The following is a 54,784-nucleotide window of genomic DNA, read 5'->3' on the forward strand; positions in this document are numbered from 1 at the left end:
GTCCGCCACGAGACCTCATGGATGGCTCAGATGAATGCGCGGTTTCCCAGGAGACGGAAAGACCCCGGTCGCGGTATCCGCGTAACCGGGGTCATGATCTTGTGGGCGAGGAGGGATTTGAACCCTCACGTCCTTTCGGACACACGGACCTGAACCGTGCGCGTCTGCCGTTCCGCCACCCGCCCTTGTTGGGTGCGGTCGAAACATTAGCACGTATCAGCCGGTACCCACGAACCCGGATACGATCCTCCTAGATGCGAAAGCGGAGCAGCTGGGTGCGAGAGAGCGAGGACCGAGCCAACGAGCCCCCAAGCGGCCGCGACCACATAGACGGAGGAGGGGAGGTACCCGGTGGGAGTCCTTCAGCGTTTCGAGCGGAGGCTCGAAGGCTTGGTTGAAGGGGCCTTTGCGCGGGCGTTCAAATCTGACCTTCAGCCGGTAGAGGTCGCCAGTGCGGTCCAACGAGAGATGGACGAGCGGGCGGCGATCGTCGCCCAGGGGCGCACTCTCGTGCCCAACGACTTCGTGGTCGAGCTGTCCACGACCGACAGCGAGCGACTGGAGGTCTACGCGGACAGCATCAGCCACGAGCTGGCCAACCTCGCCAGGGAGTACGCCAAGGAACAGGGATACTCCTTCGTGGGACCGGTCAGGGTCCGCTTCGAGACGGCAGACGACCTCGCGGTCGGCCTGTTCCGCATCCGCTCGGGCGTGATCCGTGGCGCGACGGTCGAGCAGGACGAGATCCGCCAGCCGGTGAGCGACGTGCCCACCGCCAAACCGCACGCGTTCGGAGGCCGCCCCCGCCTGCTGGTGTCCACCCAGGACGACCCGCAGGGCCAGCGGTCCTTCGACCTGACAACCCCGGTGACCCTGCTCGGCAGGGGCACCGACTGTGATCTACGGCTGGTCGACCCGGGTGTGTCCCGGCACCACGCCGAGCTACGGGTGGAGGGTCCCCAGGTCGCGCTCGTCGACCTCGGCTCCACGAACGGCACCTTCGTCAACGGCCAGCCGGTTCGCCGGGTCGAGCTCCAGAACGGCACTCGCGTGACGCTGGGGCGAACGACTCTGGTTTTCCGGCGCGATTAAAGGTAAATAGACGGTCCATGTCCGAGCTCACGCTGCTGCTGATCCGGCTCGCTTTCCTCGCGGTGCTGTGGTTCTTCGTGATTGCCGCGGTCGGCGTGATCCGGACGGACTTGTTCGGATCACGCACGGCCGCCGTCGTCCCCGCGCGCAAGGTTCCCAAGCCGGTGAAGCCCGCGGCCAAATCCAAGAAGGGGGAGCCACGGCAGATGGTCGTCACCGGTGGCCCCCTGCAAGGCACCACCATTACCCTCTCGGAGACGCCCATCACCATCGGCCGGGCGAACGACGCGACGCTGGTAGTCAGCGACGACTACGCCTCCAGTCGGCACGCCCGGCTCTTCCCCCAGGACGGTCAGTGGATCGTGGAAGATCTCGGCTCGACCAACGGCACTTATCTCGACCGCTCAAAAGTCACCCGTCCGACTCCGGTGCCGCTCGGTGTTCCGATCCGCATCGGTAAGACCGTCATCGAATTGCGCAAATGACCATCGCACTCCGTTACGCCGCCCGCTCTGACGTCGGCCTCCTCCGCGAAGGCAACGAGGACTCCGCCTACGCCAGCGGCCGCCTGCTCGCCGTCGCGGACGGCATGGGCGGCCACGCACACGGCGAGGTGGCCAGTTCGGTCGCCATCGCCGCGATGTCCTCACTCGACGCGGACGCCCAGGGAGGTGACCTGCTCAGCACCATCGAGGCAGCGGTACGCGACGCCAACCGCAAGCTGCACGAGATGGTGGGCCGTGATCCCAGCCTCAAGGGCATGGGCACCACCCTCACCGCCATGCTCTGGTCCGGAACCAGGGTCGCCCTGGTCCACGTCGGCGACTCCCGGGCCTACCTGCTGCGCGCGGGAGAGCTCTACCAGATCACGCACGACCACACGCTGGTGCAGTCGCTGGTGGACGACGGCCGGATCACCGCCGAGGAGGCCGCCACCCACCCACAGCGGTCGATCCTGCTCCGGGCGCTCGACGGCAGCGGTGAGGTCGACCCCGACCTGTCCCTGCGCGAGGCCCAGGTCGGCGACCGCTACCTGCTCTGCTCCGACGGCCTGTCCGGGGTGGTGAGCGCGGAGACCCTGCACCACACGCTCTCCACGATCGAGGATCCCGACGGGGTGGTCCGCACCCTCATCGACCTGGCCAACCGGGGCGGTGGTCCGGACAACATCACCTGCGTCCTGGCGGACGTGCTGGAGGTGGACGAGAGCTTCGTCCCGCGCACCGAGGCGGCCGTGGTCGGTGCCGCCGGCTCCGGCATGCCACGGTCCCAGCCACCGGACACCCCGGCAGGACGTGCCAGCGCGGTCACCATGCCGCAACCGGTCATCGCCGACGACGATCCCGACGAGCCGATCATCAGGGCCGCCGCCAGGCCGGCCAAACGTCGCCGACTGTGGCCCCTTGTGGCCGCGGCGGGCGGTGTCATCGTCATCGGAAGCGGCCTAGGCTGGTACTTCGGCGGGCAATGGCTGGACGATCAATACTTCGTAGGGGCCAGAGGTAACGAAATCGTGGTTTTCCAAGGCGTGAAGACCAACCTCGGCCCCTTTGAGCTTTTCGAGGTCGCCCAGAGCACCGCAGAATCGATCACGACCCTTGGTGCGTTCCAGCAGGGCCAGGTCCGCGACGGCATCCCCGTCCCCACCGTCGAGGCAGGCCTGAAAAAGATCGAAGAGCTGAAGTCGTCCGCGGCCAAGGCCGAAGACAAGGCCGAGGAGAAGACCGAGCCGACCACATCGCCGAGCGCCTCCGCGTCCTCCACGCCCCGCACCCCCAGGGCCCCCGAACCCGCAAGGTCACAGTGAACCCATGAGCACCCCTAGCGCCGAGCCTGTCCCGCTTCCCGCCAAACGGCGGTTGGCCCAGCTGGCGATGCTCGCATTCGCGGTCGCCATCGTGATGCTGGCGTACGCCAATGTGGGGCTGGCGCTCGACAACCAGGTCCCCGCGGGCATGCTCACCTACGGCCTCGGCCTGGGCGGTCTCATGCTGGCCGCCTACCTGGTGCTGGCCAAGTTCGCACCCTGGGCCGACCCGCTGATCCTGCCGCTGGTGACACTGATCAACGGCCTCGGGCTGGTGATCATCTATCGGCTTGAGGCGGCCGGCATGGACGGAGCCTCGGCCACCAACCAGCTTCTGTGGACCGCCGTCGGGGTCGTCATGTTCTCCGTGACGCTGATCGTGCTGCGCGACCACCGCGCGCTGCAGCGTCTGACCTACACCGCGGGTGCCGTCGGCCTGGCCCTGCTGGTCTCGCCGCTGCTGCCGTTCCTCGGTCAGGAGATCAACGGCGCCCGCATCTGGATCGGCATCGCCGGCTTCAGCCTCCAGCCGGCGGAGTTCACCAAGCTCGCCCTGGTCGTCTTCTTCGCCGGTTACCTGGTCGCCAAGCGCGACGTGCTGGCCCTGGCCGGGCGGCGGCTGCTCTTCATCGACCTGCCCCGGGCCCGCGACCTCGGCCCGGTGCTCATCACCTGGGGCCTCAGCCTGGGCGTGCTGATCCTGCAGAAGGACCTCGGCTCCTCGCTGCTGATCTTCGGCACCTTCATCGCGATGCTCTACATCGCCACCCAGCGCACCTCGTGGGTGCTCATCGGCATCCTGCTCTTCGTCGGCGGGGCAGTGCTGGCGGGGCTCATCTTCGATCACGTCGCGGCCCGCTTCGAGGTCTTTCTCAACCCGGAGGACCCGGAGCTGTACGAGCGCACGTTCGGCGGCAGCTACCAGCTCATGCAGGGCCTGTTCGGCATGGGCCAGGGCGGCGTTCTGGGCACCGGTCTCGGCCAGGGCCACCCCAACCTGATCCCGCTCTCCTTCTCCGACTTCATCTTCACCGCCGCGGGTGAGGAACTCGGCCTGACCGGGCTGATGGCCCTGCTGATGGTCTACGCCCTGCTGGTGGAGCGCGGCCTGCGCACCTCGATCGCGGCCCGCGAACCGTTCTCCAAGCTGCTGGCGGGCGGCCTGTCGTTCATCCTGGCGTGGCAGGTCTTCATCATCGTCGGCGGCGTGACCAACCTGATCCCGCTGACCGGCCTGGTCACCCCGTTCATGTCCCAGGGCGGATCGGCGCTGCTGGCTAACTGGATCCTTATCGCGCTGCTGGTACGCATGTCGGATACGGCGAGGAAGCCTCCGCCCCAGGCCATCCAGGACGAAGGAATGACGCAGGTGTTCCAGCGATGAACGGTCCCCTCAAGCGCGCGGCCCTGGCCTGCCTGCTCATGTTCGGCCTGCTCATGATCAACGTGAACTACCTGCAGGCCGTGCGGGCGGAGGACCTGCGCGCCGACTCGCGCAACACCCGCAACTTCTACGCCCAGTACGAGGTCGAGCGCGGCCGGATCACCGCGGGCGACAAGGTCCTCGCCGAGTCCGTCGACACCGGCGACGCCAAGTTCCGCTTCCAGCGGCGTTACCCCGAGGGCAAGCTCTACGCGCCCATCACCGGGTTCTTCGCACCTGAGAGCCAGCGCGACATCGAGCGGACGGAGAACCGCCTGCTCAACGGCACCAGCGCCGACCTGCTGATCCGGCGGAGCATCGACCTGTTCACCGCCAAGCGGAGCAAGGGCGCCAACGTCGACCTGACGATCAACCCCAGGGCGCAGGAGGCCGCCTACAAGGCGCTGGGCGCCAGCGGCAAGAAGGGCGCGCTGGTCGCGATCGAGCCGAAGACCGGGGCGATCCTCGCCATGGTCTCGATCCCCACCTACGACCCCAACCCGCTCTCCAAGCCCGACAAGGCCACCGTCAACGAGGCCTACAACAAGCTGGACAAGGACAAGGACAAGCCGCTGGTCAACCGGGCCATCGAGCGCACCTATCCGCCGGGCTCGACCTTCAAGGTGGTCACCATGGCGGCCTATCTGGAGAGCGACGACACCCTTGGCCCGGAGACCCAGGTCGACGCGCCGCAGGTGCTCGACCTGCCCAACACCACCGCCGACCTGCCCAACTACGGTGGCGCGGCCTGCGGTGCCGGGCGCGTGACGCTCTCGTTCGCGCTGGAGAAGTCCTGCAACACCCCGTTCGGCAAGATCGCCATGGAGCTCGGCTACGACGCGCTGCGCGACCAGGCCGCCAAGTTCGGCATCGGCGGCGAGCCGTTGTCGATCCCGCTGCCGGTCGCGGGGAGCGGGATCGGCCCCGAGGAGGACCTGGCGGCCCTCGCCCAGGCGTCGATCGGCCAGCGCAGCAACCAGATGACCCCGCTGCAGATGGCCATGATCGCCGCCGGCATCGCCAACAACGGCGTGGTCATGAAGCCGTACCTGGTAAACAAGATCGCGGATGCCGAGGGCGGCGAGATCGAGACCGCCGACCCCGACGAGCTGGACACCGCGATGAGCGAGGACAACGCGCGCAAGCTCCAGGAGATGATGGTCAACGTCGTCAACAAGGGCACGGCGAGCGCGGCGCAGATTCCGGGCGTGACGGTCGGCGGCAAGACCGGCACCGCCGAGACCGCCAGGGGCCAGGCACCCCACGCGTGGTTCATCTCCTTCGCCCCCGCCGAGGACCCCAAGGTCGCCGTCGCACTGATCGTCGAGTCCGGAAGCGCGGGTGACGACGCCTCAGGTGGTCACACCGCCGCCCCGATCGCCAAGAGCGTGATGGAAGCGGTGCTGGGTAGATGACCGCGTTGCTCGGGGGCCGATACCGCCCGCTGGGGCGTATCGCGTCGGGCGGCATGGGCGAGGTGTGGCGGGCCAGGGACGAGTTGCTCGGCCGCGAGGTCGCGGTGAAGCTGCTCCGTGCGCACGTGGCGGAGGATCCCGCCTTCCGGCAGCGCTTCCGCTCCGAGGCCCGCATCGCGGCCGGGCTGTCCGACCCGGGTATCGCGCAGGTCTTCGACTACGCCGAGAGCGACGGCGTCGCCTACCTGGTGATGGAGCTGGTGCCCGGCGAGTCCCTGGCCGGCATCCTGGCCAGGGACGGCGCGCTGAGCCCCAAGGTCACCCTCGACGTGGTCCATCAGACCGCCAGGGCCCTGCAGGCCGCGCACCGCGCGGGGGTCATCCACCGGGACATCAAGCCCGGCAACCTGCTGGTGACCGAGGCGGGCGTGATAAAGATCACAGACTTCGGCATCGCCAGGGTGCTGGAGGCCGCGCCGGTCACCCAGACGGGAGTGCTACTCGGCACCGCCCAGTACGTCAGCCCCGAACAGGCGTCCGGCGAACCGCTGACGCCCGCCACCGACATCTACTCCCTCGGGGTGGTCGCCTACGAGTGTCTGGCCGGCCGGGCGCCGTTCCTCGCCGAGACGCAGGTGGCGATCGCTCTCATGCACATCGGCGAGCCCCCGCCGCCGCTCCCGGAGAGCATCCCGCCCGCGGTCCGTGATCTGGTCATGGCGTGCCTGTCCAAGGACCCGCTGCGGCGCCCGGCCGGCGCCAGGGAGCTGTCGGAACGGGCGGACGTGCTGCTCGACGCACTGGCCGCCACCGACGCCACCGGTCTTGGCATGCTCACCGACCCCTCGGGCTGGCGCGCCGAGCCCGCGACCGAGTGGCCGCAGGAGATCACCTCGGCCATGGCCGCACCCGTCGGCCCCGCCGCAGGTGCGGGCGCGGGCGCGGGTTCCGGGGCGGGTTCCGGGGCTCGCGCCGGTGCGGGCGGAGGTTCCGCGGAGGGCGCCGGTGGGGGTGCCGGGGCGGGCGGGACGCCCCCGGGTACCGGGCCTGCGCCTCATGGGCGCCGTCGCCCGCGCCGGAGAACAGTGATCGTCGCCGTGATCGCGGCGTGCGCCGCCGCGGTCGGGTTGGGCTCTCTGGCGGCCTACGAGCTGACCGGCCGGCCTGGCGGCAGCGAGCCGGAGAAACCGGTCGTACCGTCGAGCCCGGCTATCGAACCGCCGACGGCCACGCCGAGCCGGAGCGCGTCTCCGACGAGCAGACCACCTGTCTCGCCGACGAAGACGGTCCGCCCCTCGGTCACGCCGTCGGCTACGGTAAGCACATCGGCCACGCCCACCGCAACGCCGAGTACGTCACCACCGCCCAGCCCCAGCCCCAGCCCGACGATTCCCACCCCGACGCCCACCACCCCGACGGTGACACCGAGCCCCACACCGAGTACGACTCCCGAACCCGGCGATACAGACCAGCCGAATGGGGAGACGTGATGCGGCAACGGGTCGATGATGGACACCGGTGGCCCAAGAGCCCACCGGCACCCAAGATGAACGGTAAGGGACAGTGCAGGAAATGACTCAGCCCCGACGCCTCGGCGATCGCTACGAGCTTGACGGCGTCGTCGGGCGTGGCGGCATGGCCGAGGTCTATCGCGCCCGAGACATCCGGCTGGATCGGATCGTCGCCATCAAGACCCTCCGCGCGGACCTGGCCAGGGATCACATCTTCCAGGCGCGGTTCCGCCGGGAGGCTCAGTCCGCCGCGTCGCTGAACCACCCGTCCATCGTCGCGGTCTACGACACCGGCGAGGACGTCTCAGAGGGTGCGCCCGTTCCCTACATCGTGATGGAGTACGTCGACGGCCGCACGCTGCGCGACCTGCTCCGGGCCGACCGGCGGTTGCTGCCCGAGCGTGCCGCCGAACTGGTCGACGGGATCCTTCGGGCGCTGGACTACAGCCACCGTGGCGGCATCGTCCACCGGGACATCAAGCCGGCGAACATCATGATCACTCGCAACGGCGACGTCAAGGTCATGGACTTCGGCATCGCCCGCGCGATGGCCGACTCGGCCGCGACCATGACACAGACCGCCCAGGTGATCGGCACCGCCCAGTACCTCTCGCCGGAGCAGGCCAGGGGCGAGCGGGTCGACGCCCGCAGCGACCTCTACTCCACCGGTTGCGTGCTGTACGAGCTGCTGACCGGACAGCCCCCGTTCACCGGCGACTCGCCCGTCGCGATCGCCTACCAGCATGTGCGCGAGGAGCCGATCCCGCCGTCGCAGATCGACCCCGACATCCCCCAGTGGGCCGACGCCATCGTGCTCAAGGCGATGGCCAAGGACCCGGCGCACCGCTACCAGAGCGCCGGGGAGATGCGGGCCGACATCCAGCGGGCGATGTCCGGCATCCCGACGGACGCCCAGACCATGGCGATGTCCAACAACTACGGCTCGGCCACCCGGACGATGCAGGCTCCCGGGCCCGGCGGCCCGGCTACCCAGCGCACCACCGCCGTCCCGGCGTACGAGTACGGCGAGGAAGGGGGCGGGCGCACCGGCGAGCGCGGCCGGCGCCGGCAGCAGAGCAGCAACACCGCGGTCAAGACCGCGGCGTGGATCCTCATCCCCCTGCTGGTCATCGGCGCCTTCGTCGGCGTGGGCTACATGTTCCTCAGCTCCCCCGGCACCCCCACCGCCTCGGGCAAGGTGAAGATCCCTCCGCTGGCCTCGCAGACCATGGAGGCGGCGACCAAGGCGCTGACGGACCTCGACCTGAAGGTGAAGACGGTCCAGGCGTTCGACGAGGAGATACCGAAGGGTTCGGTGATCGACACCGAACCGGCGGCCGACACCGAGGTGGACAAGAACTCCGAGGTGACGCTCAAGGTCTCCAAGGGCATCGAGAAGGTCGAGGTGCCTTCCGTGCTCAACATGACCGTGGAGGACGCCAAGCAGGCCCTTGAGGACGCCGGCTTCCAGGTCAGCCTGCAGAGCAAGCCCTCCAGCCGGAAGCAGGGCATCGTCTTCGAGACCCTGCCCGAGGCGGGCAAGAAGGCCAACAAGGGCAGCACCGTGCGAATCTACGTGCCCAAGGAGGCGGTGGAGGTCCCGAGCGTGGTCAACCTCACCGTCGGGGACGCCAAGAACATGCTCAAGGAGGCGGGCTTCAAGTGGAAGGTCGTCGAGCAGCCGAGTGACCTGCCCAAGGACACCGTGCTGAGCCAGTCTCCCGAGGCGGGCGGCAAGTACCAGCCGGGGACGACGATCACGCTGATCGTGTCGAGCGGGCAGGCGCCCCAGCCGACCGAGCAGCCGACCTACCCGTCCGAAGAGCCGACCATTCCCGACGAGCCGACGGACGACACGCCCACGCAGCCCGACGACGGCACCATCTTCGACGAGTCGCCACCCGACGGGACCTGACCCGGAACACATGGCGAGCACATGAGAAGGCCCTCGCGATCGCGGGGGCCTTCCTCGTTCCCCGTGACCTTCCGGCATCGCCTGTGCGAGAGCCCCGAAACGGGGAAGAGCCCTTCCGCCACTCGGGGGCGATGGCGGAAGGACTCTCACTGGTCAATCGCCCAGGAAGGGCGCCGCGTTACAACAATCTTTCCAGCCAGTTTCCGAGCAGCCGATGACCGTGTTGGGAGATCACCGACTCGGGGTGGAACTGCACGCCCTCGACGGGGGCCGTACGGTGGCGCAGGCCCATGATCACGCCGTCACCGGTGGTCGCGGTCACCTCAAGGATCTCGGGAACCGTCTCGGGCAGGACGGCCAGCGAGTGGTAGCGCGTCATGGTCGTCGGCGACGGCAGGCCGGCGAAGACGCCGCGCCCGTCGTGCGTGATCGCACTGGTGCGGCCGTGCACCAGTTCGGGGGCCCGCGAGACGGTCGCGCCGTGGGCGATGGCGATGGCCTGGTGCCCCAGGCAGACGCCGAGTAGCGGGATGCCGTGGGCCTCGCAGTAGCCGACGAGCGGGACGCTCACGCCCGCGTTCTCCGGGGTGCCGGGACCGGGGCTGATCAGAACCCCGTCGAAGCCGGCTGCGTCCTCGACCCTGACCTGGTCACGCGGCCGCACGTCGCAGGTGGCGCCGAGCTCACGGAGGTACTGGACGATGGTGTGGACGAAGCTGTCGTGGTTGTCCACGACCAGGACGCGGCTCATCAGCCCACGCCGGTCGGGTCGAGGGAGATGCGGGGTTCGATCCAGGGGAACACGAAATACCAGAGTACGGCCGCGACCAGGGCGACCAGTACGGCGGCGGTGAACACCCTGACCGCGAGGTTTCCGGGAAGCAGCCGCCAGATCCAGCCGTACACGAGACTCCTTCTCCGGGTTGTCGGGGTTGGTTGCCGGGGCTATTCGGGTCGTCCGAGGCGGTCCTGGCTCCGGTCCAGCGCGCCGAAGACGACGAGCCGCTGGGCGGCCGAGTACTTCGGGTGGCAGGTGGACAGGGTGATCGTCGCCCTGGTCGGCGTCTTTCCCGGCTGGTCGGGGACCGGGGCGATGACGCCGATCTCGGTGGGGTCGACGACGCGCCTGCCGGTGACCCGGTAGGTGTAGCGGGCCTCGCGGGCGTCGAGCACGATCTGGTCGCCCCGCTGGAGCTCGTCGATGCGGCCGAACGGGGCGGCATAGGTGGTCCGATGGCCCGAAAGAACGAAATTACCGATTTTTCCTGGCATGGCGGTTCCGGGGTAGTGCCCCGGTCCCATCCGCAGCCGGTCCTGGTCGACGCCCTCCACGACGGCGTACCGGTAGTCGTCGCCGAGCCTGGGAATCGACAGCAGCGCGACCGCCCCGCCCAGCCGGACCGGACCGGGCCCGTGTCCCCGGCCGGCCTTCCCCCCCTCGATGAGCTGCCTTTGCAACAGCACCTGCTGCTCCGCGGTGTAGGAGCCGGTGCCCCACAACAGGTAGGCGCAGAAGAGCAGGATGACCAGGCCGGCGGTGATGCTCAGATCGCCCATGACCCTCAACACGGCTCTCACGAAGGGCAAGGCTAGCGACGGGACACCCGCCCGGCGGGAACGGATCACGGGTCCGGCAGAACATTTGCCGCAGTATGGTGCCTCACGGAATCGCCATGGCCCACCTGCGCGGACTATCCTTACACGGGACTTCACCCACTAGCGACTACGCTAATCGACATGGCCTGCGCACGGTCCGGATCGCGCAGGGTTGACGCAGGAGAAGAACCCCAGTGCCCAAGCCCAAGACTCGCAAGAAGCCGGTCTACACCCCGCCGCAGACCTCACAGCAGATCAAGATCAGCCCGCGCTGGCTGGCGCCGGTCATGGTGACCTGCTGGATCGTCGGCATCCTGTGGATCGCCGTCTACTACGTGGCGCCCACCGCGCCCGTTTTCGGCGCCCTCCAGAACTGGAACCTGCTGGTCGGGTTCGCCTTCATCATCCTCGGTGTGATCCTGTCCACCCGCTGGCGTTAGCCTTTTCCACAGGCATTATCCACACCCTGGGGAAGCATCAGGGTGTGGATCAACCGTAGATACCGAGTTCGGCCTGGACGGCGAACGGCGGCAACGCCAGCACCAGCGCGACCAGAACGACCAGCATCGCCGCGCAACCTCCCCACTGGACGGCGTTGCGGTTCCTGGCCGGGGCGAAGGCGAACACCGCCGCGACCAGGGAGCCGGCGATCAGGCCGCCGAGGTGTCCCTGCCAGCTGATGCCGGGGATCACGAAGGTGATCACAGCGTTGATGCCGATCAGCCAGAGCACACCCTGGACGTTGTAGCCGAGCTTCCTGCCGAGCACGAACAGCGCGCCGAACATGCCGTAGATCGCGCCCGAGGCACCGACCGCGGCGATGCCGAACAGGTAGACCGCGACGGACCCGCCGATCGCCGCGAGGAGATAGAGCGTCAGGAACCTGGCCGAGCCGAGGCGCCGCTCCAGCTCGGGACCGATGACGTAGAGAGCCCACATGTTGAACACGATGTGGGTCAGGGCCCAGCCGCCACCGCCGAGCGGCATGTGCAGGAAGGCCCCGGTGATCAGGCGCCACCACTCACCGTCGTAGGCGACGGCGTAGGAGTTCATCGTGAAGTTGGCCAGCACCCAGTCGGTGCGCACGGTCTCGGCGAAGTAGGCCAGGACGTTGAGAACCAGCAGCGCCCAGGTGACCCGGGGCGTGACGACCGCCCGGCCGCCGAACACCGACTGCGCCTGCCTCATGCCCCTGTTGCCCTCCGCCACGCACTCGGGGCACTGGAAGCCCACCGCGGCCTCGCGCATGCAGTCGGGGCAGATGGGGCGCTCACAGCGCTGGCAGCGGACGTAGGTCTCACGCCCTGGATGCCGGTAGCAGTTGGGGACAACGGTGTCGGGGTCGCTGGACGGCTGGGTGGTCATGGTCTGTGGCTGGCCCCTTCGCGCGTTCTGTTATCCCCAGACTGCCAGCCTATTCACGATCCCGAGTGCCCGTACACACATAAACGGCGACTGAGCGACGCCGGCCGGAAACGCGAACGGCGGCCTCCCCAGGAGGCCGCCGGGCGAGAGATCAGCTCTGCACGCGCTCGATGGTCACCGATTCCAGGACCACGGGCTCGGTGGGACGGTCGCGGGCGTCGGTGTCGGTCTTGGCGATGGCGTCCACGACGTCCTGACCCTCGATCACCTCACCGAAGATGGTGTGCTTGCCGTTCAGGTGCGGCGTGGGCACCACGGTGATGAAGAACTGGGAGCCGTTGGTGCCGCGGCCCATCTGGATGCCCGCGTTCGCCATGGCGAGCAGGTACGGGCGGTTGAAGTAGAGATCCGGGTGGATCTCGTCGTCGAACTTGTAGCCGGGACCGCCGACACCCTGACCCAGCGGGTCGCCACCCTGGATCATGAAGCCCGAGATGACCCGGTGGAAGATGGTGCCGTCGTACAGCTTGGCGGTGGACTTCTGGCCGGTCTCCGGGTGCACCCACTCGCGGGTGCCCTCGGCGAGCTCGACGAAGTTGCGCACGGTCTTGGGCGCGTGGTCCGGGAAGAGCTGGACCTTCACGCTCCCGCGATTGGTGTTGAGGTTCGCGATCAACTTCTCAGCCATGATCGGACTGCCCCCTTCAGGTTGTGGCAATGCCTATGCAACGTATTGCTTTTGTAGCGCTTTGACGATTTCGGCCGGAGCCGATCCCTCATGCATCCTCCCACGGGCCGTCATGATTGAGCCGTCTTCGAGCGGGAAGGGGTGGCGACGGGGCCCCAACGAATGGGGAGGTTGTTGTGCCTCTAGCACTGTTTGGAAAGCGCCACATGAAGATCGTGGCTCCGGAAAGGCGGCTGCGCCACGCGAAGGCTCAGGCTGTCCTCGTCGTGGATCGGGTCAGCCCGCTGGCCAGCCAGGCCCGCGACGTGGCCGGCCAGGCCTTTGGGATGGCCGATCATGCTCGCAACGTGGCCGGTGAGAAGATCATCGTCGCACGCGGGTGGGCGGCACCGAGGCTTGACGCCGCCGCGCACTCGATCGAGGAACAGCTCGCGCCGAAACTCAGCGCCGCGCTGTCCCAGGCTGCCGCGAGGATTGATCCCAAGCCCACCAAGTCCCGCGGATGGCCGATGGTCCTGCTGGTCACCGGCGTCGCGATCGGAGCGGCGGGCTACGCGCTGTACCGCAAGAACGCCGACCAGTGGGCGGACACCCTGAAGGACAGCACCTCCGACGCGTCCCAATGGGTGGGACACAAGATGGGGGCGATGGCGGGCAAGGCCTCCGACGTGACGGACGACGCCACGTCGAAGGCCGAAGAGATCGGCGGCAGGGCCGACGCCAGGGCGGAGCACACGTCCAAGAAACTGCCCTAGCGGTACGGCGTACCCGGGTCGGCCGACCACGGCGTACGTCACCTGTCAGCGGTATGGCCCGCGCCTTCGAAGGCGCGGGCCATACCGCTGTGCGGACCGCGCACCATTGACCGATTCACCAAGCGCTTGTTAGAACGTGTTCCTGAGACAGAAGGAGCACCCGATGACGCTGTCGCCCCTCGACGACCATCCCGTACACCAGTCACCCGAGGTGATGCGGCACGTCACGACCTCGGACCGTAACTTCTACGACCGGTACTACTTCAACTGTCACGCCGGATCCGACGAACTGATGCTCATCGTCGGCCTCGGGCAGTATCCCAACCTCGGGGTCACCGACGCGTTCGCCTGCGTACGCCACCGGAACCTGCACCGCGTGGTCCGGGCCTCCCGGGAACTCGGCGACGACCGGATGGACACCCGGGTCGGCCCGTTCCGGGTCGAGGTGATCGAGGGGCTCAGGCGGTTGCGGGTGGTGCTCGACCCCACCGAGCACGGCCTCTCCTTCGACCTCAGCTGGGAGGGCACCATCCCGGCCACGCTGGAGCCCCGGCACTTCTTACGCCGGCAGGAGCGCGTGCTGTTCGACTCCTCCCGGCTGGCCCAGACCGGCAGGTGGAGTGGGCACATACTGATCGGCGACGAGCGCGTCGAGGTCACCCCGGACCGCTGGCAGGGCACCCGCGACCGCTCGTGGGGCATCCGCCCGGTCGGCGAGCCCGAGCCCCCCGGCATCCAGGCCCGCGACGCCGGTACCTTCTACTGGCTCTACACCCCGATCCAGTTCGACGACCACGCCATCCTGTGCATCGTCCAGGAGGACGAGAAGGGCCGCCGGGTGCTGGAGGAGGCGGTGCGGGTGTGGGGGTTCGGCACCCCGAGGCAGGGCGAGGAGGAGTATCTCGGCCGTCCCGAGTACCGTCCGACGTACGCGGAGGGCACCCGGGACGTACGAGAGGCGACGATCTCCTTCTCTCCGCCGGGTGGCAAGCCCTTCGACGTGCACTGCACCCCGATTCTCCCGGTGCACCTGATGGTGGGCACCGGATATGGCCTGGAATCGGACTGGAGGCACGGCATGTACCAGGGGCCGGAACCGGTGGTCCAGGGCGTCACCCACACCCTTCCGGAGGACGCCGCCACGATGTGGGGTCTGGTCGACGCGGTCGGCCGCTTCGAGTACGACGGCCACGTCGGTTACGGCCTGTACGAGTACTGGGCCCTGGGCCCGCACCCGACCTTCCCCGAGGACTGAACCGCACCGGCCCCCCAACACGATACGGCCTCCCGGGACGCTCCCCGATCGTCCCGATCGGCTGCGAGCCGGCCGGAGTCACTCCCGCACGGGTTTCCCCGGCCGGCTCGCAGGTCTTTGGGATCACCCCCGCGGAGCTACTCCTTCTTGGCGCAGGTGACGACGGGGGCGCCCTCGGCGGGCGTGTTCGTGACCTTGACCGCGGCGCCTCCGGGCCCCTCGACCCTCTCGGCCGCCTCGACCTTCTCGGCCTTCCTGGCCCCCTCGACCCTCTCGGCCCCCTCGTGAACGTCATCGAGGATCACGGTCATCGCCACGGCCTCCGGGGCCCCGGGCACCGCAGGCACCGAGGGAGCGGCCATGACCTTGACGTCCTTGCCGGGAGTCACGCCCTCGGGAAGCGGAGAGAGCACCTTCGCGTTCTCCCCTTCCGCCCGGGTGCTCCTGAAGACCTTGACCTGGCCGCTCGGCACCCCGGCCTCGTCGGCCCGTACCAAGGGCGCGGCGGGCGACGATCCGGCCTTCTCCAACTCCTTGACCTCGGCCTCGGTCAGCCGGCGCGTTATCAGGGTCGCCTGGCCGCCGCCCTCGCACTGGATCTGCACGGTGCCCTCCTTGGGACCGGGCGTGGGCGTGTCGTCGGCGTTGGCGGCCCCGGTCAGGGTGGCCATCAGTGCCCCCGCGGTCACCACGGCGGCGGCGAGCATGCGGATACGCATGGGTGTTCTCCTTGTCAGGCGGATCTGGAGATCACAGACTCCCGCCCGCTGCCTGAACCCAGCCTGAAGACGGCAGAAATCATCTTCAGGTTGGCTTTAGGCGGAGTGCGGCACTCTAAGCGGTATGCGTGTGCTGCTGGTTGAGGACGAGAAACGTCTGGCCCATCTGCTGAAGGACGGGCTGGCGGGCGAGGGGTTCGCCGTCGACGTGACGTACGACGGGCGCGACGGGTTGTGGATGGCGACCGAGAACCCGTACGACGTGATCGTGCTGGACGTCATGCTGCCCCGGATGAACGGCTACACCGTCTGCGCCAGGCTCCGCGACGCGGAGAACTGGACGCCGATCCTGATGCTCACCGCCAAGGACGGGGTGCACGACGAGGCAGAGGCCCTGGACACCGGCGCGGACGACTTCCTGTCCAAGCCGTTCTCCTACGTGGTGCTGCTGGCCCGGCTGCGCGCGCTGGTACGCCGGGGCGGCCACGCCAGACCGGTGTCCATCGTGGTCGGCGACCTGACCATCGATCCCGCGGGGCTCCGCTGCCGCCGCGGGGAGGTGAACATCCCCCTCACCCCCAAGGAGTTCGCGGTGCTGCACGGCCTGGCACGCAGGCAGGGCGAGGTGGTCTCCAAGAGCGAGCTGCTGGCCCAGGCGTGGGACTTCTCCTACGACGGCGACCCGAACATCGTGGAGGTCTACATCAGCGCGCTCCGCCGCAAGATCGACTCTCCGTTCGGCCGCTCGTCGCTGGTGACGGTGCGCGGCGCCGGCTACCGGTTGGAGGCCTGAGGTGGCGTCGCGTCTGTCGGTGCGGCTCCGGGCGACCCTCGCGGCCACCGCCATCGTCGCGGTCGCGCTGGGCGTGGCGGCCGCGGTGCTCGTCGGCGTGCTGACCGGGAGCCTGGCGCGGAGCGCCTCCAACGAGGCCGTCCGCCGTGCCGACGCCACCGCCAAGGTGCTCGCCGGCGGCGTGGCGGTCGCCGGAAAACCCGCCGATGTTGTCAGTCTGGCGGAGACGACTCTCCTCGACCCCGACGTCAAGATCCTCACGTACCCCGCACCGCTGGTTTCCGAGCTTTCGGTCCGAAGCCCGGCCGCCACCGCATCGCCCGGGGAAAAGTCCCCGGCAGTCGTGCGGGACTTCCAGGGCGGCACCGCGGCCCAGCCCGCCGAGGTGGCGCAGTGGGCGCCCGGAGACGACTTCGCCCTGGCCACGATGCCCGTGGACGCCGCCGACGGCGTGCTGGTCGTGCAGGCCAGGGCGTCGCTGGAGCCGACGGGAGACGCGCTGCGGGCACTGTGGGGCCTGCTGCTGCCCGGCATCCCCGCGCTGCTCCTGCTGGTCGCCGTCCTGACCTGGCTCGCCGTCGGCCGGGCACTGGCACCGGTCTCGGCCATCCGTACCGAGATGGCCGACATCACCGCCAGCGACCTGCACCGGCGGGTCCCCGTACCGCGGTCGCGCGACGAGATCGCCCGCCTCGCCGAGACCATGAACCGCACGCTCGACCGCCTCGAACTGGCGGTCAGCCGGCACAAACGCTTCGTCGCCGACGCCGCCCACGAGCTCCGCAGCCCGCTGGCCATCCTGAGGACGCGCCTTGAGCTGGCACCGCCGGGGCCGCTGGCGGCCGAGGCGCTGACCGACGTGGAACGGATCCAGGTGCTCACCTCCGACCTCCTCCTGCTCGCCCGCCTGGACGCGGCAGAGCCCGTCTGCCACGAGGAGGTGGACCTCGGCCAGGTGACCGCCGAGGAGGCGGCCCGATCGCGGCCCAGGCCGGAGATCAGGGTGACGCTGGAGGTGGCGGCCGACACGGTGGTCCTCGGCTCGGCCGGGCAGTTGCGCCGCCTGGTGGCCAACCTGGTGGACAACGCCGTACGTCACGCGAACTCCGCGGTCACCGTCCGGCTGGCATCCGACGGCGGTGAGGCGGTGCTCGACGTGTGCGACGACGGCCCCGGCATCCCCGCCGAGCACCACGAGGCGGTCTTCGACAGGTTCACCCGGCTGGACGAGGCCAGGGACAGGGACGCGGGCGGATCGGGCCTCGGGCTGGCCATCGCCAGGGACATCGCGGTACGGCACGGTGGCAGCCTGCGCATCGCCGGGGAGGATCGCGGAGCCTGCCTGCAGGCCCGCTTTCCTGTGATATGAACCACACACGCGATCCATTCGTCCCCCCGGGAGGCCCGCCATGCCCACCCCCACCCGTCGATTAATGATCTTCAGAGGCCTCGCGGGCGGCGCCGCCGCCGCGATCGCGTCGGCCATCGCGTTGGTACGCCCGGCCGAGGCGACCGAGGAGGCCGGAGAGACCGCCGGTCCCGTGCTCGCCAAGACCAGCAGCATCCCTGTCGGCGGTGGCCGGATCATCAGCGGCAGATGGGTGGTCACCCAGCCCGTCAAGGGCACCTTCCGCGCCTTCAGCGCCAAGTGCACCCACCAGGGCTGCGCGGTCGCCACCATCCGCGGCGGGATCATCAACTGCCCCTGCCACGGCAGCAGGTTCCGGATCGCCGACGGCTCGGTGGCCAGGGGGCCGGCCACCCGGCCGCTGGCCCGCAGGAAGATCAAGGTCTCCAAGGGCGTCATCCGGCTCGGCTGATCGGCCGGTGCTCCCCTGGATCCCGTACGGGGATGTCTTCGTGACGTCCGCGAGCATCCCCGTGCGCCCCAGAGGGATACACCCGGCGTTTTCCGGCTCTGCGGATCCGGTACCGGAAACGCCGTGCGCTCAGAGCAGGTGTGTACGGCAGCCCAGTTCGTCGCCGATCCGCCGGAGCCCCACGGTGAAACCGTCGCTCGCGCTCCTGTCGAAGCCGAAGAAGAAGCGGTTGGCGAGCGGCACGCCCCACCGTCCCCGGGTCGCGACGTTGCGGACCCGGTGGGTGAGCAGGGTGCCCTCCGAGTTCGGCTCGACGGCGTACTCCCCGCGGTACCACCAGCCGCCCTGGAAGGCGATGGTGTGTTCGCCTACCTCGACGGTCATGGTGTGTATCGGCGTGCTGAGGGTGAACCGCTCCGGGCCGCCCGCCACGACGCCGCCGTGCTCCGCCAGCAGCCAGACGTTGTCCGCGCCGACGGGCCCGGGACGCACGGCCAGCAGCAGCCGCTCCACCCGGCCTACCGGGGCCTCGATCACCCCGGCCGCCTCGAACAGCGGGGTGGACTTCACAGTGAGCTCCCAGGGGTGTTCAGCCGGGCGGCGTCGTCTCCGGGGGGACCGGGCGGTTCTTGGTCCTTCTCCTGCTCTTCGCGCGGACGGGGCGATTCATCGTCCTCGTCGATCCAGCCCGGCAGCTCACGGTTGAGGCTGCCGGTCCAGGTGATCTCGCCCGACTCCAGCCGGACGAGGAGACCGCGTACCCAGTCGAGCTCGGCGGCGCGCAGGGCGCGTTCGCATTCGAGCTCCAGCAGGAGCACCGGGGGCAGCCCACTCTCGGTGAGCCCTTTCAGATTGGCGTCGGCCGCGACGACCCTCCCTTCGAGGGTGGCGGCCCTGACCCGCAGCGCCCGCTCCACCTCGGCCTTCGGCAGGCACCCCATCAGCGAGATCGCCGCGGTGAAGGTGAGGCTGTCGGGCCCCACCTGCTCAAGCAGCCGCCGCAGCCGGGTGGCGAGCTCCGCCCTGCCCTCATCCGTCAGCTCGTAGACGGTGCGCTCCGGTCTCCGCCCCTCCCTGCTGGTCTGGACAGCCGCGATCAGCTCGTCCCTGACCAGACGGTCGACCGCGTGGTAGAGGCTGCGCGGCAACCCGGTCACGTAGTCCTTGTGGGTGTCGACGACGAAGCGATGCATCTCATAGGGGTGGCTCGGCCGGACCGAGAGCAGCGCGAGCACGGTCAGCCGGACCAGATCGACGCCCCGTGCCATGGCCACTCCCCGCGCTCCGTGTAGTGCAAAATTCTTTATTGCAATCTGCACTATATAGGTACACCGCACGCCGTACCAGACCCTGCGTTCTCGTACGGCTCGCGAGCGGGTCAGCGGTTCAGGTTCCGCGCTTCTCGTACGCCCCAGGGCGCACCCGTACGCGAGGGCGAGAGCCGAGCAGCGCGAACAGTGCGTGGCAGTGCACCGTTCACGCTCAACGGCTCCGAAAATATCGTATATATGTCTCTAAAATAATAATATAACATCGCCTGAAAACACATATCTGTTTTCTCGGGAAAATCCCTCCACATTAACCGTCAGGTCGCACGTAGCGGTATAACTCTTACTTTCTGGCAAGCGGCACTACAGGGTTAATCCCTCCTGCCAGCGGATAGGCGTCACATATGCGAAGCACCGTCCACCGCTCCCTGATCGCAGGCGCCATCTTCGCCCTGGCCACAACCCTCCCCATCGGCGTCGCGCACGCCGCGATCGACCCCTCCCCGGATTTCCAGCAGGCCCCCCTTCCCGACCAATTCACGATCCTCAAAATGGGCAGCAGGGGAATCGAGGTGCATAATGTGAAGAAAAGGCTTAGAGATCTGGGCTTCACCCCGGGAAATCTCAGCTCCACGTATGATTCCGCGCTGCGCATGACCGTATGGGCCTTCCAGAAGGCCAACGGGTTGAGGCCCGTCGACAGGATCGACCTGCCGACCTGGCAGGCCCTCCTGCACCCCAGGCGCATCAGGCCCCTGGTGGGGTACGGAGGGCCCGGGCGGGCCGAGATCGATCTGCGACGCCAGCTCCTCACGGTGTGGAAGGAAGGGAAACCCGTGCTGGTGACCCATATCTCGACCGGTGCCCGCAGGTCGTACTGCGAGAAGGGCCACTGCGGGTTCGCCGACACCCCGGTCGGCGACTACCGGGTCGGAGTGCGGCTCCCCGGCTGGTCCACCGGGATCCTGGGATCGATGTTCTACTCCGTCTACTTCAACGGCGGCATCGCCATCCACGGCTCCACCCTCGTTCCCCGCTTCCCCGCCTCCCACGGGTGCGTCCGGGTCCCGCTGCACAACGCCGTCCCCCTCTACCGGCTCCTCCAGCCGGGTGATCCGGTGTACGTCCGCCGTCCCGAGGTCCGCGTCGAACACCGCCCGGAGGCTCACCCGGAACGACCCCGGCGGATCCCCAGGGCTCGGCACCCCGAGGCCCCCCGTATTCCGCGCGGACACGCCACGTCCGCACGCCCCGCGCACGGCTCGCGGGGAAGGTGAGACCTCGGCCCGGCGACCGTCCCGTACCGGCGGTGCCGGCCTTTCGCGTACTCAGATGGCGAAGGCGTCGAGGGCTGAGAGGATCTCCGTCCTGAACGTGTCGCTGCCGGTGTGCCCGGCGTCGTCGACCACGACCAGCCGGGCGTCGGGCCAGGCCTGAGCGAGTTGCCATGGCGTGTCGAGCGGTCCGCCCAGGTCCAGGCGGCCGTGGACGAGTACGCCGGGGATCCCGGCCAGCCGTCCGGCCTCGCGCAGCAGGACACCCTCCTCCAGCCAGGCGGCGTTGGAGAAGTAGTGCGCGCAGATCCGTACGAAGGCCAGCATGGCGGCGGAGGGCCGGTCGCTGTAGGCGTTCGGCGTGCCGTTGGGCTCCAGGGAGATCACCGCGTCCTCCCAGGCGGTCCAGTCGTGCGCCGCCCTGGCCCGCACCTCGGGATCGGGGTCGGCCATGAGCCGTGCGTAGGCCGCGAGCAGATCACCGTCGCGGTCGGCCTCGGGGACTCCCCGCCTGAACCGCTCCCACTCCTCGGGAAAGAACCGCCCGACCCCCCGGTAGAGCCAGTCGATCTCGGAGCGGCGCGTCATCGTGACGCTGGCGACGACCATCTCCGACACCCGCTCGGGGTGGGTCTCGGCGTAGGCGAGCATCAGCGTGGAGCCCCACGACCCGCCGTACAGCAGCCACCGGTCGATGCCGAGGTGCTCGCGCAGGCGCTCCATGTCGGCGACCAGATGATGGGTGGTGTTGGTGCTCAGGTCGGTCGCGGGGTCGCCGGCGTGCGGCAGACTGCGGCCGCAGTTGCGCTGGTCGAACAGGACGATCCGGTACCGCGAGGGGTCGAAGAGGCGACGGTGGCCGGACCCGCACCCCGACCCGGGGCCGCCGTGGACGACGACCGCGGGCTTGCCAGCGGGGTTGCCGCAGACCTCCCAGTAGACGAGGTTGCCGTCACCGGTGTCGAGCAGGCCGTGCTCGTGGGGCTCGATAGGGGGGTACAAGGCGAGTTCCTCTCCGGAGATATAACAGCACTGGTACATTAGTGGCATGTCAACTCCCGAGCTACTCGGTACGCGGCTGCGCCATCTCCTCGACCAGCTGGACGCGGGGGTCGCCGCCGTCTACACCGACCTCGGCCTGGACGGCTTCCGCCCGCGCTACACACCGATCCTGCGAACACTGGCGGCCACCGGGCCCAGCTCCATCCGCGACCTGGGCAGAGCGATCGGTGTCACGCATTCGGCGGCCAGCCAGACGGTCGCACAGCTGGCCAAGGAGGATCTGGTCACACTCAACCCCGGCGCCGACGCGCGCCAGCGGATCGTCAGGCTGACCGCCAGGGCCGAGTCACTGATCCCCCTCCTCGACAAGGAGTGGGCGGCGACCAGCGCGGCGGCGGCCGAACTGGAGGCGGAGCTGTCCTACCCGCTGAGCAGGCTCGTCGACGAGGCGCTGGAGTCGCTGAGCAGGCGGCCGATGCGGGACAGGATCGCCGGGGCGGTCGATCTGTAGACCGGGCCGTCCCTATTCCGGCGCCCGCACGCTGCCGATGCCCAGGGTGCTGACCATCGGCAGCATCCCCGACTCGAACACCGCGCCCAGCAGAGGCTGGTTGAGCAGGGCCAGCCGTTGGGCCGACTCGGTCCCGAGCGCGCGCCACGGCCCGGCGGCCAGTTCGTCGGTGATCCGCTCGACCTGGTCACGGAGCGCCTGGCCCGCCGGGGTGGCGACCCCCTCCGCGTCGACCAGACCACGGGTGGCCAGCCGGTCGCGGGCGGCCGCCCATTCCTCGTCGCTCCAGCCGCGGCCCGCGAAGTTGCTCACCGGTGCGGCCCCGATCGCGGCGAACGAGACCAGCGCCTCGCACCCGTCCAGTTCCGCGGTCGCCAGGGCTGCCAGGTGCCCGTCGCCCCTGTGCTCGCGCAGCACGGTGTAGGCCTGCCAGAGCGCCAGGTGCGGCTCCTCGGGCCAGGGCAGATCGAGGTTGGCGGCGGCCAGGGGCCGGTGGACGACCTCGGCGCTCTCGGCGGCCCTGACGGCCAGCTCGGCCGCCTCGGCCAGCTCGGGCGTGGCGACCTTGTCACCGAGGAGGGTGCGCAAGGTGCGGTCCACCGCCCGCAACCGGGCCTGGAGCACCGCCTCGGGCCGCGCCGTGGCCCAGATGCCCGGCACGTGCTCGGCGACGGCCGCCGGGCTGAAGCTGTAGTAGGTGCCGGTGACCAGCTTCGGCCCGGCGGCACCGAGCGGCGCCGTACGCCAGGCGAAGTAGCTCGGCCAGCGCGACTCGATGTCGTAGCCGAGCCGCGCCGCCTCGTCGAAAGCCTCGGGGGAGAAATAGAGCGACGCGTGCACCGGCTCGATCTGGTGCCACATCTGCCGTGCCAGCTTGGAGAACTCCGACATCATAAGCCCCGTTCATCACTATCTATGTAGAATATGACAGTGACAGTAGATCCTTGGCGCATCACTCGTCAACCTCAAATAGACAGTTACGTCGGTAGCAGGATCGAGTTGGCCGCTCTTCTGGTCAACCGCCTCACCGCCACCTCGGCGCACGGCCGCGAGGTCACGCCACCGGCCTCGAGCGCCGAGCGACTGGCCGCGATCAACGAGGAGGGCGTCGTGACCGACCGGGCTCCGCGTGCCCTCACCGTCGCGGAGGCGGATCGGCTGGCCGGGATCGCCGCCCGGCTACGGCCGGCGTTCGGCGCGGGCGAGACCATCACCGAGGTCGCGGCCGCACTCAACGATCTGCTGGTACGGCACGCCGCCGTCCCCAGCCTGCGCGTCGATCCGGGTCAGCCCCACCGGCTGGCCTTCCACCGGCCCGACGCGCCCCTCGTGGACGCCTGGGCGGCCGACATGGGCACGGCGCTGGCCATGGTCATCGGCGTCGGCCAGGCCACCCGGCTCGGCGCCTGCCAGGCCGACGGGTGCGACCTGGTCTTCTTCGACACCACCCGCAACGGCTCGCGCAGATTCTGCGACCTGTCCTGCCAGAACCGCGCCAAGGCCAGCGCCTACCGCGCCAGACGGCACGCCGCCCGCCACCCCGCGCAGGAAGCGACGTCCGGCACGGACCCCGGATAGATCCTGTACCCCGAGGCCGCTCGCGGCGGAGCACGGGCGACGGCCGAGCCCGCCGAGGTGGAGCAGCGGATCGCCGACCTTCGGATGATCCGCGGGACACTGATCCAGGCGGTGGCCGCCGGACGATCCCCTAAAGTCACAGCCGTGACCGTCGCCCGCTCCCTCCTGCTGTTCGTGGTCGCCGCACTCGCCGAGATCGGCGGGGCCTGGCTGGTCTGGCAGGGTGTCAGAGAACAGCGCGGGCTGCTCTGGGTCGGGGCCGGACTCGTCGCCCTGGGCCTGTACGGACTGGTGGCCACCTTCCAGCCCGATGCCAACTTCGGCCGCATCCTCGCCGCCTACGGAGGCGTGTTCGTCGCGGGCTCGCTGGCCTGGGGCATGGTGGTGGACAGGTTCCAGCCCGACCACTGGGACATCATCGGGGCCGCTGTCTGCCTGCTCGGCGTGCTGGTCATCATGTACGCCCCGCGTGGATGACCGGAATCTTCGCCGCGACGCGTGACCACCGATTCGGAAGAGGACTTGACGGTCACCGTGGGCGGTGGAGACTGATGCGGTGATTAAAACACTGTGTCCCCGGGACTACAACGAGGCCCTCCACGTGGGGCATTTCTTTCGTACCGGTACCCCCGTGGTGATGGACCTCACCAAGCTGCCGGACAGCGAGGCCAAGCAGTTCGTGGATTTCGCCGCCGGCCTGGTGTTCGGCAGGGGCGGGAATATGGACCGCCTGTCTCCCAAGGTGTTCCTGCTGACGCCTCGCGGAATGGCCGAGCGGCCATCAGCCGCTCACGAGGCGCGGTAGGCAGCCGACCCGGCGGCGTGCTCCCCGCGAGTTCCCGCGACCGACCACCGTCGATCGCTCCCGGGCAGACCGGCGGTCATCACCCGGAGGCATCGGCCAGAGCGATCGCTCGCAGCAGCCCGCAGAGATGCGCGAGATCATGCCACAGGATCACGGGTCCGTCCGGTGCACGAGCGAGCAGAGCGTGAATCTCGTCGAGGTCGTCACTTACCTGACCGACCCCTATCTCCGCGGCCGGGTCATTCGACATGTCGAAAGCCGCCGCAAGAGGCAGGTCCCAGTAGTGGTCCACCGCGAGTGACTCCAACTCAACGTGTTCGCCGTATTGCCTCTCCACCGCGTCGAGCAGTAGAGCACATGCCCGACGGAGATCGGCAAGGCCAAGAAGCATGTCGCTCATGTGAGTCATCGTCGCAGGAAATGCACTAATTATCGTGCGGATATTCTCTCACTGACTATCGAAAGCGAACTTTTCCGTCAGGCACAGCGATCGCCTGGCGACCGTCAACAACCTTTGCAGATAATCCAGAACAGAACTAATCGCTATGCTGGGGACATGACCGCCATGGCACCCGCCCGCACCGAGCCCGATCTGTCGTTCCTGCTGGACCATGCCGGTCACGTGCTGAGAACCCGGATGGCGGCGGCGCTCGCCGAGATCGGGCTGACGGCGCGGATGCACTGCGTGCTGGTGCACGCCCTGGAGGAGGAGCGCACCCAGATCCAGCTCGCCGAGATCGGCGACATGGACAAGACCACGATGGTGGTCACGGTGGACGCCCTGGAGAAGGCGGGGCTCGCCGAGCGCCGCCCGTCCAGCACGGACCGGCGGGCCCGGATCATCTCGGTCACCGAGAAGGGCGCCGAGGTCGCACGGCAGAGCCAGGAGATCGTCGACGGGGTGCACCGGGCCGCACTGGGATCGCTGCCCACCGACGAGCGCGAGGTGCTGGTACGGGCCATGAATCGCCTGGTGACCGGCCATCTGGCCGTCCCGGTCGAGGCGCCACAGGCGGTCCGGCGGGCACGACAGCGGGCAAAGTAGTTCTGCAAGGGATCGTCTATAACAAAACTATCTGCTACGGTCACTCCTGTTCCCTTCCGGACAGGAGATGACCCATGCCGCAAACCCTGCCTTCGCCCCAACCAGCCCGATCACGCTGGTCGGCACTCGCCGTGCTGTCCGCCGCGGCGCTGATGACGATCCTGGACGGCAGCATCGTGACCGTGGCGATGCCGGCCATCCAGCGAGATCTGGGCTTCTCACCCGCCGAGCTCAGCTGGACCGTCAACGCGTACCTCATCGCCTTCGGCGGGCTGCTCCTGCTGGCCGGCCGGCTGGGCGACCTCATCGGCCGTAAGACCATGTTCCTGGCGGGCAACGCGGTCTTCACCGTCGCGTCGCTGCTGGCCGGAGTGGCCGCCGGGCCCGGCATGCTGATCGCCGCCCGCTTCCTGCAGGGCGTCGGCAGCGCCATGGCCTCCGCGGTCGTGCTGGGCATCCTGGTGACGCTGTTCACCGAGGCCGGGGAGCGCGCGAAGGCGATCGGCGTCTTCAGCTTCACCGGTGCCGCCGGAGCCTCGATCGGCCAGGTTCTGGGCGGAGTTCTCACCGACGCGCTCAGCTGGCACTGGATCTTCTTCATCAACCTGCCCATCGGACTGGCCACGATCGCGCTGGCGATCAGGGCACTGCCTGGCGAGCGGGGGGCGGGACTCGCCGCCGGGGCCGACGTCCTCGGCGCCGTGCTGGTCACCGGCGGGCTGATGCTGGGCATCTACACCGTGGTCAAGATCGAGCAGTACGGCTGGCTCGCGACGCACACTCTCGGATTCGGCGCGGTATCGCTCGCCCTGCTGGCCGCGTTCCTCATCCGTCAGGCGACCGCGAGGACCCCGCTCATGCCGCTGCGGGTCTTCCGCTCGCGCAACGTCTCCGGCGCCAACCTGGCCCAGATGCTGGCGTTGTCCGCCATGTTCGCCTTCCAGATCCTCGTCGCGCTCTACATGCAGAAGGTCCTCGGCTACGGCGCGCTCGACACCGGCCTGGCGATGCTCCCCGCGGCGGTGGCCATCGGCGGCGTGTCCCTGTTCGTCTCCGCCCGGCTCAACACCCGCTTCGGCGAGCGCGCCGTCCTGCTGGCGGGCCTGGCGCTCCTGTTCGGCGCGATGGGCTGGCTCACCCGCGTCCCGGTCGACGCGAACTACGTCACCGACCTGCTCCCGGTGATGCTGCTCATCGCGGGTGGCGGGTTGGTGCTCCCCGCGCTGGCCACGCTCGGCATGTCCGGTGCCGGGGCCGACGACGCGGGCCTGGCGTCCGGGCTGTTCAACACCACCCAGCAGGTCGGCATGGCCACCGGCGTCGCGGTACTGTCCACGCTGGCCGCCTCGCGTACCGAGGAACTGCTGGCTGCCGGCGAGAGCCAGGCGGCCGCGCTGACCGGCGGCTACCAGCTGGCCTTCGGCACCGCCGCCGCTCTGCTCGTGGCCGCCTTCATCGTCGCGCTCATCGTGCTGCGGCAGCCCAGGCCGGACACCGCCCCCCAGGACGAGCCCTCCGCCGCACCGACGGTCCGGTCCGGGATCGCCTGATCACCACCGCGGCCGGTTCGGCCCCGGTTCCGGATGTGCCACCCGGCTTTACCCTCGCGGAATCTTGACCCGCGCCTGGAGGGTCGGTACTTGGTCTCCTCGTCACCGCTGGTCACGCTGGGAGCGTCGAACACCACGTGAGCTGGGAGATGGTCTGGATGAAGCGGCTTACGAAGTGGATGGTCCTCGGTTCGGCGTTCCTCGGCGCGATGGCCACGCTCAGTGCGTCACCCGCCGGCGCTGATTCACTCGGTGACCCCAGGCCGGGTGCGTCCAGTGTGTCGGGAGACGAGTTGTCAGCCCGGGCACTGGTGCTGACGCTCACTCAGGGGTTGACCGTCCTGCCGTCGACTCGGGCGGTGGTGTTGCAGTGTTCACCGGTCGGCGGAGGGACGCACCCGAAAACACGGGAGGCGTGCACGGCTCTGGAGCCCGCGAGTGGCGACGTGCGTAAGTTCAAGCCCGCGGCGGGGCTGGTCTGCCCGCTGATCTATGAGCCGGTGACGGTGTCGGCGGTCGGTGTGTGGAAGAGCCGGTTCACCATGTCGTCTCAGACCTTCGGGAACAGCTGCCAGATGCACAATGCGCTCGGAGCCGTGGGCAGCTTCTGAGCACACTGAACCTGCGCGGTCAGAAGAGGGTCAGCGGCTCGGTCGGCATGGGCTCGGGCAGCGGCTCGACCTCGGGCAGCCGGGCCCGTACGTCGTCGTGAAAACGACGGGCGAGCATCGGCGCATCGGCGTTGTCGGGGGTATGGATGAACACGGTCGGCGAGCGGCCCTCGCGTAGCCATTCGGTGACCGTGTCGATCCACTGCCGCCAGCCCTCGATCGTGCGCTCCGTGGCGTCCCTGCCGAGGTAGCGCACGATCGGACGGTCGGTGAGCGCGACCGACCGGCGCGGCACACGCGGTTTCTTCGTCCACGCGTCTCGTTCGGCGTCACTGGTCGGAGGGCTCTGGAAGAGGGTGACGGTGTCGAAGGGAACCCACTCGGCACCAACGCCGGCGAGAACCCTTTCGAGAAGCCGTTCGGATCGCTCGTCGTCGAAGAACGCGCGGTGGCGGACCTCGACGGCGTATCTGTACGAGCGGGGAAGCCTGCGCAGAAAACCCGCCAGGGTGCCGAGGTCGGTCGGAGCAAATGATCCCGGCAGTTGGATCCAGAGGGCGTGAGCGCGAGGCCCGAGTGGCTCGATCGCCTCCAGGAACGATCGAAGTTCCTCCTCGACGCCGGTAAGGCGACCCTCGTGCGTGATCGACTTGGGCAGCTTGACCACCAGGCGGAAGTCCGGGCCGGTCTGCCGCGCCCACGACTCCACCGTGCTTCGCGCCGGTGTCGCGTAGAACGTCGTGTTGCCCTCCACCGCGTTGCACCAGGTCGCGTAGGCCCGCAGGCGCTCCCCGACCGGGAGCGGATGAGGCAGAAAACGCCCCTGCCATGACTTGAGAGTCCACATCGCGCATCCCACATGAAGCCGCATGCCCTCGACGCTATCCAAGGCCGGTAGGAGAAAGAACCAGCAGCAGGACTGGGAGGACTCCCCACCCAGCTGGCCACAGCACCCCACCTACGGATAGGTGATCCACCGCGCGGACCCGAAATGCTCGGCCTTGATGATCCCGCCGAGACCGAACCGCACCGCCACGTCCGGCGTCCTCGCCCGCCTCGGCGATGAGATCGACGAGGCGGGCGAGGAACCCTGATCATCGGAGCTGGACAGGCCGGGCCGTCACCGCACATGGTTCGACCGCACATCCGGGTGGACGATCAGTCGGGCCCCCGTGAGGACCGGGCGACGGCTGCCAGCTGGGACCGGGAGGTGATACCCAGCTTGGGGAACGCCTTGTAGAGGTGATAGCCGACGGTCCGCGGGCTGAGGAAAAGCTGGGCGGCGATGTCGCGGTTGGAGGCGCCGTTGGCCGCCAGCCGTACGATCTGGCGCTCCCTGGGGGTGAGCACGCTGAGCGGGTCGTCGGCCTTGCGCGGCGCCGCCGGAACGTCTCCGGTCGCGCGCAGCTCCGCCCGGGCGCGCTCGGCCCACGGCTCCGCGCCGAGCCGGTCGAAGATCTCCAGTGCGCCGCGCAGTTGCGACCGGGCATCCGCTCGCCGCCGTGCCCGTCGTAGCCACTCGCCGTAGGCGAGTCGCGTCCTCGCCTGCTCGTACGGCTGACCGGCTGCCTCATGGCAGCGCACGGCATACGCGAAGTGCGCCTCGTCCCCCTCGACGAGGGCACGGCAGCGCAGCGCGATCGCGTCGGGTGACGGCTGACGGACGTGCCGCGCCCAGGCCAGATATCGGGCGAGTGGCTCCTTCGCCCGCTCCGGCCGACCGGCACGAACGGCCGCCTCGACCTGGTCGGCGGCGGAGAGGACGGCGATGCCCGTCAGCGAGATGGCCTCCAACTGCCGGAGGGCGGCGTCCGGGCGGCCCAGGCCGAGTTCGAGCAGGCCGAGTGCCCAGCGTCCGATGGCCGCGGCAAGGGCCTGTCCTTGGCCGTCGGCCCTCGCGATGCCCTCCTCGGCGGTCGCTCGGCACCTCTCCACATCCCCTTGGTGGGCGAGCACCCATCCGAGAGAGCACATGAGGTGACTGACCCGGTGCTCATGGCCCAGGTCCACCGCCAGTCGCAGCCCTGCGTCCAGGGCCGCCCTGGCCTCGCCGTACCGGCAGAGCCACCCCTGCGCGAGGCCATGATCCTGGAACGCGAAGGCGAGCCAGCCGATCATTCCGCTCCTCTGGCACTCCACCACGATCTGGCCGGTGATCTCCTCGTAGTGGACGGCACGGCCCAGCGGAAGGCACAGAGAGGCGGTGAAGGTCAGCCCGGGCACCCCCAGTCCGGCGAGCGCGTGTCCGTCGACCGCCTCGCCCATGAGCCTGATCCCCTCTTCGATGTCACCGCTCAGCAGGCAGGTCAGCCCGAGCGCCCCGCTGACCAGTGGCGAGCCGGTCTCGGGAAGCGCGCGGAGGCTCGCGGCCGCCTCCTCGGCCAGCCGCGCGTCACCGGCGAACCAGGCGCAGCGGACGGTCTCCACCAGTAGCCAGGTGGCCCACTCCGAGGAGCGAGCCGCCACCCGGGGAACGCCGTCCAGGATGATCCGGCCCGCTGCGAGCGGTGTGCCCAGCTCGAATTCGCGATGGGCACGCACCTGGATCAGCGCGGTGATCACGTCAGGGTCGGCCACATCGGACGTGACGCTGTCGGCGAGCGCGGCGGCGCGGCCCATCAGCCCGGCGTCACTCGCCGCCAGCGAGGCGGCGGCCAGCCGTCCGGATCGTCGTACCGGATCGGCGGTGAGCTCGGCGGCTCGCTCGTAGGCGGCCGCGCTCGCGGCGTAGCCGCTGCGGGTACGTGCCCGTTCCGCCGCTTCCCCCAGCTCCCGTGCGACTCCCTCGTCAGATCCGAGCACGGCGGCGGCCAGGTGCCACGCCCGCCGGTCGGCCGCGTCCACGGCGGCCGAGCCGGTGAGGGCGTCGGCGAGGGCCCGATGTACGGCAAGGCGCCGAGTGACCGGCGCGCTCTGGTAGGCGGCCGACCTGATCAGGGGATGACGGAAGCCGATGGTCGTCCCCCTTATCTCGATCAGGCGGCTCCGCTCGGCTGACTCAAGGCCCTGCAGGGAGGCGCCCGCGGCCGCCACCGTCTCAAGCTCGCCGGAGCCGTCCGCCGCCGCGATCAGCAACGCGGCCCGCGCCGGCTCGGGAAGCGCGGCTATCTGTTTTTGGAACGCCTCCCGGACTCGATCGGCGACGGGCATCGCACCCACCGGCGACAATCGCCCCGCCCGCTGTTCCGCGGTGAGCGCGGCAGGCAGTTCGACAAGCGCCAGGGGGTTGCCGTCCGATTCCTCGATGAGGCGTTCTCGCACCTGCGGTGGCAGATCGGCGGGGAGCAGGGCGGCGGCGGCCGCACCGTCCAACCCACCCAGCCGGAGCTCGGGCAGCCCCGCGGCGTGGAAACCCGCGCGGGCGGCGAAGATCATAACGACACCTTCGGCCTCAAGGCGGCGGGCGGCGAACACCAGCGCGTCGATGGACGCCCGGTCGAACCACTGCGCGTCGTCGATGAGGCAGAGCAGCGCGCCATCCCCCGCGAGTTCGGAGAGAAGACTCAGTGTGGCCAGCCCGACCAGGAACCGGTTTTCCGGCGCGATGTCGCCCAGGCCCAGGGCCCCGCTGAGTGCGGCGGCCTGCGCATCGGGCAGTGCGCGGATCCGGTCGAGCCCGGTGCGAAGGAGCAGATGAAGCGCGGCGAAGGGCAACTCGGCCTCGGATTCGATGCCGACACCGCGCAGCACTCGCATGCCTTCCGCTCGCGTGGCGGCATAGCGCAGCAGCGCCGACTTACCGATCCCCGCCTGACCCCGAATGACAAGGGCCCCGCTCTGGCCGGCCCTGGCCTCCGCCAGGAGCCGTTCGATGTCCGTTTGTTCACTGGATCGCCCGTACAGCACGGTCAGGAACCTACCGTCACGATGACTGATTCGGGGTGGCGCGGACCTGCGTAACTTCGTGATCACACGCACGTCAGCACCACGAAGGGATCCTCGAAATGGCTACCATCGCCGGCACCGTCAAGACCACCGACGCCAAGCTGCTCCGCTTCGCCCTCAGGCAGGACGCGGTGGGCACGGGCGCCAACGGAGTCGTCTACGTCGTCGTCGCGGCGATCTTCGGCGAGATGTTCGGCCTCCCCGCCGCCTTCCTCTACCCGATCGGCGCGTTCCTGGTCGCTTTCGCGGCCGGCCTGCTCGTCCTCGCCTCGCGGCCGACGGTGAGCAAGGCCGCCGTGGGCGTCGTGATGGCCGTCAACATCGCCTGGGTGGCCGCGAGCGCGGAACTGCTCATCGCCGGCTGGTTCCCGCTGACCGGCCTGGGCACCGCGCTGGTGATCGTACAGGCGGTAGTGGTCGCCGGCTTCGCCGGCCTGCAGTTCGCCGGCCTTCGCAAGGCCTCGTGAACCCGCCGCGATCCAACTGAAGCCGGCTTCGTGTCCCGGCTGAATGCTTGACAGGATCCGGGCACGCAGCGGCTCGCGTACGTTCGCGACCCGTAGGGTCACAAAATCATTGGACAATGCCTATACCCATGGCGATCGTTGGAGGCATGCAACAGGAGGAGCTCTGGGACGTCGACACCGCCCGGCGCTATGACACGCCGGGCACCGGCATGTTCGCGCCCAAGGTCCTGGGGCCGACCGTGGACCGCCTCTCCGAACTCGCAGGCGACGGACAGGCGCTCGAATTCGCCATCGGAACCGGCCGGGTGGCCGTCCCGCTCACCGAGCGAGGGGTGCCCGTCACCGGCATCGAGCTGTCATCTCCGATGATCGACCAGCTGCGCACTAAAGTGGACGAAGCGACGATCCCAGTAGTCGTCGGCGACATGGCGACTGCCGTCGCCCCGGGCGAATACACGCTCGTCTACCTCGTCTACAACACGATTTCGAACCTGCTCACCCAAGCCGAGCAGGTCGCGTGCTTCCGCAATGCCGCCCGCCACCTCATACCCGGCGGCCGCTTCGTGATCGAGCTCTGGGTGCCTGAGCTGCGCAAGCTCCCACCGGGTCAGCAGGCCACGGTGTGGCATTCCGAGCCCGGCTACATCGGCTTGGACACCTACGACGTTCTGCGCCAGCACGTCGTTTCGCACCACTTCAGGTTCGATGAGAGCAGGCAGGCTCAGCTGTTCCGCAGCCCGCACCGCTACATCTGGCCGGCCGAGCTCGACCTCATGGCTCAGTTGGCCGGGTTCGAGCTGGAGACCAGGCATGCGGACTGGGCCGGGGCCGACTTCACCGCCGAGTCGCGTTCCCACGTGTCCGTCTACCGCATCCCGCCGGAGCACCAGCCTCGTCCGAGTACGGAACAGAGAGAAAACGAGTCAGCCCAAAGCCGAAGCGTTCGTTGACTCTCTCCGACCCGAGCCTTCGATTGCGGCTGTTCCGACTGCCCGGCTGCGCAAAAAAACTTGATGTGAACCTGTAGTAGCGGGCCCTGCCTGTTCGTCATCCATGACCACCACCGATTCCGCGACAGGAGCAGCCCGATGAAGTACCTGATGCTGGTGTGCACCGACCCGAGCTACTCGCCCGGCCAGGACGACGGCGCCCCGGATGTGGAGGACTGGGTCAAGGAGATGGACGGCAAGGGGATCCGGCTGATGGGCAACCGCACCCGGCCGGCGAGCGACGCGACCACGGTTCGCGTCCGCAACGGTGAGGTGCTGCTGACCGACGGCCCGTACGCGGAGACCAAGGACCAGATAGCCGGCTTCGACATCCTCGAGTGCGCCGACCTCGACGAGGCCGTCGACGTCGCGTCCAGGCACCCGATGGCCTGGGCCGGGATGATCGAGCTGCGTCCGTTCTGGCCGGACGACGAGGACTAGCGGCCAAGACGGACGACGCCGGTGACAGGTCAGATGGAGGACCGGATCGCCGGGATCTACGCCGACGGGTGGAGCCGGATCGTGGCCACCATGATCCGGTTCACCGGCGGCGACTGGGACCTGGCCGAAGAGTGTACGCAGGACGCGTTCGCGAAGGCACTCCAAAGGTGGCCGGAATCAGGCGTACCGGACCAGCCGCTGGCATGGCTGACCACCACGGCACGCCACCGCGCGATCGACCGGATGCGTCGCGCGTCGACCGAGGCGGCGAAGCTACGGGAGGTGGCCGCGATGGACCTGGAGCCGTCGCCCTACCTGAGCGACAGCGAGATCCCCGACGAGCGCCTGGAGCTCATGTTCACCTGCTGCCATCCGTCGCTGAGCCTCGACGCCCAGGTGGCGTTGACCCTGCGGAGCCTGGCCGGCATGAGCACCGTCGAGATCGCGCGTGCGTTCCTGGTGCCGGAGCGCACCATGGGTCAGCGCCTCTTTCGAGCGAAACAGAAGGTCGCGCACGCGGGCATCCCGTTTCGGGTGCCGCCCGCGCACCTGTTACCAGACCGCCTTCCCGCCGTACTCCACGTGCTCTATCTGCTGTTCAACGAAGGATACGGAGACCCGCAGAAGGCCCGACTGTGCCGGGAAGCCATCCGTCTCGCGCGGGTGGTGACGGTGTTGATGCCCGACGAGCCCGAAGCTCATGGCATGCTCGCGCTGCTGTTGCTGCACGATGCCCGGCGGCCGGCGCGCGTGGACGCGGCCGGCGAGCTGGTCACCCTGGCCGAGCAGGACCGCTCGCTGTGGGATCAGGCGCAAATCGCGGAGGGTGCCACGATCTGCGAACAGGCACTACGCCGGCGCCGCGCCGGGCCGTTCCAGCTCCAGGCGGCCATCGCGGCGTGCCACGCGACCGCGCCGGTCGCGGCCCAGACGGACTGGCCACAGATCGTCGGGCTGTACACACAGCTCGCGCGCATCGCACCAAGCCCGATCGTGGATCTGAACCGTGCCGTAGCGATCGGCATGGCCAACGGTCCCGAGGCGGCGCTACCACTGGTCGACGCGATCACCGAGACCGGACAGCTCAACGACTACTACCTGTTGCACGCCACCCGCGCCGACCTGCTGCGACGCGCCGGCCGCACGCAGGAGGCGACCGACAGCTACCGCGCGGCGCTCGACCTCGCCCCCACCGACGCCGAGCGTCGTTTCCTGCGCAACCGGCTGCAGCTTCGCTGACGGCATGCTCGGCCCCCCGCATCGCCCGCCGGGGAATCGAGTCCGGTCAGAGGTCGGACCGCCACCGCCGGGTCGTCGAGCGTGGGAGTACGACCAGGCCACGGGAACCGGAGTGCCGTCCTCGTTCGTCACTACCCATGTCGACTACCCCCATCAAAGGGAGCCTCATGCGCAGCGCGCTCTTCGGGAACCTGGACTCCCAGCAGGTTCCCGCCAACTTCGCCCTGCAGAACCCCAAGATGCTTCGCGTCCGGCTACCGCACGAGGTGCTCGCCAGGCAGGGCTCGATGGTCGCCTTCCAGGGCCAGATGGAGTTCGACTACGAGGGATCGGGCGGGGTCGGGAAACTGTTCAAGAAGATGGTGACCGGCGAGGGCGCCCCGCTGATGCGGGTCAGGGGGCAGGGCCTGCTGTTCCTGGCCGACAACGCCGACGACATCCACCTGTTCTACCTGGAGAACGAAGCTCTCACCGTCAACGGCCGCAACCTGCTGGCCTTCGATCCCCAGCTCACCTGGGACATCCAGCGCGTGCAGGGCGCGGGGATCGCCGCGGGCGGCCTGTTCAACATGACGATCAAGGGCACCGGCTGGGTCGCGGTCACCGCGCACGGCACGCCGGTGCTCCTCGATACCTCCCAGATGCCGACCTTCGCCGACGGTCAGTCCGCGGTCTGCTGGAGTGCCGGCCTACACGTGGGCGTCAACCGAACCATGAAGGTCGGCGCGCTGATCGGTCGTGGCAGTGGCGAGGCCATGCAACTCGCCTTCCAGGGCCAGGGATTCGTCCTCGTCCAGGCGAGCGAGGGCCCGCCGGTGGTACAGGCACAGTAGGCCCGGCTTCATTTCTTGATGTTCGGGAGCGACCTCTCCCACCGTGGGCCCCTGAGCATCGTGGAGTATTCGGTACTCCCGGTCAGGCCGTGGTGATGCAGAACAGGTGGCCTTCGGGGTCGGCCAGGATGATCCATTGGTCTTCGCCGGGCTGGAAGCCGGGCTTGGTCGCGCCGAGTGCGAGCAGGTCCTCGGTCGCGGTTTCCAGATCGGCGACCTGGAAGTCGAGGTGGGCATGCTTGGCGGGGTCGGGCCAGCCCGGTCCCCGGTAGCCGGTGACCCGCTGGAAGGCGAGCTGGATCGGGCCGTCGCCCAGGTAGGCGTAGTCGTCGTCGTTGTGGGTGATCTCCCATCCGGTGAGGTGCCGGTAGAACTCGGCGAGTTCCTTCGGCGCGGCGCAGTCGATGATGATCGCGGTGAGCTTCGCGCTAACGGCCATGTCGATGACTCCTTGGTGTCGTCGGGTGCCCGTCCAGCATCCGCTCCCACGCGCCGAGAGGTCTTGAAGATCTTTGCGGATCGTTTCGTCGTACCCCCGGCGTAGTGTCTGCGGCGTGCTGTCAGCCGTGACCCTCGCCGCCCGGCCGGAGTTCACCGTGACCACGGTGGGCTGCCGTGCCGACCACACCCGATGGTCGGCGCCGGAGGCACGTGATGACCATCGCATGGTGCTCGTACGGCACGGCAGGTTCCGGCGGTGGGCCGATGGAAGCAGTGCCGATCTGGATCCGACGACCGCCTACCTGGGCGCCCCGGGTGAGGAGGAACGGTTCGCACACCCCGCCGGTGGTGACGTCTGCACCTCGGTGAGCTTCGTGCCCTGGCTCTGGGAAGGACTTTCAGTCGGGACGACGGTGTACGTGGACGCGCGTGTCGATCTCACTCACCGTCGGCTGCTGCTGGCCGCCGCCGGTGGTGACGTCGACTACGCGCTCACGGAGGAGTTGCTCCGTCTCGTCGCGATGGCCGCTCGACCGGCCGGTCGAGCGGCTGAAGCCCGCCGACCGGACGCTGGTCGCGGTGGCCCGCGAGGCGATCCTCCAGGGGGCGCCGGAGGCGGTGGCGCTGTGCTCGCTGGCCGGGCTCCTGAAGGTCTCGCCGTACCGGCTGAGCCGGGTTTTCTCCCAGGAGATGGGCGTGTCACTGACCCGCTACCGCAACCGCGTGCGCGTCGGCCAGGCCATGGACCGGCTCACGCGGGGCGAACGCGGTCTCGCCGACCTGGCCGCCGACCTTGGTTTCGCCGATCAAGCGCACCTGACCCGTACTGTCCGCGAGCATCTGGGACACACTCCGACCGTGCTGCGCCGGCTGCTGTCGGCCCGCGGGGAGCGGCGGAGCCAGAACGTCCGCTGAGCCGGCAGTGCGTCCGTGATGAGTCGCTACACGCCGTGGCGGTGACCTGGGGCGGTGAAGCGGATCTCGGGTGACGCCTTGGGAGCGAGCAGGTCCAGCAGGCCGCCGCCCTCGACGGTCAACTCCTCGCGTCGGCCGAGGTCAGCGGAGCCGGCGGAAGAAGCCGCGGATGTCGTCGCCGATCGGATCAGCCCGGCGGCCGGAACGGTCGAACGCATCGACGAACGCACCTGCGTTCTGCACACCGGCGCGGACACGGTCGAGACCCTCGGCGTCTACCTGGGCCTGCTCGGCGAGGATTTCCGCGTCACCGGGCCACCGGAACTCCTCGCACACCTGCGCCGTCTCGCCGGCCGATACGCGCGAGCGACTGCCTGACGACCCGTTCCACCTGATCACCACCAAGCCCGGCAAAGGGTGGGAGCCTGCGCCAAGTGCCGTCGACCGTGCTCACGCGACGGGCTGATGGTCCACTTTCGGCTCGATGGCCGCAGACAGATCCGTACGGAGCGCGTACGGCACAAAGACGCCCAGCACGACGACGGCGAGCCCCGTGGCCAGGACGAACACCACCCGTACCCCCCATAGCTCCGCCGTGACTCCGGCCAGCGCCGCGCTGGCCGGAATCACCCCCCAACTGAGCACCCGAGACGCGGCGTAGATACGCCCCAGCAACTCCGGCGGCGACAGGTTCTGCCGGATCGTGGCCACCAGGATGCGCCAGATGCTCGATCCGGCCCCAGCGATCACTGCCCCGGCGGCCACGGTCCACACCGGCCCGCCCAGCGCCACCGGCGCCACCAGCAGAACGGTCCCGGCGGCGTCGGCGATCAGCAGCCTGGTCACCCCGAACCGGCGCCGCAACGGCTCCACCACCGCCGCCGCGAGCAGCCCGCCCACGGCCATCGCCGTCAGCACCAGGCCGTACTGGGCTGTGGTGAGATCGAGCGGGCCGGGGCTGACGGCGTACACGACGAGCAGGGCCGTCGCGACCGCCCAGGGGATGTTCATCACGGCGGTGAAGAGGGTCAGCGTTCGCACCACCGGCTGCCGCCACAGGTACCGGAAGCCGGCGACCACGTTGCCGCCCCCCGCGGTCGCGGTCCGGGCCTCGGCAGGCGCCCGGCGCAGGGCCATCATGGCGAGGCCTGCGACGGCCAGGACGTAGAGGGCCGCGCTCGCACCGGTGGCCAGGGCGAGGGTGAGGCCTGCCAGCAGGCCCGCGAGCGGTGGGCCGGCGAGTTCGTTGGTGACGTTGATGGTCGCCTCGATGCGCGCGTTGGCTCTGTTGCGACCGGCAGGCTCGACGACCATGGGGATAGTCGAGGTCAGCGCGGTGTCGACCAGCGTCTCGGCCACGCCGAGCAGCACCGCCGCGGCAAGGAGCAGCGGCAGCGACAGGGTGCCGGTGAGGTGGCTGATGGTGAGGCCGGACAGCACCAGCGCGCGGACCAGGTTGACGCCGCTCAGCAGCATCCGGCGGTCGACCCGGTCGACGATCCAGCCGGCGTGCAGGCCGAAGACCGGCCATGCCAGGGTGAGCGCCACCGTCACGGCCGCCACCCCGCCGGGCGAGGCGTCGGCGGCGATGGCGAGCAGTGGCAGGACGAACAGCGCCATGCCGTCGCCGAGGTTCGCGGCACCGGTGCCGAACCACAGCGCGTTGAACGGCCGGCCCAGCGACGGGGGGAGGAGGCGCATTTCTTACCCTTCAAATACATTTGATCGGTCATAGCGTGGCCCGTACCGCCTAACCTGTCAATAGGGTTTGATCGGTGAGATACTCGATGCCGTGACTGCCATCGAGTTGGTTGGGAACGTGCTGTGCCTGGACTTCGCCAACACGGTCAACGCTCGTCCGGTGGCTCGGCGAGACTGGCTGGGTACCCCGGAGGAGGCTGTGACCTGGGCCGCGGCGGCGGGGCATCCGATCGAGGAACCGGACGGGCTCGCAGCGGCCCTGCCGGATGCCCGCGAGCTGCGTGAGGCGGTGTTCCGGGTGTTTCAGCCGCTTGCGCAGGGGGGTCCGGCGCCGCAGCCAGATCTTGATGTCGTCGTCGCGCTGCACGGTGACGGCATTGCCCATGGCCGGCTGGAGGAGGCCGGCGGGAACTTCCGGTTCTCGTGGGGTGGTCCGCGTACGGCGCGAATCCTGCTCTGGGAGGTCGCGGCTTCGGCGGTCGAGCTACTCACCCACGGGCCACTGGATCGGCTCGGTGAGTGTCCGTCGTGCTGCTGGTTGTTCCTGGACGTCAGCAAGAATCGTCGCCGCCGGTGGTGCAGCATGACCACCTGTGGCAGCCGCGACAAGTCGCGGCGCTACTACGCGGGACGCTCCTCCTGAGGACCTCGGTCGTGTTGGGACGTGGCGGTACGCCGAGGACCATAGGCCTCACGCTCGGAAGGTCCGGCGGTAGGCGTCCGGCGGTACGCCGATCGTGCGGTGGAAGTGGCGGCGCAGTGTCGTCGCCGTGCCCATGCCCGCGGCCGAGGCGATGGCCTCGACGCTGTCGTCCGTGGCCTCCAGCAGTTCCTGCGCGCGGCGGATCCGCTGCGTCAGCAGCCACTGCAGCGGGGTGGTGCCGGTTACCGAGCGGAAGTGGCGGGCCAGGTGGCGCGAGCTCATGTTCGCCTGGCGGGCCAGGTCCTCCACGGTGAGCGGCTGGTCCAGCCGCCGCATCACCCAGGTGAGCAGCTCGGCCAGGGGATGGCCGTCCTGGGCGGGCACCGGTGTGGTGACGAACTGAGCCTGGCCACCGGCCCGGTGAGGCGGCACGACCAGGCGGCGGGCGACCACGTTGGCGACCGCCGGGCCGTGGTCGCGGCGGACCAGATGCAGGCACAGGTCCATCGCCGCGGCCTTGCCCGCGGACGTGAGCACGCTGCCGTTGTCGACGTAGAGCACATCCGGGTCGACCTGCACCCGCGGATAGCGCGCCGCCAGTTCCTCGGTGTGGGCCCAGTGCGTGGTGGCGCGCAGCCCGTCCAGCAGGCCGGCGGCGGCGAGCACGAACACGCCCGTGCACAGGGAGACCACCCGCGCGCCCGACTCGTGGGCCGCGCGCACCGCCTCGACCAGGTCGGCCGGCGGGTCCTCGTCGACGTCCGCCAGGGCGGGGACGATCACGGTGTCGGCGTGCGCCAGCCGGTCGAGCCCGCAGTCCGGCTCCAGCAGGAACCGGCCGACCCGGGCGGCGTGCGTGCCGCACACCCTGACGTCGTACCAGGGGCCTGGCAGGGCGGCCGGGGCGGAGCCGAACACCTCGTAGGCCAGGGCCAGCTCGAAGTGCAGCATCCCGTCGGTAGCGGCGACCGCGACGGAGCGCGGAACAGGACTCATGTCGGGAATTGTACGGGTCATGTCGTTCCGGACACTGGCCCCGATAGGCCGATGGGGACAGGATTTCCGCAGTGGATCACTTCGAGCACATGGGAGCAGGCATGGAATCGGGACGGAACGTGGCGGTGTTCGGCGCCTACGGGCACACCGGGCGGTTCGTGGTCACGGAGTTGCGCGAGCGCGGATACGTCCCGCTGCTCCTCGGTCGCGACCAGGACAAGCTACTGGCGCTGGTGCAGGCCCAGCCGGGGCTTGAGGCGCGGCAGGCGTCGGTCGACGATCCGGCCTCGCTCGACCGCGCGCTGAACGGCGCGGCCGCCGTGATCAACTGCGCCGGGCCCTTCGCCACGACCGCCGCCCCGCTGGTCGAGGCGGCGCTGCGGGCCGGCATCCCATATGTCGACGTGGCGGCCGAGATCGAGGCGAACCTTGACACGTTCACGCACTTCGCGGAGCGTGCCCGCGCCGCGGGCACCGTGGTGGTCCCGGCGATGGCCTTCTACGGCGGCCTCGGCGACCTGCTGGTCACCACCGCGATGGGCGCCTGGACGGCGGCGGACGAGGCACACATCGCCTACGGCCTGAGCAGTTGGCACCCCACGGCCGGAACACTCGCTTCGGGCGCGGTCTCGGGGCAGCGGCGGGGTGGCCGCCGTGTCCGCTACACCGGCGGACGGCTGGAACACCACGACGACGCTCTGCCGACCCTGGAGTGGCCCTTCCCGGCTCCGCTCGGCCCCCAGAGCGTCATCGGAGAGTTCACCATGGCCGACGTCGTCACCGTTCCCAGTCACCTGGCCGTTCCGGAGGTACGCACCTACATGACCGCCAAGGCGGCCGCGGACCTGTCCGCTCCTGAGGCCTCGGCACCGGCCGCCGTCGACGAGCTCGGCCGATCCGCGCAGACCTTCGTCGTCGACGTCCTGGTCCGCTCGGGCGGCGCGGAACGCCGCGTGGCCGCCGCCGGTCAGGACATCTACGCCATCAGCGCGCCGCTCGCGGTGGAGGCCGTCGACCGCATCCTCACCGGTCGGACCAGGACCATCGGCGTCGCCTCCGCGGGCGCGGTCTTCGACGCCCCGGACTTCCTCCGCGCCCTGTCCGCGCACCTCTCGGTGCACGTCCCGCTCGACACACGCGGCTGACCGACGACCCGTACCGGGATTCAGAGCGTGGTCAGTGCGGTCGACGCCAGCGCCGACTCCGACAGACGGGAGCCCCCGTGGAGATCAACCAGCAGCAACTCGATGAGATCCTGGCCGATTTCTCCGCACTAGGCCGAGCCACCTATCTCTGAACCTCGGCTACGCCGCCGCTGAACAAGACGACCTGGGCATACCCCGGTTCACTCCAGAACTGCCGCAGGTTCCCGTCGCCCTGGTCCAACGACCGGGCGCTGTGGACCCACCCCGGCACCGACTTGATGAAGGCCGGCAGATCGGTATCGTCCTCCTCCTCTACCGCGGCCGCGGCCGGTTCGTCACATTGCCCGTCGGCGGCCTCAGGCGAAACCTGTTCGTCGTCGGTGAGACCGGCCAAGGCGAGGATCCGCCTGGTGGCCTCCTCCTCCGGGCCGGCCACGGACACGGCCTGGCATCCCTATCAGCAGCGCCACTGTCGTGTGGCTAGGGCCAGACAGGCTCTCCGCGGTGCGTCGTCGTCGACAGCACCTGGCAACCCATGCGGCGGACGGCATCGAACAGTGTGACGCGCGCCCGCTCTTCGTCTTCAGCCGGGAAGGCAACCCGGATCTGGTGACCGTAGGCCGTCTCGTAGGTCAGCAACCAGCCGAGGTCCGTGGCTGCGAAATGGTCTTGTCGACAGTCGTCTCCATCATCGTTCGCGCCCCGGTCGGCCGTGGGCGCGAGCGCATCACGGAGAATCCGTAGCCGCTCAAGGTAGGGCAACTCGCCTTCGGACAGCTTGATGTAAACGTGTTCGCGCTCGCGAAACGGCTCGAACCACGGCGACGCCTCGACCTCATCGGGCAATATCGTCGTGGTGATCCGTCCGCTCAACCAGCCGTGGAGGAACTCCACCGCGCCGACGTCATGTGCGTCGTAGCAGACGTTGCGCGAGTTCCAGACCACGACCCTCCAACTGTCCGGCTCTCCGCCGGTCAGCCAGCAGAGCGAGTCACCGTTGTCGGTGTCGGCCCACTCCAGCAGCCCACCGGGTTCCGGATAGAACGGGTACGGGCATTCGTCGGGATACTTCTCACGGAAAGGCCGCTCTCTATCCAGCAGCCGCTGTGCGTGCTGGACCAGCAGGTCGTGGGCGCCAAACGGAGTCAGCGGCGTGATGAAGTCAACAAACTGGCCGTGCCCATATTGCTCGATGAGCGTCTTGAAGTCAGCGGGCAGCCCAAGCCCGAGGGCGGCCTCGACCTCACTCCAGTCGCCGTGCGCGTCGACCGGTTCCGTGGGCGGCGACACAAAGCGGATCAATTCCCCCATCGCCGTCATGGCCGGCAAGTGTAGTGAGCCGACGATCAGGTTTCTCGCGCCCATCAGCGTCGCGTAGGCCGCGAGCTCGGACCGCGGCGGATACCTCGCCGGTGCTGCGTTCCTCACCGGAGGTCGAAAACCCAAGGTCATTGGAAGCAGTTCTGCGAACGGGGTCCATGTGTCAACGATGTCTGAATCTTCGTCGTTGACACTGCTTGCGAATCGGTCCGATCTCCGGCCGTACGGGCCGCAAGCTGGGCGGCGACCTCCCCGCGAGTGACCGTGACTGACCCTTGTTGACCGCCCTTAATGGCCCGCTAATGGCCCGACGATCACGCTCACGACCGCCCTGTCCCGGGTCCGCTCGTGGACGGCGGGATCAAGCCGGCCAGGCCGCTCATATGTTGGCAGCCGACCAGCGGTGCCGAGGGTGGATCCCGCGCAGATCTCAGGGCGTGCTGACGTCGCGAGTAGTTCTGTCGGCAATAGCCTGGAGTTTGTCGGGGTTGGCGACGTTGTGGATGGCGGTGATGCGGCCGTCAGCGTCGAAGTCGAAGGTGACAGTGGCGATGACGCGACCCGAGCCGATGAACACCATGCCCGGGCCGCCGTTGATCTCGACCAGTTCGGCATTCATGTCGGCAGGCTCGACGCCCTGGTAGGTGACCTTGCCGATGGCTGCGAACCAGGCGGCCACCGTTTGTGCGCCCACGACCGGACGCAATGCCTGGCGGACCTTGCCGCCGCCGTCGGTCCACAGTGTGACGTCCGGGGACAGCAGTTCCATAAGGGTGTTGATGTCACCTCCGGTCGCGGCGGCAAGGAACCGACCGGTGACGTCACGCTGCCGCGACCGGTCCGCGGTAAAGCGTGGCCGCCGGGCCCGCACATGCTCGCGAGCACGATGCGCCGCCTGGCGCACCGCGGCCTCGGAACGCTCCACCGCCTCCGCGATTTCGGCATGGCTGAAGTCGAAGACCTCCCTCAGCACGAACACCGCGCGCTCGAGCGGGCTCAGCGTTTCCAGCACCACCAGCATCGCCATCGATACCGACTCGGCGTTCGTGACGTCGTCAGCGGTGTCGCCACTGGTGAGAATGGGCTCCGGCAGCCACGGCCCCACATATGCCTCGCGCTGGTGCCTGGTCGACCGCAGCCGTTCCAGCGCCAGATTTGACACGATTCGCGCCAGATATGCCTTGGGGTCGGCCACCTGCGAGCGGCCGGTGGCCGACCATTTAATCCAGGCATCCTGGACCGCATCCTCGGCGTCTGCCACGGTGCCGAGAATGCGGTAGGCCACTGAGAACAGCAGATTGCGATGCTGGTTGAACACCTGCTGGTCGTGGTCTGGGGACGGGTGCGTCACCGCACCCCCCGGATACGAGTGAAGCGACCGCCGCGGGGCCAGAACGCGCCCGAGGCGGGCATCTTCTTCATACGGCCGTAGGTCGGCCATGGCGAAGCAGTCACTGTCTCCTTATACCGTGCTGCCATGCGGCCGGTCAGATACACCCGTCGAGGGCTGTCGTCGGGGTGGGTGAACTGAACGACCGCGTCATGCCGTCCCAGGCTCACCGGCGTGTGGTAGTAGCCGAAGCGGAACGGCTTGGGCTGTTTGCCGTTCAGTGCACGGACGATCGACACCGCGGCATGCACGCCGGTCGGCATGCCTCCCTGGCAGGTGCCGTGCATGACGCCGTAGCCCTGGTGGATCGCGGCCGCGTCACCCACAGCGTACACATCCGGGTGCGACACCGACCGCAGCGCGGCGTCGGTGACGATGCGGCCGCGCTCGTCGACGGTCAGACCCGCGGCGGCCGCCAGTGGCGACACCCGCGTACCGCTCGTCCACAGGACGACATCGGCGGCAATGCTCTCCCCACCCGCCAGATCGACCGAATCGGGCAGCACCTTCACCACCTCGATCCCGCTGCGCACGCGGATATCCAGGCGCTCGAGCGCGGCCTGCAGATACGCCTTGGCCTTGGGGTTCATGGCCGCACCGGGCTCCTGCCGGCCCAGAAGCACGACGTTCAGCTCCGGGTGCTGCTCGGCGATCTCCGCGGCCGACTCGATGCCGGTCAACCCGCTGCCACCGACCACGACTGTGCCGCGGCCGAGCCGAGCCAGTCGGTCGGCCAGCAACTCGGCGTCCTGGGCGCTGTTGAGTGTGTACGCGTGCTCCCCAACACCGGGCACCGCCTCCGTGTCGGCCATGCCGCCCAGCCCGTACACCAGTGTGTCGTAGTGCAGCACCCGGTTGTCGTCGATCCGCACAGTCCTCGCGTTCGCGTCCACGGCCGTCACCCAGCCACGCACAAACTCCGCACCCGTGCCCTCAAGCAGCTCCGGGATGCTCATTTCGGCGAGTTGCTGCCCGGTCGCCGTCATGTGCAGCCGCAGCCGCTCGGTGAACCGCTCTTGGGCATTCACCAGCGTTACCTGCACGTCCTTGCGCCGCTTGTCCCGAGCGGCGAGCTGGATCGCTGCGGACATGCCCGCGTACCCCGCCCCCAGAATCAGAACGCGGTGCGTGGCCGCCATGCCGTGCTGTGTGCTCATCGTTTGTGCCTTTCTCGTCGTGCTGACGACCACGAGATGCAAGCTGCCTGCCTGTACGTGACATGCGATCGGTGTGACACGCGACACAGTCGGCTTGATGGCGTTCTCGGCCCACGTGATCAACGAATCCCACCGTGCCGCCGGCACTCCCGCCGCGATGGTCTATCAGCGCGGCTCCAACGACCGTCAGCTGCAGAAGGCCGAATAACGATCAAAGCCCAGGTCGGGGAAACCATCCCTTATCTGGGCTAACGCATGAGTGGAGCCTAGGAGATTCGAACTCCTGACATCCTGCTTGCAAATCGGCCCGACCTTAAGCCGTAACGGCCTGGACCTGGGCGGCGGGCCATCCGTGAGTGACCGTGATTGACCACTGTTTACCCCCCTTAATGGCCCGACGATCATGCCCGTAGGTATTGCTCGGTCAACTGCTTGGCTAGTCACCCGACAGAAAAACCGGTGCAGTATCCCCAAGGCGACGGGATACGATTTGGCGCTCGTACGGAGCCGCTGTACGTTCGCCCGGACGTAGGCAACCCGACCTATCGGAGTGGAAAGGGCCACGACCACACCCTCGTGGAAACGTCGACGGTTCGGCCGCCAGGGGCTGACCGTCGAGTGTCGCGGGTTGAGGGCGGGCGTACCAGGCGCGGGCGCGGTGTCAGTCGTCGATCGTCTGGTAGAGCATGGTCCAGAAGTCGCGGATAACCTGCGGCGCTCATGATCCGGCTCTACTTCCCCGCCCTGTCCCCGGCGACCGGCAGGATCGCCGACCGCCAGGGGGCGGGAGTTGGTGTGGAATGCCTGGCCGGCTCGGCCCCGTCAGCCCGCGGCCTTCCCGCCGCAGAACACCTCCTTGAGGAGCTTGTCCAGCGCCTTCGGGAACGCCTGCGCCGGGTCGACTGCGGCGTCCCCGGTGGTGATCGAGGCGGCCATGGTCTTCTTGCCGTCGGGCGTGCTGTAGATCAGCGCCCCGTAGCCATTGTTGCTGCCGTTGTGGTTGAAGACGGTGCCGACGCAGCCCGGGCCCAGGTCCTGCACGTACAGCCCGAGGCCGTAGCTGCCGAAGAGGCCGCTGCTCTTGGGGTGCGGCTTGCGCATCTCGGCCAGCAGCGGGGCCGGCAGGAGCTTGCCGCCCTGCAGCGCGGAGAAGAACGTCTGGAGATCCTCGGTGGTCGAGATCATCTCACCGGCGGCGGAGATCCAGGAGGGGTTCTGGCGGGTGACGTCGATCGTCTTCCACTGGCCGGCGTCCTCATACCGGTAGTAGGCGTGGGCGTATGGCCTGGGCATCTCCGGCGAGGTGCCCGGCACCACAGTGCGCCGCATCTTGAGCGGCCCCAGGATCCGCCGCTTCATCTCCGTGGCGTAGGAGTGGCCGGTGACCTTCTCGATCAGCAGCTTGGCCAGCACGTAGTTGGTGTTGGCGTAGCTCCAGTTCGTCCCCGGCGCGAACTTCGCCGGCTTGGACAACGCCAGCCGTACCAGCTCCTCGTCCTGGTAGGTGTGGAACCGCTTGTCCACCCACTCCTGGCCCGCCCAGGGGATCCCCGGCACGATCGTCCCGTCGTCGTAGTACTCGCCGGTGAAGTTGAACAACCCGCTGGTGTGCTGCAGCAGCATCCGCACCGTGATCTGCCGGTCCAGCTTGAACTTGGGCAGGTAGTCGACCACCGGGGTGTCCAGCCCGATCTCGCCGTCGGCCACCAGTTGCAGCACCAGGGTCGCGGTGAAGGTCTTGGTAGTGCTGCCGATCCGGAAGTGGCCGTTGGTCGGCGGTTTGGCGCTCTGGCCCAGCTTGCGCACCCCGGCGCTGCCGACCCACTCGCCCCGCTGATCGTTCACGCGCATCTGCACCCCGGCGTAACCGGCATCGACGAACTCCTGGATGGCCTTCTGCAGCTCCGGGCGGTCCTGCCCGGCAGCGGCCTTCGGCACGGCCACACCCGCGGTGGCCACCGCGGGTGTGGCCGCCCCGGCCAGCAGCGTGGCCGCCAGCGCCGTGACCGCCACTCGCCGGGAGGCCCGCGGCGTCCGGGCTCCGGTGTTCTCGGTGATGTGGAGGGGTTCACTCACGGTCGCTCCTCATTTCGCGATAGTACGCATTTGGCTTGACTCGAAAGCTACGTTGCATTCGAAATTCAGTCAATCAACAGAAACGCATTTCCCCAGGTGTATGACGTTAAATTGATGCAATGACGCTGGCCTCGAACGCAACTCTGAGTTGCAATGAATGATGGCGAAGGCAATACTGGCGGCATGCCAGGAGGACGATTGACCCAGCAGGACCGCGAGCGCATCGCGGCCGGACTCGCCGATGGACTCTCCTACGCCGAGATCGCCAGGCGGCTCGACCGGCCGACCTCGACGATCACCCGGGAGATCGGGCGCAACGGCGGCCCCGGCGGCTACCGGCCCCAGCAGGCGCACCAGGCGACGATCCAGCGGGCGCGGCGCGGCACGCCGGCACCCCCGCGCGCAGGCGGACCGCCGGGCGGCACGATGGAAGAGGAGCTCGTCGAGGTAGCGGTCAGGACGGGGCTGCCGAGGATGAGCGCGCGCGTGCACTTCGACCTGTTGCTGTCCGAGGACGGCAGGCGCACCGCGGCCGAGCTGACCCACAGGCTGAAGATCAGCCCGGCCTCCGTCTCCGTCGCCGTGAACTTCCTGGTCGAGCAGGGGTTCGTCCGGCGTGAGCGCGATCCGCAGCGGCGTCGCGACATCTACGTGGTCGACGACGACGCCTGGTACCACTCGATCGTGACCGGCAGGCGGCAGACGCTCGATACGGTGCAGGCCACGATGGCGGCGGCCGAGACCTACGGGCTCGACAGCCCCGTGGGGCAACGGCTGGCCAAGACAGCGGCGTTCCTGGAGCGGGTCAGCCTGGACATGATCGAGTCGGCCGACCGCTGGCGCGCCCTCCTGACGTGATGGGTCTCAGCCGAACCAGCTGAGGAGCCGGCTGACCAGTTCCTGCTGATCGTCACCGCCCGACGCCGCTTCCCGTACCCCGCAAGCCCGGCAGTCGCGCGGGATCGGCCCCCAGGCCGCACGCGCAGCGCGGGAGCGGCGGCGCTTGTACCGCCTTGACGGCCTCGCCCGTGGGGTCCCGGCGAAGGGAGCGGGCACGCAACGGGCACGGGGGCGAAAGAAGGCGCAACCATGCCTGACCTGGGCTTTTTCGTGTCCGTGAGGGTGGTGGAGCCTAGGAGATTCGAACTCCTGACATCCTGCTCGCAAAGCAAGACGGGCGGGGGCGGGACCATTGGGCTGTACCCGCTCCCACCTGTGCATACGGTCCACAGTGATCCGTCGTCGTCCGGCCTCGTCCAGGGTCGTTGTCACCCGGATAGTCACTCGGCGAGGCGGTGGCGGCAGCCTGGAGACGCGTCTGGGGGTCGGAAACGTGCAGGATCTCAGCTGTCTAGCGTTGCTTGAGGCGGAGTGCTTCTTTGCGGATCTCGGCCTGGAGGGACTGCTCGCGCTCCAGCCACGCCGGGTTCTCCGCCTTCAGCGCATCGATCTCAGCGGTGGTGAGCGGTCCGGTGATCCCACCTCTGATCAGGCCGGCAACGGAGACCCTGAGCTTCGCGGCGATGACCTGCTTGGTGTGCGGGCCGTTGCGGCGCAGGTCAGCGAGCCAGGCGGGTGGCGTCGACTGCAACTCGTTCAGCTCGTCCCTGGAGACGACACTCGCCTGGAACTCGGCGGGAGTGGCCGAGAGGGGGACACCCAGCTTCTTGGCCGCGGTCGCGGGCTTCATTGTCTGGATGGTCTTCGGTTTGGGCGAGGTCATGGCGTCAAGAGTAGTCAGCCGGAACAGGTTCCCTTGACATCAGTACCCTGAGGAAGTGACTGATGGAGAGACCGGCAGGATGTTTCGACTGGCGTACGTGCCCGGGGTGACACCCGCGAAATGGGTCAACGTCTGGACCGAGAGAATGCCCGGCGTGCCGATTACCCTGGTCGCGGTTCCCGCCGCCGAGGTGGTGGGACTCCTGCGGAGTGGCGGCGCCGACGCCGGATTCGTCAGGCTGCCGGTCGACCGGGACGGGCTCAGCGTGATTCCTCTCTACGTGGAGACCACGGTGGTCGTGGTGCCCAAGGACCACGCGATAGCCGCCGCCGACGAGGTGGCCATCACCGACCTTATCGACGACGAGGTGTTCCATCCTCTGGACGACACCATCGAGTGGACGGTCCGGCCCGGGCTGCCCGCGTTCACCCGCCCGGCCACAACGGCGGACGCGGTCGAGCTGGTAGCGGCCGGCACTGGGATTCTCCTGGTTCCGCTGTCGCTGGCACGCCTCCACCACCGCAGGGATCTCACTTACCGGCCGGTGCCGGACGCGCCGCAGTCTCAGGTTGCGCTGGCCTGGCCCACGGACGCGACCACTGACCTGGTGGAAGATTTCATCGGCATCGTCCGCGGCCGGACGGTGAACAGCTCGCGGGGCCGTACCCCCGCCTCCCCTGCGGAGAAACCGGCACAGCGGCAGGCACAAAAACCCGCACAGAATGGCTCCGGCCGCCGGGCCGTGCCAGCCGGCCGTAAAAAGAAGGGCTACCGGCCTCGCTGACCTGCAGACAGATGCGCCGATCATCTCTGGTACGGAATGCTGGTGGAGCCTAGGAGATTCGAACTCCTGACTTCCTGCTCGCAAAGCCGCAAGGATCTCGCTTCACCAGCGCCAACGCGCCTCAGCGTACCGATCACGCTCCCCTTCCCCCATGTTTCCCGTCCTATCGGGCACGCAACGGGCACGCCAGGGATGGCGTTCGGTCGGGGTTGCGTTCACCGGCGTCACCGAAGGTGCCTGCCGCCACTTCCGGTCGCCGAAGCCGCTTCACCGGCCCGCCTTATATAGGCGCTGTTCAGAAGGTCGGCGGAAGGTTTCCTGGACCGAGTTCGGCGGCTCGGCCACGATGAGGGCATGACGGAGAACGGACCAGCGCAGCCGCCGACGACGGGGGGAGGAGCAGGTTTGCGCCCGAACTGGGCGGCGATGAGCGCTCTGGCGGGTGCGGTGGCCGCCGTGGTCGCGCTGGTCGCCTACCTGATGCCGCCGGCCCCGCCTCCGCAGCCCCCGTCCGACGCGGTAGTCACCACCTCGGCTCCGCAGCCGTCGTCACCGGATCCGGTCACCACCCGGCCCGCACCGCCCGCCCCGAGCCCACCTCCCGAGTCCAGCGCGCCCCAGCCACCGGCGCCAAGCCCCACGCGAGCGGTGCCGGTTGTCTCCCCGCCGGTGTCAGCGGTCCGGCCCGGGGGCTGCGACGAGACGGCGACGGCGCTGACCGCATACCGCCAGAACGCCGGGACCACCCGCAGCAGCCAGGCAGTCGCGGCTCGCCAGACCTACCTCGACCTGATGGGCGCGGTCCTCGACGCGCAAGGAGCGGTGGGAGCGACGATCAGTCGACTGGCCGCCGAATTCCAGGAACTGAACTTCCGGCTGACCGGCATGACCGGCGGCGATCCCGACCAGGTGATCGCGGATATCAACACGGACCTCGCCGAGCTCAAGAGGCTGTGCGGATCCGGCTGACCTGACGACACGTCACAGCCGGACTGGCGCGCGGCGGCTGCGGAGCAGCGGGGCCGGTGGGTCCGCGCTTGAGCGCCGTTCCCGCGTGCTCATCGCCTCCGCCGGCGCACACCCGACATCGCGGCCTTCCCGATCAACATCCCGCTAGGGGCGATGGCTGCCGACTGCTGCCCCGGACCTTCGATCGCCCCCAACCACGAGCGGTCGCCGGCCACCCCGTGGCGATCGTCGTGCTGTACCTGGCGGCGACGCGTCCGAAGTTCGTACCTGGTCCGGTCGCTGTGGCCCAGGCGCGGCGCTGTCATTGACCTGACTCATCTACTCGGACATCGTGAAGGTCGGCAATCTCAGTCGGAAGGAACGCATGCATGTTCGGCCTGAGCTGGGTTGAGGTTTTGTTCTTTGTGCTAATCGTGATCGCCATCGTTCTTGTGGTACGAGCCCGACGACGATAGCGGGGGCTGCGCGGCCAGGGCCGAGCCTTTAACAGGTCGGGGACGAGTCTGGCCGATCTCATGGCGCGGATGGGGCACGACAGCGACCGGGCCGCACTGATCTACCAGCACGCCACACGGGACACCGATCAGCGGATCGCCGACGCGCTGAGCGCACGGGTGGAAACCGAACAGGAGAACGATGACGGCGAAACGGCCTGAGGGAGGGCTAATGGCCCGTTAATGGCCCGGATACCGCACACCAAGACCGGCTGAGAGGTGTTTTGGCTGGTGGAGCCTAGGAGATTCGAACTCCTGACATCCTGCTTGCAAACGGGAGCCAGTCACCACCTGGCGAACTCCTCGGCCTGCTCGGGCGTGTGGCGGTGAGTGTCGGAGTGAGGTGTTGTGCAGCCCTGTTGCTGTACTTCGCTGCTGTACACAGCACCCCAGCCGGCGACCAGCCCAGGATGACATCGAGCATCGCGGCGATCATCCTGCAGGACACGCCTGCCCTCGCCGGCCGATGTCTGGGGCTGCTCGGCCGCCGGACCGAAGCGATCACCAAGCTCACTGAGGCGATCGCTCTCATGGAGCAGTTCCGGTTGTCCAACTACCGGCATGCCCACACCCTGGAGATACTCGCCGCGCTGCTGCTGAGGAAGGCCGGACTGGCGAGAGCCGCCAAGCCTACGTGCGAGCGGCCGAGGTGTTCGAGACGATCCGTGACACCGACGCGAGCAGTCGCTCGCTCGCGATGCAGGTGAGCGTAGAAAGCCCGGCAGCCGGTGGACACGGGCGAGGGTGTCCACCGGACCTCCTGCAAGCCGTTCGCTCAGCCGCCGGCAGCCGCCTTCTTGATCAGCGCGGCGACGGCCTCCGGCTGGGAGACGTAGATGGCATGGCTGCCAACGGCTTCCACCACTGTGGCGCCCGCACGCTCGGACATAGCCCGCTGAGCCGGTGGCGGGATCATCCGGTCGTCGGTGGCGACCAGGTACCAGCTGGGCTTGGTGCGCCAGGCGGGTTCGGTGACGGTGCCGCCGAGCGCGCCGACGCCCCACGGCACCTGCGAGTCGGCGAGGAACTCAGCCTGCGAGGCCGGCAGGTCGCCCGCGAAGGAGGCGTGGAACTTGTCCCGGTCGAGAAAGAGGAACCCGTTGACCGGGGGCAGGATCGGTGGCACCGGCGCGCCCGGCAGCGGGTCGGCGATGAGCGTGTTCACGGACTCGCCCTTGTCGGGCGCGAACGCGGCGATGTAGACCAGCGCCGACACCCGCGGGTGGTTACCGGCCTCGCTGATGACCGCGCCACCGTAGGAGTGTCCAACGAGCACGGTGGGACCGTCCTGGCGGTCCAGGATCAGCCGGGTCGCCTCGGCGTCCCCCTCTAACGACAGCGTGGGGTTCTGGACGACGCTGACCCGGAAGCCGTCCCGCCTGAGCAGGTCATAGACGGGCTGCCAGCCCGCCCCGTCGACGAAACCGCCGTGCACGAGCACGACGTTGGCGGCGGTGGAACTCATGAAGCTTCTCCTCGCGTACTGGTGTGATGCAGACGAGAGGGACAGTAGGCAGCCGCAGGCCATGCTCGATTACGTCAAATGACTGGCGTTCTCAGGAGGACGGCGGTGCCTCGTCGTCGAGGCCGGCCAGCGCGTCGCGCAGGGCGGCGCGTGAGGTGATGCCGAGCTTCGGGAAGAGCTGGTAGAGGTGGGTCCCGACGGTCCGGGGCGACAGGAAGAGCCGTTCACCGATCTGCTTGTTGGTCAACCCGGCGGCGGCGAGTTCGGCGATCTCACGCTGCTGCGGGGTGAGGGATCCCGGGCCGGTGGGGGCGAGGTGACCGATGCTCCGCCCGGTCGCGCGCAGCTCACTCGCGGCCCGTTGTGCCCATGGCCGGGCCTCCAGCCGCTCGAATGCGTTCAGTGCGTCGATGAGGTGCCGACGGGCCGCGACAGTCGCTTTGTTCCGGCGTAACTGCTCTCCGTACGCGAGGGCGATACGCGCGCGATCGAACGGCCAGTGCTCGCCGCCGGCCACGGAAAGCGCCCGCTCGAACAGGATGACCGCGTCCTCGGCCCCCGCCACCAGGGCGGCCGCAGCGTTCACGGTCATGGCCAGCCGCGGCGACAGCGTGGCGACGTCGCAGGCGCGTACCGCCTCGACATGCGCGAGCGCTTCCGCCGTTCGCCCGGTGCGTACCGCCGCCTCGACCACATCCATGATCACCCACAGCGCATGCGGCACATGGCTGGCCAGCTCACCAACGGCCGTGATCGTCGTCGCGTGCCGATAGGCCTCCTCGAAGTCCCCCCGGCCCAGCGCGTCGAGTATCAGGGCCTGGGCCGCGATACGCCGCACCAGCCCGGCCCGCCGCGGCGTCGCCCACACCGTCATCCGATCGGTCAGCGCCTTGGTGGCCTCATGGTCGCCACGGGCAGCGGTCAGCATCGCCAACAGGTACAGCCCCAGGCATTCCAGCAGCCGATAGTTGTGCAGCCGGCACAGCTCGACGTGCTCCTCGGCCAGCGCCCGCAGTTCCTCCCACTCACCGGTGATGAGCTGATCCAGCCCGATCAACGACCGGGCGTGCAGGCCCAGCGTCACGGCGGCGCCACCACGATGGTCGCGCAGGATGCGCCACAAGGCGGCCCGGCACAAGGTCAGCCGATCCACGAACATCGCGGCCAGCCCCACACGGACGCTCCAGACCGGGTCACCGTGCCCGTCCAGATCGGCGATCGCCGCCTCGATCCGGGCGAGCAGCGTGGACGCCGTACGGGCCGGATCGGCGAAGGTACCCGCCAATAGGGTGAGCAGCTCCGGAACCGGCGCGGCCAGCTGAGCGAACGCCGCGTGGAACGGCGTCCACAGCTCAGCTCGCCCGCCGAAGTAGCAGACCCAGCCCAGGGTGTAGAACGCTTCGACGAGCGTGTCGTCCTCGCTGTCGTAGGGCGTGGGCTGCATCTCAATAGCGCCGACCAGCAGCCGGTGCGCGGTGTCGACGTCTCCCTCGCCGCTGAGCAGCAGGTGATGGGCGGCCGCGACGGCTGAGACCAGCGATCGGGCGCTCCCGCTCCCGCTCTCGCCCTGCAGGGCGTCGGCAAGCAGGCGCGGCACCTCCCGCAGGTCGCCGGTCATCACCGCCCCGAAGTACGCCGCCTGGGCGAGCCGACGGCTCCGGTCGGCGCCGACGGGGCTGAGATCGGCAGCCCGCAGCAGAGCGGTGACCGAACCGGCCGCGTCGCCGCGTGCGCGGACCGTGTGAGCCGCCTTCTCCAGCAGCTGCGCCACCCGCTCGTCCGTACCGACCGTGGCGTGGGCCAGATGCCAGGCTCTGCGCTCCGGACTGTCCGACTGCCGCTCGGCGAGCATCGCGTGCGCCCGCAGCCGTTCCTCCACTGTGGACAGGTTGACGACCGCCGAACGCGTCAAC

59 protein-coding genes and 1 tRNA gene (1 of these 60 only partly in view) are annotated in these 54,784 nt (G+C 68.9%); 35 read left to right on the forward strand and 25 right to left on the reverse strand.

Features of this window, described 5'->3' with window-relative positions:
• Positions 1-102: 102 nt before the first annotated feature.
• A tRNA-Leu gene (locus ACWD3H_RS19120) sits at positions 103-185 on the reverse strand.
• A 166-nt stretch (positions 186-351) separates the two neighbouring features.
• Here ACWD3H_RS19120 and ACWD3H_RS19125 point away from each other — a divergent pair.
• The 7 genes from ACWD3H_RS19125 (at position 352) to pknB (ending at position 9,163) form a co-directional block, all read left to right on the forward strand.
• Complete coding sequence (locus tag ACWD3H_RS19125; RefSeq protein WP_350913967.1) at positions 352-1,092, forward strand: DUF3662 and FHA domain-containing protein; 741 nt, start codon at positions 352-354, stop codon at positions 1,090-1,092.
• Positions 1,093-1,109: 17 nt separating this feature from the next.
• Positions 1,110-1,577, forward strand: coding sequence for an FHA domain-containing protein FhaB/FipA (locus ACWD3H_RS19130; RefSeq protein WP_350913965.1), 468 nt, complete (start codon positions 1,110-1,112; stop codon positions 1,575-1,577).
• Positions 1,574-2,899 carry a Stp1/IreP family PP2C-type Ser/Thr phosphatase gene (locus ACWD3H_RS19135; RefSeq protein WP_451955897.1) on the forward strand — a complete coding sequence of 442 codons (1,326 nt, stop codon included), beginning with the start codon at positions 1,574-1,576 and terminating at the stop codon, positions 2,897-2,899. Before ACWD3H_RS19130 ends, ACWD3H_RS19135 begins: the two co-directional genes overlap by 4 nt.
• 4 nt (positions 2,900-2,903) lie before the next feature.
• Positions 2,904-4,283 carry an FtsW/RodA/SpoVE family cell cycle protein gene (locus ACWD3H_RS19140; RefSeq protein ID WP_355566172.1) on the forward strand — a complete coding sequence of 460 codons (1,380 nt, stop codon included), beginning with the start codon at positions 2,904-2,906 and terminating at the stop codon, positions 4,281-4,283.
• A complete protein-coding gene (locus ACWD3H_RS19145; protein ID WP_451955898.1) occupies positions 4,280-5,737 on the forward strand; it encodes a peptidoglycan D,D-transpeptidase FtsI family protein in 1,458 nt (485 codons plus the stop codon). The genes ACWD3H_RS19140 and ACWD3H_RS19145 overlap by 4 nt, the downstream gene beginning before the upstream one ends.
• The gene (locus ACWD3H_RS19150; RefSeq protein WP_451955899.1) at positions 5,734-7,227 is read left to right on the forward strand and encodes a serine/threonine-protein kinase; all 1,494 of its coding nucleotides are present in this window, start codon (positions 5,734-5,736) and stop codon (positions 7,225-7,227) included. Before ACWD3H_RS19145 ends, ACWD3H_RS19150 begins: the two co-directional genes overlap by 4 nt.
• 82 nt (positions 7,228-7,309) lie before the next feature.
• Entirely contained in the window at positions 7,310-9,163 is a 1,854-nt protein-coding gene (gene pknB, locus ACWD3H_RS19155) for a Stk1 family PASTA domain-containing Ser/Thr kinase (protein WP_451955900.1), read from the forward strand.
• A gap of 178 nt (positions 9,164-9,341) precedes the next feature.
• Here the strand turns inward: pknB and ACWD3H_RS19160 are convergent, their stop codons facing one another.
• Genes ACWD3H_RS19160 through ACWD3H_RS19170 form a run of 3 tightly spaced genes read right to left on the reverse strand, consistent with a single transcriptional unit; the run spans position 9,342 to position 10,741 of the window.
• Entirely contained in the window at positions 9,342-9,914 is a 573-nt protein-coding gene (locus ACWD3H_RS19160; protein WP_350913953.1) for an anthranilate synthase component II, read from the reverse strand.
• A complete protein-coding gene (locus ACWD3H_RS19165; protein ID WP_350913951.1) occupies positions 9,914-10,069 on the reverse strand; it encodes a hypothetical protein in 156 nt (51 codons plus the stop codon). The genes ACWD3H_RS19160 and ACWD3H_RS19165 overlap by 1 nt, the downstream gene beginning before the upstream one ends.
• A gap of 39 nt (positions 10,070-10,108) precedes the next feature.
• Positions 10,109-10,741 (reverse strand): class E sortase, encoded by a 633-nt coding sequence (locus tag ACWD3H_RS19170; RefSeq protein ID WP_451955901.1) that lies wholly within the window; start codon positions 10,739-10,741, stop codon positions 10,109-10,111.
• A 212-nt stretch (positions 10,742-10,953) separates the two neighbouring features.
• On the opposite strand from ACWD3H_RS19170, the gene ACWD3H_RS19175 reads away from it, so the two are divergent.
• Entirely contained in the window at positions 10,954-11,199 is a 246-nt protein-coding gene (locus tag ACWD3H_RS19175) for a cell division protein CrgA (RefSeq protein WP_355566193.1), read from the forward strand.
• A gap of 49 nt (positions 11,200-11,248) precedes the next feature.
• Here the strand turns inward: ACWD3H_RS19175 and ACWD3H_RS19180 are convergent, their stop codons facing one another.
• Positions 11,249-12,124, reverse strand: coding sequence for a rhomboid family intramembrane serine protease (locus ACWD3H_RS19180; protein ID WP_350913946.1), 876 nt, complete (start codon positions 12,122-12,124; stop codon positions 11,249-11,251).
• Positions 12,125-12,275: 151 nt separating this feature from the next.
• Positions 12,276-12,812 (reverse strand): peptidylprolyl isomerase, encoded by a 537-nt coding sequence (locus tag ACWD3H_RS19185; RefSeq protein WP_343970656.1) that lies wholly within the window; start codon positions 12,810-12,812, stop codon positions 12,276-12,278.
• Between the two features lie 206 nt (positions 12,813-13,018).
• On the opposite strand from ACWD3H_RS19185, the gene ACWD3H_RS19190 reads away from it, so the two are divergent.
• Together ACWD3H_RS19190 and ACWD3H_RS19195 are read left to right on the forward strand one after the other, a co-directional pair.
• Entirely contained in the window at positions 13,019-13,567 is a 549-nt protein-coding gene (locus ACWD3H_RS19190; protein ID WP_355566198.1) for a hypothetical protein, read from the forward strand.
• A gap of 163 nt (positions 13,568-13,730) precedes the next feature.
• Complete coding sequence (locus ACWD3H_RS19195) at positions 13,731-14,822, forward strand: hypothetical protein (protein ID WP_451955902.1); 1,092 nt, start codon at positions 13,731-13,733, stop codon at positions 14,820-14,822.
• 137 nt (positions 14,823-14,959) lie between these two features.
• On the opposite strand, the gene ACWD3H_RS19200 is transcribed toward ACWD3H_RS19195, so the two are convergent.
• The gene (locus ACWD3H_RS19200; protein ID WP_451955903.1) at positions 14,960-15,541 is read right to left on the reverse strand and encodes a hypothetical protein; all 582 of its coding nucleotides are present in this window, start codon (positions 15,539-15,541) and stop codon (positions 14,960-14,962) included.
• Between the two features lie 124 nt (positions 15,542-15,665).
• Here ACWD3H_RS19200 and ACWD3H_RS19205 point away from each other — a divergent pair, with 124 nt between their 5' ends.
• From ACWD3H_RS19205 to ACWD3H_RS19215, 3 genes are all read left to right on the forward strand, one after another.
• Complete coding sequence (locus ACWD3H_RS19205) at positions 15,666-16,334, forward strand: response regulator transcription factor (protein WP_355561553.1); 669 nt, start codon at positions 15,666-15,668, stop codon at positions 16,332-16,334.
• Position 16,335: 1 nt separating this feature from the next.
• Positions 16,336-17,703 carry an ATP-binding protein gene (locus tag ACWD3H_RS19210; protein WP_451955904.1) on the forward strand — a complete coding sequence of 456 codons (1,368 nt, stop codon included), beginning with the start codon at positions 16,336-16,338 and terminating at the stop codon, positions 17,701-17,703.
• 64 nt (positions 17,704-17,767) lie between these two features.
• Entirely contained in the window at positions 17,768-18,154 is a 387-nt protein-coding gene (locus ACWD3H_RS19215) for a Rieske (2Fe-2S) protein (protein WP_451955905.1), read from the forward strand.
• Positions 18,155-18,283: 129 nt separating this feature from the next.
• Here the strand turns inward: ACWD3H_RS19215 and ACWD3H_RS19220 are convergent, their stop codons facing one another.
• On the reverse strand, positions 18,284-18,724 hold the full coding sequence (locus ACWD3H_RS19220) for a hypothetical protein (protein ID WP_451955906.1): 441 nt from the start codon (positions 18,722-18,724) through the stop codon (positions 18,284-18,286).
• Positions 18,721-19,422, reverse strand: a complete 702-nt coding sequence (locus ACWD3H_RS19225) for a helix-turn-helix transcriptional regulator (protein WP_451955907.1) — start codon at positions 19,420-19,422, stop codon at positions 18,721-18,723. Before ACWD3H_RS19225 ends, ACWD3H_RS19220 begins: the two co-directional genes overlap by 4 nt.
• 404 nt (positions 19,423-19,826) lie before the next feature.
• On the opposite strand from ACWD3H_RS19225, the gene ACWD3H_RS19230 reads away from it, so the two are divergent.
• Positions 19,827-20,699 (forward strand): L,D-transpeptidase family protein, encoded by an 873-nt coding sequence (locus ACWD3H_RS19230; RefSeq protein ID WP_451955908.1) that lies wholly within the window; start codon positions 19,827-19,829, stop codon positions 20,697-20,699.
• Positions 20,700-20,750: 51 nt separating this feature from the next.
• On the opposite strand, the gene pip is transcribed toward ACWD3H_RS19230, so the two are convergent.
• The gene (gene pip / locus ACWD3H_RS19235) at positions 20,751-21,737 is read right to left on the reverse strand and encodes a prolyl aminopeptidase (protein ID WP_451955948.1); all 987 of its coding nucleotides are present in this window, start codon (positions 21,735-21,737) and stop codon (positions 20,751-20,753) included.
• Between the two features lie 7 nt (positions 21,738-21,744).
• Between pip and ACWD3H_RS19240 the strand changes: the two genes are divergently transcribed.
• On the forward strand, positions 21,745-22,209 hold the full coding sequence (locus ACWD3H_RS19240; protein ID WP_451955909.1) for a MarR family winged helix-turn-helix transcriptional regulator: 465 nt from the start codon (positions 21,745-21,747) through the stop codon (positions 22,207-22,209).
• Positions 22,210-22,221: 12 nt separating this feature from the next.
• Here the strand turns inward: ACWD3H_RS19240 and ACWD3H_RS19245 are convergent, their stop codons facing one another.
• Positions 22,222-23,100, reverse strand: coding sequence for an SCO6745 family protein (locus ACWD3H_RS19245; protein WP_451955949.1), 879 nt, complete (start codon positions 23,098-23,100; stop codon positions 22,222-22,224).
• A 108-nt stretch (positions 23,101-23,208) separates the two neighbouring features.
• On the opposite strand from ACWD3H_RS19245, the gene ACWD3H_RS19250 reads away from it, so the two are divergent.
• From ACWD3H_RS19250 to ACWD3H_RS19260, 3 genes are all read left to right on the forward strand, one after another.
• Positions 23,209-23,787, forward strand: a complete 579-nt coding sequence (locus ACWD3H_RS19250; RefSeq protein ID WP_451955910.1) for a CGNR zinc finger domain-containing protein — start codon at positions 23,209-23,211, stop codon at positions 23,785-23,787.
• A gap of 144 nt (positions 23,788-23,931) precedes the next feature.
• Complete coding sequence (locus tag ACWD3H_RS19255; protein WP_451955911.1) at positions 23,932-24,264, forward strand: YnfA family protein; 333 nt, start codon at positions 23,932-23,934, stop codon at positions 24,262-24,264.
• A 79-nt stretch (positions 24,265-24,343) separates the two neighbouring features.
• Positions 24,344-24,592, forward strand: coding sequence for a cell division protein SepF (locus ACWD3H_RS19260; RefSeq protein ID WP_451955912.1), 249 nt, complete (start codon positions 24,344-24,346; stop codon positions 24,590-24,592).
• 79 nt (positions 24,593-24,671) lie between these two features.
• On the opposite strand, the gene ACWD3H_RS19265 is transcribed toward ACWD3H_RS19260, so the two are convergent.
• A complete protein-coding gene (locus ACWD3H_RS19265; protein WP_451955913.1) occupies positions 24,672-24,992 on the reverse strand; it encodes a hypothetical protein in 321 nt (106 codons plus the stop codon).
• Positions 24,993-25,148: 156 nt separating this feature from the next.
• Here ACWD3H_RS19265 and ACWD3H_RS19270 point away from each other — a divergent pair, with 156 nt between their 5' ends.
• From ACWD3H_RS19270 to ACWD3H_RS19280, 3 genes are all read left to right on the forward strand, one after another.
• Positions 25,149-25,637: a MarR family winged helix-turn-helix transcriptional regulator gene (locus ACWD3H_RS19270; protein ID WP_355561583.1), complete on the forward strand. Its 489-nt coding sequence runs from the start codon at positions 25,149-25,151 to the stop codon at positions 25,635-25,637.
• A 74-nt stretch (positions 25,638-25,711) separates the two neighbouring features.
• Entirely contained in the window at positions 25,712-27,187 is a 1,476-nt protein-coding gene (locus tag ACWD3H_RS19275; RefSeq protein WP_451955914.1) for an MFS transporter, read from the forward strand.
• Positions 27,188-27,345: 158 nt separating this feature from the next.
• Positions 27,346-27,798, forward strand: a complete 453-nt coding sequence (locus tag ACWD3H_RS19280) for an SSI family serine proteinase inhibitor (protein ID WP_451955915.1) — start codon at positions 27,346-27,348, stop codon at positions 27,796-27,798.
• A gap of 19 nt (positions 27,799-27,817) precedes the next feature.
• Here the strand turns inward: ACWD3H_RS19280 and ACWD3H_RS19285 are convergent, their stop codons facing one another.
• Positions 27,818-28,669, reverse strand: a complete 852-nt coding sequence (locus ACWD3H_RS19285) for a DUF72 domain-containing protein (RefSeq protein ID WP_451955916.1) — start codon at positions 28,667-28,669, stop codon at positions 27,818-27,820.
• Between the two features lie 287 nt (positions 28,670-28,956).
• Entirely contained in the window at positions 28,957-31,644 is a 2,688-nt protein-coding gene (locus tag ACWD3H_RS19290; protein WP_451955917.1) for an AAA family ATPase, read from the reverse strand.
• Positions 31,645-31,742: 98 nt separating this feature from the next.
• On the opposite strand from ACWD3H_RS19290, the gene ACWD3H_RS19295 reads away from it, so the two are divergent.
• The 5 genes from ACWD3H_RS19295 (at position 31,743) to ACWD3H_RS19315 (ending at position 35,652) form a co-directional block, all read left to right on the forward strand.
• Positions 31,743-32,150 carry a hypothetical protein gene (locus ACWD3H_RS19295; protein WP_451955918.1) on the forward strand — a complete coding sequence of 136 codons (408 nt, stop codon included), beginning with the start codon at positions 31,743-31,745 and terminating at the stop codon, positions 32,148-32,150.
• A 128-nt stretch (positions 32,151-32,278) separates the two neighbouring features.
• Entirely contained in the window at positions 32,279-33,100 is an 822-nt protein-coding gene (locus ACWD3H_RS19300) for a class I SAM-dependent methyltransferase (RefSeq protein WP_451955919.1), read from the forward strand.
• Positions 33,101-33,238: 138 nt separating this feature from the next.
• The gene (locus tag ACWD3H_RS19305; RefSeq protein ID WP_350913895.1) at positions 33,239-33,580 is read left to right on the forward strand and encodes a YciI family protein; all 342 of its coding nucleotides are present in this window, start codon (positions 33,239-33,241) and stop codon (positions 33,578-33,580) included.
• Positions 33,581-33,613: 33 nt separating this feature from the next.
• Positions 33,614-34,819 (forward strand): RNA polymerase sigma factor, encoded by a 1,206-nt coding sequence (locus ACWD3H_RS19310; RefSeq protein WP_451955920.1) that lies wholly within the window; start codon positions 33,614-33,616, stop codon positions 34,817-34,819.
• A gap of 167 nt (positions 34,820-34,986) precedes the next feature.
• Positions 34,987-35,652 (forward strand): AIM24 family protein, encoded by a 666-nt coding sequence (locus tag ACWD3H_RS19315; RefSeq protein WP_355561613.1) that lies wholly within the window; start codon positions 34,987-34,989, stop codon positions 35,650-35,652.
• Between the two features lie 82 nt (positions 35,653-35,734).
• On the opposite strand, the gene ACWD3H_RS19320 is transcribed toward ACWD3H_RS19315, so the two are convergent.
• Positions 35,735-36,091 carry a VOC family protein gene (locus tag ACWD3H_RS19320; RefSeq protein ID WP_451955921.1) on the reverse strand — a complete coding sequence of 119 codons (357 nt, stop codon included), beginning with the start codon at positions 36,089-36,091 and terminating at the stop codon, positions 35,735-35,737.
• Positions 36,092-36,522: 431 nt separating this feature from the next.
• On the opposite strand from ACWD3H_RS19320, the gene ACWD3H_RS19325 reads away from it, so the two are divergent.
• Both ACWD3H_RS19325 and ACWD3H_RS19330 read left to right on the forward strand, forming a co-directional pair.
• Positions 36,523-37,008: a helix-turn-helix domain-containing protein gene (locus ACWD3H_RS19325; protein WP_451955922.1), complete on the forward strand. Its 486-nt coding sequence runs from the start codon at positions 36,523-36,525 to the stop codon at positions 37,006-37,008.
• Positions 37,009-37,062: 54 nt separating this feature from the next.
• Positions 37,063-37,386, forward strand: a complete 324-nt coding sequence (locus ACWD3H_RS19330) for a hypothetical protein (RefSeq protein ID WP_451955923.1) — start codon at positions 37,063-37,065, stop codon at positions 37,384-37,386.
• Positions 37,387-37,458: 72 nt separating this feature from the next.
• Here the strand turns inward: ACWD3H_RS19330 and ACWD3H_RS19335 are convergent, their stop codons facing one another.
• On the reverse strand, positions 37,459-38,709 hold the full coding sequence (locus ACWD3H_RS19335) for an MFS transporter (protein ID WP_451955924.1): 1,251 nt from the start codon (positions 38,707-38,709) through the stop codon (positions 37,459-37,461).
• 91 nt (positions 38,710-38,800) lie between these two features.
• Here ACWD3H_RS19335 and ACWD3H_RS19340 point away from each other — a divergent pair, with 91 nt between their 5' ends.
• A complete protein-coding gene (locus ACWD3H_RS19340; RefSeq protein WP_451955925.1) occupies positions 38,801-39,352 on the forward strand; it encodes a CGNR zinc finger domain-containing protein in 552 nt (183 codons plus the stop codon).
• A 48-nt stretch (positions 39,353-39,400) separates the two neighbouring features.
• Here the strand turns inward: ACWD3H_RS19340 and ACWD3H_RS19345 are convergent, their stop codons facing one another.
• The gene (locus ACWD3H_RS19345) at positions 39,401-40,348 is read right to left on the reverse strand and encodes a helix-turn-helix domain-containing protein (protein WP_451955926.1); all 948 of its coding nucleotides are present in this window, start codon (positions 40,346-40,348) and stop codon (positions 39,401-39,403) included.
• 101 nt (positions 40,349-40,449) lie between these two features.
• Between ACWD3H_RS19345 and ACWD3H_RS19350 the strand changes: the two genes are divergently transcribed.
• Entirely contained in the window at positions 40,450-41,493 is a 1,044-nt protein-coding gene (locus ACWD3H_RS19350; RefSeq protein ID WP_451955927.1) for a saccharopine dehydrogenase family protein, read from the forward strand.
• 142 nt (positions 41,494-41,635) lie between these two features.
• Here the strand turns inward: ACWD3H_RS19350 and ACWD3H_RS19355 are convergent, their stop codons facing one another.
• The 5 genes from ACWD3H_RS19355 to ACWD3H_RS19375 all read right to left on the reverse strand — a co-directional run bounded on the left by ACWD3H_RS19355 (position 41,636) and on the right by ACWD3H_RS19375 (position 47,436).
• Positions 41,636-41,935 (reverse strand): hypothetical protein, encoded by a 300-nt coding sequence (locus ACWD3H_RS19355; protein WP_451955928.1) that lies wholly within the window; start codon positions 41,933-41,935, stop codon positions 41,636-41,638.
• A gap of 38 nt (positions 41,936-41,973) precedes the next feature.
• The gene (locus ACWD3H_RS19360) at positions 41,974-42,858 is read right to left on the reverse strand and encodes an SMI1/KNR4 family protein (RefSeq protein ID WP_451955929.1); all 885 of its coding nucleotides are present in this window, start codon (positions 42,856-42,858) and stop codon (positions 41,974-41,976) included.
• Between the two features lie 385 nt (positions 42,859-43,243).
• Positions 43,244-44,131, reverse strand: coding sequence for an RNA polymerase sigma-70 factor (locus ACWD3H_RS19365; protein WP_451955930.1), 888 nt, complete (start codon positions 44,129-44,131; stop codon positions 43,244-43,246).
• A 29-nt stretch (positions 44,132-44,160) separates the two neighbouring features.
• The gene (locus ACWD3H_RS19370) at positions 44,161-45,360 is read right to left on the reverse strand and encodes an NAD(P)/FAD-dependent oxidoreductase (RefSeq protein WP_451955931.1); all 1,200 of its coding nucleotides are present in this window, start codon (positions 45,358-45,360) and stop codon (positions 44,161-44,163) included.
• Positions 45,361-46,182: 822 nt separating this feature from the next.
• A complete protein-coding gene (locus tag ACWD3H_RS19375; RefSeq protein ID WP_451955932.1) occupies positions 46,183-47,436 on the reverse strand; it encodes a serine hydrolase domain-containing protein in 1,254 nt (417 codons plus the stop codon).
• A 198-nt stretch (positions 47,437-47,634) separates the two neighbouring features.
• Here ACWD3H_RS19375 and ACWD3H_RS19380 point away from each other — a divergent pair, with 198 nt between their 5' ends.
• Positions 47,635-48,294, forward strand: a complete 660-nt coding sequence (locus ACWD3H_RS19380; RefSeq protein WP_350956254.1) for a GbsR/MarR family transcriptional regulator — start codon at positions 47,635-47,637, stop codon at positions 48,292-48,294.
• Between the two features lie 493 nt (positions 48,295-48,787).
• On the opposite strand, the gene ACWD3H_RS19385 is transcribed toward ACWD3H_RS19380, so the two are convergent.
• Positions 48,788-49,159 carry a DUF5997 family protein gene (locus ACWD3H_RS19385; RefSeq protein ID WP_451955933.1) on the reverse strand — a complete coding sequence of 124 codons (372 nt, stop codon included), beginning with the start codon at positions 49,157-49,159 and terminating at the stop codon, positions 48,788-48,790.
• Between the two features lie 55 nt (positions 49,160-49,214).
• On the opposite strand from ACWD3H_RS19385, the gene ACWD3H_RS19390 reads away from it, so the two are divergent.
• From ACWD3H_RS19390 to ACWD3H_RS19405, 4 genes are all read left to right on the forward strand, one after another.
• Positions 49,215-49,943 carry a LysR family substrate-binding domain-containing protein gene (locus tag ACWD3H_RS19390; RefSeq protein ID WP_355569013.1) on the forward strand — a complete coding sequence of 243 codons (729 nt, stop codon included), beginning with the start codon at positions 49,215-49,217 and terminating at the stop codon, positions 49,941-49,943.
• Positions 49,944-50,348: 405 nt separating this feature from the next.
• Positions 50,349-50,912 carry a hypothetical protein gene (locus ACWD3H_RS19395; protein ID WP_451955934.1) on the forward strand — a complete coding sequence of 188 codons (564 nt, stop codon included), beginning with the start codon at positions 50,349-50,351 and terminating at the stop codon, positions 50,910-50,912.
• Between the two features lie 524 nt (positions 50,913-51,436).
• Positions 51,437-51,568: a hypothetical protein gene (locus ACWD3H_RS19400; protein WP_451955935.1), complete on the forward strand. Its 132-nt coding sequence runs from the start codon at positions 51,437-51,439 to the stop codon at positions 51,566-51,568.
• Positions 51,569-51,816: 248 nt separating this feature from the next.
• Positions 51,817-52,113, forward strand: a complete 297-nt coding sequence (locus ACWD3H_RS19405; protein WP_451955936.1) for a hypothetical protein — start codon at positions 51,817-51,819, stop codon at positions 52,111-52,113.
• A gap of 68 nt (positions 52,114-52,181) precedes the next feature.
• On the opposite strand, the gene ACWD3H_RS19410 is transcribed toward ACWD3H_RS19405, so the two are convergent.
• Both ACWD3H_RS19410 and ACWD3H_RS19415 read right to left on the reverse strand, forming a co-directional pair.
• Positions 52,182-52,871, reverse strand: coding sequence for an alpha/beta fold hydrolase (locus ACWD3H_RS19410; RefSeq protein WP_451955937.1), 690 nt, complete (start codon positions 52,869-52,871; stop codon positions 52,182-52,184).
• A 91-nt stretch (positions 52,872-52,962) separates the two neighbouring features.
• A protein-coding gene (locus tag ACWD3H_RS19415) for an AAA family ATPase (RefSeq protein WP_451955938.1) crosses the window boundary here: on the reverse strand, positions 52,963-54,784 show its 3' portion. 995 nt of this gene lie beyond the right edge of the window; 1,822 of the gene's 2,817 nt are visible here — the last part of the coding sequence; the start codon falls outside the window, past its right edge; its stop codon occupies positions 52,963-52,965.

The sequence above is a fragment of the Streptosporangium sp. NPDC002607 genome, assembly GCF_053592655.1.

What these genes read in the sequence shown, in the direction of transcription:
- ACWD3H_RS19130 (WP_350913965.1), top strand. Translation starts at nt 1,110, where the DNA reads ATGTCCGAGCTCACGCTGCTGCTGATCCGGCTCGCTTTCCTCGCGGTG.
- ACWD3H_RS19135 (WP_451955897.1), top strand. Translation starts at nt 1,574, where the DNA reads ATGACCATCGCACTCCGTTACGCCGCCCGCTCTGACGTCGGCCTCCTC.
- ACWD3H_RS19140 (WP_355566172.1), top strand. Translation starts at nt 2,904, where the DNA reads ATGAGCACCCCTAGCGCCGAGCCTGTCCCGCTTCCCGCCAAACGGCGG.
- ACWD3H_RS19145 (WP_451955898.1), top strand. Translation starts at nt 4,280, where the DNA reads ATGAACGGTCCCCTCAAGCGCGCGGCCCTGGCCTGCCTGCTCATGTTC.
- ACWD3H_RS19150 (WP_451955899.1), top strand. Translation starts at nt 5,734, where the DNA reads ATGACCGCGTTGCTCGGGGGCCGATACCGCCCGCTGGGGCGTATCGCG.
- pknB (WP_451955900.1), top strand. Translation starts at nt 7,310, where the DNA reads ATGACTCAGCCCCGACGCCTCGGCGATCGCTACGAGCTTGACGGCGTC.
- ACWD3H_RS19160 (WP_350913953.1), bottom strand. Translation starts at nt 9,914, where the DNA reads ATGAGCCGCGTCCTGGTCGTGGACAACCACGACAGCTTCGTCCACACC.
- ACWD3H_RS19180 (WP_350913946.1), bottom strand. Translation starts at nt 12,124, where the DNA reads ATGACCACCCAGCCGTCCAGCGACCCCGACACCGTTGTCCCCAACTGC.
- ACWD3H_RS19185 (WP_343970656.1), bottom strand. Translation starts at nt 12,812, where the DNA reads ATGGCTGAGAAGTTGATCGCGAACCTCAACACCAATCGCGGGAGCGTG.
- ACWD3H_RS19190 (WP_355566198.1), top strand. Translation starts at nt 13,019, where the DNA reads ATGAAGATCGTGGCTCCGGAAAGGCGGCTGCGCCACGCGAAGGCTCAG.
- ACWD3H_RS19195 (WP_451955902.1), top strand. Translation starts at nt 13,731, where the DNA reads ATGACGCTGTCGCCCCTCGACGACCATCCCGTACACCAGTCACCCGAG.
- ACWD3H_RS19200 (WP_451955903.1), bottom strand. Translation starts at nt 15,541, where the DNA reads ATGCGTATCCGCATGCTCGCCGCCGCCGTGGTGACCGCGGGGGCACTG.
- ACWD3H_RS19205 (WP_355561553.1), top strand. Translation starts at nt 15,666, where the DNA reads ATGCGTGTGCTGCTGGTTGAGGACGAGAAACGTCTGGCCCATCTGCTG.
- ACWD3H_RS19215 (WP_451955905.1), top strand. Translation starts at nt 17,768, where the DNA reads ATGATCTTCAGAGGCCTCGCGGGCGGCGCCGCCGCCGCGATCGCGTCG.
- ACWD3H_RS19225 (WP_451955907.1), bottom strand. Translation starts at nt 19,422, where the DNA reads ATGGCACGGGGCGTCGATCTGGTCCGGCTGACCGTGCTCGCGCTGCTC.
- ACWD3H_RS19230 (WP_451955908.1), top strand. Translation starts at nt 19,827, where the DNA reads ATGCGAAGCACCGTCCACCGCTCCCTGATCGCAGGCGCCATCTTCGCC.
- pip (WP_451955948.1), bottom strand. Translation starts at nt 21,737, where the DNA reads ATGTACCAGTGCTGTTATATCTCCGGAGAGGAACTCGCCTTGTACCCC.
- ACWD3H_RS19240 (WP_451955909.1), top strand. Translation starts at nt 21,745, where the DNA reads ATGTCAACTCCCGAGCTACTCGGTACGCGGCTGCGCCATCTCCTCGAC.
- ACWD3H_RS19245 (WP_451955949.1), bottom strand. Translation starts at nt 23,100, where the DNA reads ATGTCGGAGTTCTCCAAGCTGGCACGGCAGATGTGGCACCAGATCGAG.
- ACWD3H_RS19265 (WP_451955913.1), bottom strand. Translation starts at nt 24,992, where the DNA reads ATGAGCGACATGCTTCTTGGCCTTGCCGATCTCCGTCGGGCATGTGCT.
- ACWD3H_RS19270 (WP_355561583.1), top strand. Translation starts at nt 25,149, where the DNA reads ATGACCGCCATGGCACCCGCCCGCACCGAGCCCGATCTGTCGTTCCTG.
- ACWD3H_RS19275 (WP_451955914.1), top strand. Translation starts at nt 25,712, where the DNA reads ATGCCGCAAACCCTGCCTTCGCCCCAACCAGCCCGATCACGCTGGTCG.
- ACWD3H_RS19280 (WP_451955915.1), top strand. Translation starts at nt 27,346, where the DNA reads ATGAAGCGGCTTACGAAGTGGATGGTCCTCGGTTCGGCGTTCCTCGGC.
- ACWD3H_RS19285 (WP_451955916.1), bottom strand. Translation starts at nt 28,669, where the DNA reads ATGCGGCTTCATGTGGGATGCGCGATGTGGACTCTCAAGTCATGGCAG.
- ACWD3H_RS19295 (WP_451955918.1), top strand. Translation starts at nt 31,743, where the DNA reads ATGGCTACCATCGCCGGCACCGTCAAGACCACCGACGCCAAGCTGCTC.
- ACWD3H_RS19300 (WP_451955919.1), top strand. Translation starts at nt 32,279, where the DNA reads ATGGCGATCGTTGGAGGCATGCAACAGGAGGAGCTCTGGGACGTCGAC.
- ACWD3H_RS19305 (WP_350913895.1), top strand. Translation starts at nt 33,239, where the DNA reads ATGAAGTACCTGATGCTGGTGTGCACCGACCCGAGCTACTCGCCCGGC.
- ACWD3H_RS19310 (WP_451955920.1), top strand. Translation starts at nt 33,614, where the DNA reads ATGGAGGACCGGATCGCCGGGATCTACGCCGACGGGTGGAGCCGGATC.
- ACWD3H_RS19315 (WP_355561613.1), top strand. Translation starts at nt 34,987, where the DNA reads ATGCGCAGCGCGCTCTTCGGGAACCTGGACTCCCAGCAGGTTCCCGCC.
- ACWD3H_RS19320 (WP_451955921.1), bottom strand. Translation starts at nt 36,091, where the DNA reads ATGGCCGTTAGCGCGAAGCTCACCGCGATCATCATCGACTGCGCCGCG.
- ACWD3H_RS19335 (WP_451955924.1), bottom strand. Translation starts at nt 38,709, where the DNA reads ATGCGCCTCCTCCCCCCGTCGCTGGGCCGGCCGTTCAACGCGCTGTGG.
- ACWD3H_RS19345 (WP_451955926.1), bottom strand. Translation starts at nt 40,348, where the DNA reads ATGAGTCCTGTTCCGCGCTCCGTCGCGGTCGCCGCTACCGACGGGATG.
- ACWD3H_RS19350 (WP_451955927.1), top strand. Translation starts at nt 40,450, where the DNA reads ATGGAATCGGGACGGAACGTGGCGGTGTTCGGCGCCTACGGGCACACC.
- ACWD3H_RS19360 (WP_451955929.1), bottom strand. Translation starts at nt 42,858, where the DNA reads ATGGGCGCGAGAAACCTGATCGTCGGCTCACTACACTTGCCGGCCATG.
- ACWD3H_RS19370 (WP_451955931.1), bottom strand. Translation starts at nt 45,360, where the DNA reads ATGAGCACACAGCACGGCATGGCGGCCACGCACCGCGTTCTGATTCTG.
- ACWD3H_RS19385 (WP_451955933.1), bottom strand. Translation starts at nt 49,159, where the DNA reads ATGACCTCGCCCAAACCGAAGACCATCCAGACAATGAAGCCCGCGACC.
- ACWD3H_RS19400 (WP_451955935.1), top strand. Translation starts at nt 51,437, where the DNA reads ATGGGGCACGACAGCGACCGGGCCGCACTGATCTACCAGCACGCCACA.
- ACWD3H_RS19405 (WP_451955936.1), top strand. Translation starts at nt 51,817, where the DNA reads ATGACATCGAGCATCGCGGCGATCATCCTGCAGGACACGCCTGCCCTC.
- ACWD3H_RS19410 (WP_451955937.1), bottom strand. Translation starts at nt 52,871, where the DNA reads ATGAGTTCCACCGCCGCCAACGTCGTGCTCGTGCACGGCGGTTTCGTC.